A 56,477-nucleotide genomic window follows, 5' to 3' on the forward strand; every position below is an offset into this window, starting at 1 on the left:
GGCTACAACGTCATTTTAGTGAATAACAACCCAGCAACCATTATGACAGACGAGTCATTTGCTGATGAAATTTATTTTGAACCGCTTTCAGTTGATTCAGTGACAAGAATCATTGAAAAAGAGAAACCAGATGGTCTTTTAGCCAATCTTGGCGGACAGACGGCTTTAAACCTTGCTGTCGAGCTGGAAAAAGCCGGTGTGCTGAAAAAGCATGGGGTAAAACTGCTCGGAACGTCAGTTGAAACAATTGAAAACGGTGAAGATCGTGAGAAATTCCGTGCTCTCATGAAGCATTTGAATGAACCTGTACCAGAAAGTGAAATTGTGGATAATGCGAAAGACGCCCTTCAATTTGCAAAAGAAGTGGGCTTTCCTGTCATTCTTCGACCAGCCTACACACTTGGTGGTAAAGGGGGAGGCATCGCTTTAACTGAAGAGGCTTTTAAACCGCTGATTGAAGGTGCTCTTCTAGCGAGTCCGATTCATCAGTGCTTAGTTGAAAAAAGCATTGCTGGCTTTAAAGAAGTCGAGTATGAGGTCATGAGAGATCGTCAAAATACGTGTATCACTGTATGTAACATGGAAAATATCGATCCAGTTGGTGTGCATACAGGTGACTCGATTGTCGTTGCACCGTCACAGACATTAACGGATCAGGATTATCAAATGCTCCGCTCAGCAAGCTTAAAAATTATTTCAGCGCTTGATGTCGTTGGCGGCTGTAATATCCAATTCGCTCTTGATCCACTCAGCAAAGAATATTTTGTCATTGAGGTCAACCCTCGGGTCAGCCGGTCTTCTGCTCTTGCATCGAAAGCAACAGGCTATCCGATTGCCAAAATGGCGGCAAAACTTGCGGTCGGTTATACACTAGATGAATTGAAAAATCCGCTTACAGGAACAACGTATGCTAGCTTTGAGCCGGCACTCGATTATGTCGTGGTGAAATTCCCGCGCTGGCCGTTCGATAAATTTAAACAGGCAGACCGGAATTTAGGCACAAAAATGAAGGCGACTGGTGAAGTCATGGCGATTGACCGTAATTTAGAATCTGCCATTCAAAAAGCAGTCGCATCACTTGAAATCAAAACAAAGGGCTTTCACTTGCCTGAACTGAAAGAACATTCGACTGAACAGTTATTTGAATTAATCAAAACACCGGACGATCGCCGTTTCTTCGCTGTCATGGAGCTGCTTTCCAGACAAGAAACCGTTGAAACGATTCATAAAACGACGAAGATTGATCTGTTTTTCTTACATGTCTTCAAGAATATGATCACACTCGAACAAGAATTGAAGAATCATCAGGGGACGCTATCCAAAAACACCTTAATAAAGGTGAAAGAAAAAGGTTTCCTTGATGAAACAATCGCTTCTCTGACGGATCGCAGTGAACAAGATATCAGACAGCTTCGCCAAGAGTATGGCATTGCCGCTTCATTTAAAATTGTCGATACATGTGCGGCTGAATTCGATGCAAAAACGAATTACTTCTATTCTACGTACTTTGGCAAAAGTGATGGAGAGCATCAAGAGAAAACAAAGCAGCGTGCACTCATCATTGGCTCCGGTCCGATTCGAATTGGGCAGGGAGTCGAGTTTGATTATAGTGCCGTTCACGGCGTTCTTACTCTACAAAAGCTTGGATTTGAAACCATCATGATGAACAACAATCCAGAAACGGTTAGTACCGATTATGAGATTGCAGATCGTTTATACTTTGAGCCGATCACGTTAGAACATATTTTAAACGTAGTTGAAGCGGAGCAAATTGATTTTGTCATCGTTCAATTTGGCGGGCAGACAGCAATCAATGTGGCGGAAGGTTTAGAAAAAGCCGGCGTTACCTTGTTAGGCACGTCCTTTGACACACTAGATGCATTAGAAGATCGCGATTTATTCTATCAGCTTCTTGATGAACTGAATCTTCCTCATGCAAAAGGAGATACAGCTCATTCAAAAGAAGAAGCACTGGGGCATGCTACAAGCATCGGGTACCCTGTTCTTATTCGTCCATCATATGTCATTGGTGGAATGGGCATGATCGTTGTTCATACAGAAGCTCAATTGGCAGAACTACTTGATCAGCCAGATCATTTACCTTATCCGATCTTAATTGATGAGTATGTCACTGGAAAAGAAGTGGAAGTGGATCTTATTTCAGACGGACAAACGACATTCATTCCAACAATCGTTGAGCATATTGAAAAAGCGGGCGTACACTCAGGTGACAGCTTTGCCATCTTGCCAAGTGTCTCTATTAGTGAAGACATCAAAGAGCAGGTGTATAACGCTTCTGAACAAATCGCAAAGAAATTAGCTTTTAAAGGCATTATGAATATTCAATTTGTGATAAAAGGGAACCAGGCGCTCGTATTAGAGGTGAATCCTCGGGCAAGCCGGACTGTTCCAGTTGTAAGTAAAGTCATGGGTGTTGACATGATCCCAATGGCGACTCAGCTGTTAGCTGGTGCAACGCTTGAAGAATTGAAACCGGCAACGAAGAATAAGGGGGGCACAGCTGTTAAATTCCCAGTCTTCTCCTCACATGCCATTCAAGATATCGATTTAAAGCTGACACCTGAAATGAAAGCGACGGGTGAAGGAATGTGTGTTGGAAAGAACGTCGAAAGCGCGTTGAAAAAAGTGTTTGCACCGATCTGGAAACAAAAAGGAAGCCTCTTTATACAAGGCAGTGAATTATTCGTAGATGAAGCAAAACGAGCAGGCTTTGACGTCTGGACTGGCAGCTTTGAATCGTGGCTGCAACAAGACGATAAATCGCTTCACATTCATTTAGGTAATGATGAAGAGGCAAAAGAACAGCGTGTAAAAGCACTCACACATGGTGTTCAAGTTCTAACCGAATATGAAACAGCGCAAGCGTTCCTGCAAGGAAAAGATGGAGATGTATCACCAGTATCTCTCCACGAATTATATAAAAAGGAAGTGACGGCATGAGCCAAGTCGACGTGCAACCGGCATTATACGGAAAAGACTTTTTATCGTTAAAAGACTTTTCGATCAATGACATTGCGTACTTAATTGAAAAAGCAGAAGAAATGAAACAACATCCATATCAAGATTTATTCAAAGGAAAAACATTAGCGATGATCTTTGAAAAATCTTCAACTAGAACCCGTGTCTCGTTTGAAGCGGGCATGACGCAGCTAGGCGGACATGCGCTCTTCCTCAGCTCAAATGATCTGCAAATTGGCAGAGGAGAAACGATTGGTGATACAGCGCAGGTGCTGTCTGGGTATGTAGATGGCATTATGATTCGAACCTTTGAACATGAGAAGGTAGAAGAACTTGCAAAATACGCCTCTATTCCAGTGATCAACGGACTAACGGACTACTCTCATCCATGTCAGGCACTGGCTGATTTACTGACGATTAAAGAAGCAAAAGGCACACTAAAAGGTGTGAAAGTGGCGTACATCGGTGATGGGAATAATGTGGCTCATTCCTTAATGGTTGGCTGCGCGCAGTTAGGCTGTGACATTGCCGTTGCATCACCAAAAGGCTATGAACCTCTTCAAGAAGTGACAGAGACTGCCCAGGCGTTTGCAAAACAATCAGGCGCAGAAGTCATCGTCACAACAGATCCAGTAGCTGCTGTTCAGGATGCAGATGTCATTTATTCAGACGTATTTACAAGCATGGGACAGGAAGCTGAAACAGAGAAACGTCTAGCTGAATTTAAAGAATATCAAGTCAATGAGGAACTCATGCAACATGCAGCAGCAGATTATATCTTCCTTCATTGTCTGCCGGCACACCGAGGAGAAGAAGTGACGGCTGATATCATTGATGGACCACACTCTAAAGTATTCCAGCAAGCAGAAAATCGCTTGCATGTGCAAAAAGCGTTAATCAAAGAGCTCATGTATCAACAACCTAAATAAATCACAAGTGTCCCTGTCTCGACTGAGCAGGGACTTTTTACATGTTGGATTGGAGAGACAATGGACGGGACATAATAACATCAATCGAGAAAGGAGGATGGAAATGGGTCAACAGCATCAGTTTAAATCTGGTAATAAGGCACCTAATAATGGTGTTTATATCGAAATCGGTGAGACCGGTAGTATGGTGAAAGATCCTTTAAAGATAAAGCTTAAAGCAGGAGACGTCTTTCCGGATAACTCGAACCATAACCGTGTTTGGACTTACCAAAGAAAGCCGTAAGCAATTGACTAAGAGTCCATATGAATAAGTCTTTAGAGGCATGTGTCATGCCTCTTTTTTCTTTATAATAAAAAACAATTAAGTTCCAATTTTCAAATAAATAGTATGAAAAAAAGAAAGATTAAGGTAAAATATGTAAGAATAGTATAAGGTTGAAAGGATTTGTGTGATGGAAAAGATGAATCTCAGTGAAAGTGTTTGGAATAAACGCTTCACCTCATTGTTCATATCAAGACTCATAAAAAATACAGGAGAAAGTTTTGCTTTTACATCCGTTCTTTGGTTATTGATTTTAAGAGGGGATGGAGCGCTCGGTACCGGACTTCTTCTAGCAGTGACAGTTCTTCCTTCATCATTGTTGGCCCCAATACTAGGACCTCTTATGAAAAGACATCATTTATCTAAATGGATGTTTGCTTCAGATGTCATTCGAGCAACCATTGTACTCATTATTCCACTACTGCATTTTTCGCACATATTGCCTCTATGGTTATTGATCTCATTAATGGTTATTCAATCGGCAACAGGTGCAGCCTATAACCCGGCTTCTGTGGCTATCCTTCCGCAGATTGTTCCAAAGCATCTCATTCAAAAAGCAAATGCGATCCTGCAATCATCTTTTGAAATTGTCGCACTTGCTGCGGTGATGGTCGCTGGTCTTTTGGTCAAATTAATTGGACCTGCAGATACGCTCCTGATCACCACTGCTTTATTTATCATATCGGGCTTGTTCATTATTGGCGTTAAACTCCAAAAGTCAGATGCAGAAAAAGCAGCAGACATTAAACAAGCAAAGAATACATATCTGTATAACTTAAAAAGAGGCTTTCTAGTCGTTAAAAATCATCATATTTTATTTGCACTGACCCTTTATTGTATTTTAATGAATGTCGCTGCAGCTCCGTGGCAGGCATTATCCGCTGTATATGTAGCAGAAGCGCTGCAAAGTGATTCAATGGTGTATTCCATTTTAAGAGGTGTCGCCGCAGTCGGTGCGTTTATGATGGGCTTTGCACTGGCGAAGGTGAAAATCAAAAGGTTTGGCTTGTTCTTTATTGTCGCAGGCATGATTGAAGGAGCTGCATTCTTTATCACTGGAATGAGTACATGGCTTCCAGTCGTTCTTCTAGCTTCCTTTATTTTTGGTGCAGCCGTCAGTGCGATCAATGTTCCAGAGATGGTCATTATTCAAACGTCTGTTGACCAAGAAGATCAGCCGCAAGTATATGCCGTGATCAATGCGTCATCAAATGTCTTTCTCCCGCTTGCAGCCGTCATATCGGGCGTCCTGGCAGAACGCTTTGGAGCAGGACCTGTCATTGCGGGGGGCGGTGTGCTTGAAATTTTATCGGGCATCGCGATCTTCCTGTTCACAGGGCTTGCGAAAAGCCATTTGTCAGCAGACAAACAGAAGTCCGAAACGGTTGAGGTGTAACTCAAAAACCCCCTGTAATTAACGGCAGGGGGTTTTAGCGTGCGCTCTCAACTTCTGGTCATCATTCTGAAAAAAAGAAAAAGAGCTAATCTCAAATCATTAGCTCTTTTCCAGCAATATTAAGAATGTTCTGTTGAACTTTCTGTTTCTTTCATTGGACTTACTTCAGCAAAGATGAATAAAATAACCGTAAACACTATGGCAAGAATGGAAGTTAACGTAAAATCATAAGCAGCTCCATTCATAGATGCAACGATGTAACCAGCCATATGTGTCAGCAGAAAAGTCCAAATGAGGGTGATAATGTAATGCATTATTCCACCGTCCTTTATGTAACAATCTATTGACTATCATACCATAGATACGAGTTCAGAGAAAAGACTGTTTTCCGCCTTTATGTGACCATTTTGAGACCTTCTACTATAAAAATAAAAAGAATTCTTCTGTCTTTAGGGGATTTCCTTATTCCTACAAGAGTTGTTGTTCATATCATAGAAAGCAGAATCACTGAAAGGAGGCTGGCCATATGGGTGTAAGCGAACGTTTTTTCCAGCTTGGTTCCCAGTGGAACGTCATTCACCTTCCTCAAAAACCAAATGGCTTTGGCATTCTAATCCTCGGTGACCGAAATCACTTTGTGCAGGAAAATACATCATTCTGGCTTCAGCATTACGGAAGAAACCAGCTTTTAACTGCTTTAAAGGATGAAGGATATACATTGTTTAATAGTCATCTTCATGGGAATCACTGGGGATGTGAAGATGCTGTTTTTAGTGCGAAACAGCTTGTTCATCACACATTAAAACAAGAAATATTAAACCGGGAAATTCATGTGCTGGCAGAGGGAATGGGTGCACTTGTCGCCATGAGTCTTGCCGAAGAAATGCCAGAAGTGCTAAGGTCTATAGCCATGATGAATCCATGTTTACACCTGCAAGCACAAAGAGAAAGAGAAAAGGAACACAAATTCTTCTACAAACAGTTCATGAAAGAACTCGCACAGAGCTATGGGTGCTCTGCAAAGGAAGCAGAAACGTATCCACTTCCTTCTTGCCCCGTTCATTCAGCTCATGTACCGATTCATATATGGCAGAGACTAAACGGCGCACCGTATGCCTATGAACTACATGCAAAGCCTTTTATTGATCAACATATGATGAATCCAGACCATTGTCAGATGGACCTTACCTTGCATATGTTTGATCATCCAAGAAGAATCTTTCAGTCCATTCACAAGTTTTATAAATCGCATGAAAGAGAATTGTAATGAATAGGATGATAACAGCCCTTCATGGAAAGGGCTCTTCTTTTTATTCGATATGCTAAAAAAGGGGACATGAACATGGAAACAGGACTGATCATAGGTGCAGATGAATTTTTTGGCCTGACACTTTGTGAATATATGATGAAAGAGGGCATACAAGTGGATATCACATATCCTAAGGAGAAGTCAGAGGAGCAAAAAATGTTATTAGAAGAGCGGATGATGTGGCTTGGCCGCAATGATCTTGTCCGCGTTATTGATGGTCAAGATAGGAAAGAGGCATATGACCTGATCTTTTTTCAATCAGATGATTCAATGAATAGAGAGACAGACCTCGAAGCGAAGCATGGCATATACCGCTTGTTTTACGAAGAACCCCAAAGCCATTCGCATGAACAAAGCGTTTCGGCTGTTATCCTTCCACGCATGTTTGGTCCGTGGTCACTCCATGAAGAGAGACGAACAAAGGATGATCACGCATTTTTTGTAGAAGATGTCGCAAAGGAGCTTTTAAAGTGGGCACGGACTGATCAAAGGCAGGAAATGATCCATCAATTGAAGGTAGAAAGACAAACAGGTGACAAACAAGCAGAAGAAATCATAGCAGAATGGAAAAGACAAAACTCAACATTTTTCGACAAAAAGCAAGAATGATCTTCCATCTTATCTTTTTTCAGTATAAAATAAACCTATATTTAACATACAGGTTCATGCCTGCGTGTTGCAAAGGGAGTTGAACATGGCATGAAGTACCAGCGGCTTGTCATGATCTTTTCGTTCCTTCTTCTTATGCTATCTGCCTGCTCGCAGGCGCCGTTAAAAGGACATATTGAGAAGGTGGGTTTACTCGTCCCCGATACGATTAATGATCAAGTTTGGGGAACGAAAGGTTATAAAGGCTTATTAAATATCCAATCAACATTTGGTGTAGATGTTTATTATAAGGAAGGGATGGTCGACAAGGAGAAAATCGTTGATGCCATTGAAGAATTTCATAAAAAAGGAGTCAATTTGATTATTGGCCATGGCAATGAATACAGCGAAATTTTCAACTTGATCAGTGAAGATTATCCGAAAACACAATTTATCACGGTCAATGGAGGCAAGCCTCAAGCTGATAATGTCACAAACGTCACGTTTAAAGGAGAAGCAATGGGCTTTTTCGGAGGCATGACAGCAGCACATATGTCCAAAACAAAAAAGATTGGTATTCTGGCTACATATGATTGGCAAAGTGAAGTAGACGGTTTTATCAAAGGTGCAAAATATCAGGACGAACATGTGCAAGTCCTAGCGGAATTTGTCGAAAACTGGGATGATGCTGACAAAGCGGTGAACCTCTATCAAAAATTGAAAAAACAAGGTGTAGATGTTGTGTATCCAGCAGGTGATGGTTATAATATCCCTGTCATTGAACAAATCAAAAACGACAATTTATCTGCGATCGGATATGTCACTGATCAATCCAACCTTGGAAGCCATACGGTGTTAACTAGCACAGTACAGCATGTCGATAAAGCGTACAGTATCATTGCGAAGAAGTTTAATGAAGGCAAGCTAAACGAACAAGGTGAGTACTCCTTTGACTTTAAAGAAGGAGTGATCGAAATGGGGAAATTTAGCTCAACCATAGACCGTGCTTTTGTGAAAGACATTGAGAAGGAAATTGCGAATTACAAAAAAACAGGCAAATTGCCAAATGAAAAGTGAGGACGTTAAACATGCAACACGAAAAATCGATGGAGTTTTTACAAATTGCGATGAAGTATTTTCCACAAGCAAAAGAAGAATTAGATAAAGCAGGGATTCAGCTTGATCCACAAGCACTTCAGCCGCTTCTCTCTTTGTTTACATCTGTCATGCAAGAGGCATATGAGCTTGGAAAAGCAGATGCAGCATCAGAAAAAGCCACAGAATAGTGGCTTTCAGCGTGTAGACAAACCCTCGCATTCTTTGTCAGTCCTGCGCGCTGGTGCTCACGAATGACAAATTCGCTCCGCTCCAGTGCTCGTCCATCCTAGACTGCAAAGGTTTTCTATCACGCTGAGAAGAAGACAAAGGGCTAAAATATTTTAGCCCTTTGTCAACAATCAAAAAAAGCCACAGAATAGTGGCTTTTTTTTATGATAATTTTTTCTTGAAGGCACTAATCATAGGACCAACATCTTTAAACACAGGCTTCAGCTCATCGATGGAGTTCATAATGTTTCCAATTTGATTCATGACATGCATGTAGTCAATGGAGTCATCACTTGAAGAAGTCTCTGCACGCTCCTCCTTTTTTTCTATCTTGCTTTTCTCCTTTTCTAGCGGCTGACCAAACATCATTGCTGAGAAAATATCCTTTTGCGCCATATCACATGTTCCTTTCTACTATTGGTATATCATTAATCTATGAAAAAAGTGAGAGGAAAGGTTAGACGTTTGTATTGCCAAGGAGAAAAAAATAAGGTAAAATTAGTACCAGATACTAATATAAGATCACAATATCACATGCTCGTATGAGTAAAAGGAGTCTTATTCAATGAATGCTGGAATTATTGGCCTTGGCCGCTATATACCTGAAAAAGTATTAACAAATCGTGATTTAGAAAAAATGGTTGAAACTTCTGACGAGTGGATTCGTACTAGAACAGGTATAGAAGAAAGAAGAATTGCATCTGATGATGTCAATACATCTCATATGGCGCTTGCTGCTGCAAAAAAAGCATTAGCTGACGCAGATGTGGCTGCAGAAGATATTGATATGATTCTTGTAGCGACAGTTACGCCAGATCAAGCATTTCCGACAGTCGCTTGTATGATTCAAGAGCAGCTCGGTGCACATAAAGCATGTGCAATGGATATTAGCGCTGCCTGCGCTGGCTTTATGTATGGGCTTGTTACTGGAAAACAATTTATCGAATCAGGCACTTACAAACACGTGCTTGTCGTTGGTGTAGAAAAGCTTTCTCGCATTACCGACTGGGATGACCGCAACACAGCTGTTTTGTTTGGAGATGGAGCAGGTGCTGCTGTACTAGGAACAGTCAGCGAAGGAAAGGGAATTCTATCATTTGAGCTTGGAGCCGATGGAAGCGGCGGGAAGCACTTGTACTTAGATGAAAAAGATCATACAATCATGAATGGAAGAGAAGTATTTAAATTTGCTGTGAGACAAATGGGCGAGTCAAGCGTAAACGTGATTGAAAAAGCTGGACTATCAAAAGAAGACGTAGACTTCTTGATTCCGCATCAAGCAAACATTCGCATTATGGAAGCAGCACGCGAACGCTTAGAGCTGCCAGTTGAAAAAATGTCGAAAACAGTCCATAAATATGGAAACACATCAGCAGCATCCATTCCAATTTCACTATGTGAAGAAATCGAAGCCGGAAAAATTCATGACGGCGATGTGATTGTAATGGTTGGTTTTGGTGGCGGATTAACGTGGGGCGCAATCGCTATGCGATGGGGCCGATAAAAGAGTGGGGTGCACAAATTAATGGATAAGAAACGAGTAGTTGTTACAGGATTAGGTGCTTTGACACCTCTTGGCAACGATGTAGAGACAACATGGAAAAATGCTGTAGCAGGTGTATCAGGTGTTGGCCCGATCACACGTGTTGATTCAAGTGAATATACAGCAAAAGTAGCAGCAGAACTAAAAGATTTTAACATCGAAGATTACATGGAGAAAAAAGAAGCGAGAAAGATGGCACGCTTCACACAATATGCAGTCGTTGCTGCTCAAAAGGCTTTAGATGATTCACGCCTTGAAATTACAGATGAAAACGCACCTCGTGTTGGGGTATGGGTTGGATCTGGTATTGGCGGACTTGAAACATTCGAAGAGCAATTCGAAGTGTATTCGAATAAAGGAGCAAGACGCGTAAGCCCGTTCTTCGTTCCAATGATGATTCCAGATATGGCAACAGGCCAAATTTCAATTGCTCTTGGCGCAAAAGGGGTTAACTCTTGTACAGTAACAGCATGTGCAACAGGAACAAACTCCATTGGTGATGCCTTTAAAGTCATTCAGCGTGGAGATGCAGATGCGATGATTACAGGTGGAACAGAAGCACCGTTAACGAAAATGTCGTTTGCTGGCTTCTGTGCAAACAAAGCCCTTTCGACAAATCCTGATCCAGATACAGCAAGTCGTCCATTTGATAAAAACCGTGACGGATTTGTCATGGGTGAGGGAGCGGGAATTGTTGTTCTTGAAGAATTAGAGCATGCGTTAAAACGTGGTGCGACCATTTATGCAGAAATCGTTGGCTACGGCTCAACTGGAGATGCATACCATATCACAGCACCTGCTCCAAACGGAGAAGGCGGCGTACGTGCAATGAAAGAAGCCATTCGTGATGCAGGTTTAACAGTGGAAGAAATTGATTATATCAATGCCCACGGAACAAGCACACCGTATAATGATAAGTTTGAAACAATGGCGATTAAAGAAGTGTTTGGAGAGCATGCGAATCAGCTTGCGATCAGCTCGACAAAATCAATGACAGGTCATTTACTTGGCGCAGCAGGCGGAGTAGAAGCGATTTTCTCTGTTCTCGCGATTAAAGACAGTGTCATTCCGCCAACGATTAACCTTGAAACACCAGATGAAGAATGTGATCTTGATTATGTAGCAAATGAAGCACGTTCAAAAGAAGTACAAGTTGCGTTGAGCAACTCACTTGGTTTTGGCGGGCACAATGCGACAATTATCTTCAAAAAATACGAAGCGTAATATGTCTTAAGAAGGCGGTGATCTATAAACAGATCGCCGCCTTTTTGCATATGATGAAAATGGAGGTGTTCAGCGGTATGGGTCTGATCAATACACAATATCTCATTGAGCAATCATCATCATTTCAGGAGCTGGCGGCACGTTTTGTCCCTTATTTTAAAGGAGCGGAGAAAAAAGAAGGATCATCTATTCTCGCCCATTTACAACATCACGGAATGGTGCGATCATGGAACGCCTGCCAGGAAATGATCGACAAGCTCAAAGAAAAAGGGTATTTCCAGCTTGTGATGAAAGAATACAAAGCGCTGCAAAAAAAGTGGGGAGGTCCTGATGTCCCTGTCTTTATTTTGCCTGTTAATGAGAGCAGCAAAGAGATCAGAGAACAATTTTACTTTCAATCCGGCATGGCATTTGATGACAAAATCTTTCTTTTTTTATCCCCGCATACACCGAAGGAGCGAATCGGTACGTTGCTGACGCATGAATATCACCATGTATGCAGGTTGCATTTTCTCACGAAAGAAGAAAAAGATTTTACATTCCTTGATACAATCATGATGGAGGGGCTCGCTGAATATGCTGTGTATCATAGATATGGAGAAAGCTATACAGCAAAGTGGACGACTTTATATGACGAATCGCAGCTGCAGCGCATGTACAAGAAATGGGTATCCAGTCACCTTTATCAGAAAGTGCAGGACGACGAAAGGCTGATACAGAATCTCCTTTATGGAAAAGGGAACTACCCCAAAATGCTTGGCTATGCCACTGGATTTTATATCGTGAAAAAGTATTTCGATGAGCACCGAATCAGCGAGGAGTCTATGATTGCGGAGCCAGCGGAAACGTTTTTAAAGGCGATAGAATCGTAAAGACAAACATTCACAAAAAAAGTGACATATTACAATTTTACTAAATACTTCTTGATTTCGTCATGCTGATGTAATAATATACAAATATAAATTTTGATAATTCTTTTTATTCTAAAAAGACGGAATTTTTCGATTCGGTTCATTTGATCTATGGAGAAAGGGGCGAATGCATGAGCACACTGCTTGAAGTGCAAAACTTAAAAACCTATTTTTTTCGAAAAAAGGAACCAATACCTGCTGTTGATGGCGTTGATTTTAGTATCAAAAAAGGGGAAACAGTCGCATTAGTCGGTGAGTCTGGGTCTGGTAAAAGTATTACGTCTTTATCCATCATGGGTCTGATTAATGGGACTGGTGGGAAGATTATGGATGGTTCCATTAAGCTTGATGGAAAAGACCTTGTTACATATAGTGAAAAGGAATTGTGCAATATTCGCGGTAATGATGTATCCATGATCTTTCAGGAACCCATGACCTCACTTAATCCCGTCTTAACCATCGGGGAACAAATAACAGAAATCCTCATTTACCACAAAAAACTTTCAAAAAAAGAAGCGACCAAAAAAGCGATTGATTTGCTAAAGCTTGTAGGCTTTTCAAGGCCGGAACAAATCATCAAAGATTACCCGCACCGTTTATCCGGCGGTATGCGTCAACGAGTCATGATCGCCATTGCGCTAAGCTGTGATCCGAAGCTCCTCATTGCGGATGAGCCGACTACTGCTCTCGATGTGACCATACAAGCCCAGGTGCTGACCTTAATGAAAGATTTATGTTCGACCTTTGGTACATCTATACTTCTCATTACGCATGATTTAGGTGTTGTGTCGGAAGTAGCAGACCGCGTCATTGTCATGTACTGCGGACAGGTTGTTGAAAATGGAACCGTTGAAGAGTTGTTTGATGAGCCGCTTCACCCATACACAGAAGGACTGCTTGAATCCATTCCAGTCATTGACGGAGACATTCAGCCATTAACGGCGATAAAAGGAAATGTCCCTGCGCCAGATCAGCTTCCGGCAGGATGCCGTTTTGCGCCTAGATGCCCGAAAGTAATGGAACGCTGCATAGGTGAATTGCCCAAACTGACAACCTTTGAAAATGGTAGAAGCGTCAGGTGTTTCTTATATGAGGAGGCAAGCCAAACATGACACTTGCTGAAAATCAACCATACATGACAGATCGATCTGAGAAAGAAATCATCTTGGAATTAAAAAATATACGAAAACACTTTCCGATTAAAGCTGGGGTGCTGCAAAAGAAAGTAGGAGCAGTCAAAGCGGTTGACGGCATCGACTTAAACATTTATAAAGGCGAAACGTTAGGCATCGTTGGAGAATCTGGATGCGGTAAATCCACATTAGGACGGACGATGATTCGTTTATATGAACCAACAGAAGGACAAATTCTATTTAAAGGGCAAGATATCTCTCATGTATCTGAATCAAAACTAAGACAATCAACAAGGAAAAACATCCAAATGGTTTTTCAAGATCCCTTTGCATCACTCAACCCTAGAAAAACACTTCGAAGTATCATCAAAGAACCCTACAAAACACATCACTTATATTCCTTAAAAGAAAGAAATGAAAAAGTAGAACAGCTTTTATCCAAAGTCGGCCTTCACCCAAGTTTTGCGAATCGATACCCGCACGAATTTTCCGGTGGACAAAGGCAACGGATCGGTATCGCTCGTGCACTTGCCATGAATCCTGAAATGATCATAGCAGATGAGCCTGTTTCAGCGCTTGACGTCTCCATTCAGGCGCAGGTCATCAATTTGATGGAAGAGCTTCAAGAAGAGTTTGACCTCACTTATCTCTTTATCTCTCACGATCTCAGTGTGGTCCGCCACATTAGTGATCGAGTGGGCGTCATGTATCTTGGCAAAATGATGGAACTTGCGGATAAGCATAGCCTGTACGATGATCCGCTTCATCCGTATACACAGGCGCTTTTATCTTCCGTTCCAGTCACCCGTAAAAAAGGTCAGATGAAAAGGGAACGGATTATGCTGCAAGGGGATTTACCAAGCCCTGCTAATCCGCCAAAAGGTTGTGTGTTTCATACAAGATGCCCACACGCGAAAGAAGTCTGTAAAGAAAAAGTACCAGAATTTCAAGAATTAAAAACGAACCACTTTGTGGCCTGCCACCTCTACGACGCTTGATCACGCTTGTATGATCTCATCTTTGAGAGGGGGGATGAAACGGGCTTCTGTCATCATTTTTTAAAAAAGATAGGGGGAATTGTCTATGAAAGATAGAAAGAGAAAGTCCATTTTGGTCAGTTTACTGCTGATCTTTACATTGATCCTTGCTGCTTGTTCTGGTGGAAATAAAACGTCTGGAGACAGTGAAAAGAAATCCACAGGTAAACCTGTACAAGGTGGAGATCTTGTCATTGGTTCGATTGCAGAGCCTACATTATTTAACTCACTTTACTCAACAGACGTGGCAAGTTCTGATATTGAAGAGAGAATCTATAGCTTTTTACTGCAAACAGATGGAAAGCTTAACCCACAGCTGGCGTTGGCAGAAGATATTAAAGAATCCGATGACGGCAAACAGTTTGATGTGACCATTAGAAAAGGCGTGAAGTTTCATGATGGAGAAGAACTGACTGCTGATGATGTTGTGTTTACATACAGCATTCCGATCAATAAAGATTACAATGGTGAGCGTGGATCAGGCTTTGAAGTATTAGAGTCTGTCAAAAAAACAGGGGACTATTCGGTCGAATTTAAGCTGAATAAAAAAGATCCATATTTTTATAATGTCACGCTAGGAAGCTATGGCATTTTACCAAAGCATATTTTAGGTGATGTCCCTATAAAGGATCTTGGCGAAAATGAATTTAACCGAAAAAATCCAATCGGCTCCGGTCCATTTAAATTTGCCGAGTGGAAAGAAGGAGACTATGTCAAACTCGAAGCATTTGATGACTATTGGGATGGACGGCCATACCTTGATACAGTCACCATTAAAACGATTCCTGATCAAAATGCAGCCATGGCTCAGCTATCCGCAGGTGATATTGATTTCTTTGCAGTGCCTGGAGCAGAACTGCAAACAGCTGAAAAAGTTAGTAACATCAAAATCGAATCTGATCTAGGGCTAAATTATTCATATATTGGCTGGAATCAGAAAAACGAACTGTTCAAAAGTAAAAAAGTCCGTCAAGCTCTTACCCATGCCATTGATCGTCAAACGATTGTCGATCAAGTGTTAAATGGAGACGGGAAAGTAGCCAACATCCCAGAAAGCCCGCTGTCATGGAACTACCCTAAAAATGAAAATGTCCCAGTATTTGAATTTGATCAAGAAAAAGCGAAAAAGATGCTGAAAGAAGAAGGCTGGGAGGATACAGATGGAGATGGTTATCTGGATAAGGACGGTAAGAAGTTCTCCTTCGTCTTGAAGACGAACCAAGGAAACAAAGTCCGTGAAGATATTGCTGTCGTTGTCCAGCAGCAGCTCAAAGAAATTGGCATTGAAGCAAAACCGCAAATTGTAGAATTTAGTGCATTAATCGAGCAAACAACCCCGCCAAAATGGGATTATGATGCGTTATTACTCGGCTGGAGCTTAGCGACATTCCCTGACCAATACAGCATTTTCCATTCAAGTCAGTCTGAAAAAGGTTTAAATAACATTTGGTATAAAAATGAAGAAGTCGATAAACTGCTAGTTGATGCCAAAAACTTGAGTGATCGTAAAGAGTATTCAAAGGCGTATGAAAAAATTTATGAGCTGATTGCAGAAGACCAGCCGTATACGTTCCTTTATTATGCCAACTCACATCGTGCGATGCCATCTAATCTACAAGGCTACTCTTACCACCCGAAAGATGATTATTACAAAATCGAAAAATGGTGGATTGAACAGTAGTCTGCTAGTGAAGAAGGGGAGGGGTCTCCCCTTTTTTCATCATAGTATGGCCATCCGATGAAAAAGGAGTTGTGCACATGGTTACATATATCATTAGAAGGACACTTCTTTCTATCCCGATTTTGTTTGGTATTACGATTTTGTCCTTTGCGATTATGAAAGCAGCACCAGGCGATCCGATGTCACTCATGATGGACCCGACCATTAGTGCCGCAGACCGGGAAGCCTTTATTGATAAGTACGGCTTGAACGATCCTGAATATGTGCAATATATGAAATGGCTCGGTAATATGCTTCAAGGTGACTTTGGCACATCCATTGTAAAAAAAGGAACGCCCGTGTCGGATTTGATTTTTGCCCGGCTGCCAAATACCCTCATCCTCATGATCTTTTCTACATTAGTTGCCCTGATCATTGCCATCCCATTTGGTGTTCTTTCAGCAAAACGTCCGTATACAAAACTTGACTATGGTATTACGGTTACATCATTTATCGGACTGGCTATTCCGAATTTTTGGTTTGGTTTGATCCTTATTATGGTGTTATCAGTGAATTTAGGATGGTTTCCGACCGGGGGTGTCTCTACCTTAAATGCAGATTTTAATCTATTTGACCGGCTTCATCATATTATTTTACCGGCCTTTGTTTTAGCAACGGCTGATATGGCCGGCCTTACACGTTATACAAGGTCAAGTATGCTCGATGTGATGCGGCAGGATTACATTCGCACGGCGCGAGCGAAAGGTTTTAGAGAGAACAAAGTCATCTTCAAACATGGATTGAGAAACGGTCTGATGCCTGTTATTACGATCTTTGGACTCATGATTCCATCCTTTATTGGCGGCGCAGTCGTGGTGGAACAAATCTTCACATGGCCAGGGCTTGGGAAACTGTTTATCGATTCTGCTTTTTCAAGAGATTATCCCGTCATTATGGCGATGACTGTTATCTCTGCTGTGCTCGTGGTCGTTGGAAACTTAATAGCGGATATTCTTTATGCGATCGTTGATCCGCGTATTGAATATTAGAAGGGAGCTGAAGCACAATTGGCACAACCTAATATGGGAACACCTCCAGTTGATCTCAAATTAAAAGAAGGCCTTCCGCCAAAACCAGAGACGATGCTTCGTTTATTTTGCGAGAAATTTTTCAAAAATAAATTGGCGGTTGCCGGCTCCGCTATTTTATTGGTCATTATCTTTTCCGCTATTTTCGCCCCGGTGATCGCACCTTACGCACCGGAACAGCAAGACTTATTGAAACGGCTACAGCCTCCAAGTGCAGAGCATTTTATGGGAACCGACAAGTTTGGTCGAGATATTTTTTCAAGGGTGCTATACGGAGCGAGGGTGTCTCTATTAGTTGGCTTTGTCTCAGTAGTCGGAGCCATCACCATTGGTACCGTCATTGGGGCGGTAGCGGGATACTTTAAAGGCTTTGTTGATTCTGTGCTCATGAGAATGGTGGATGTCGTATTGTCTATTCCAGATATTTTTCTCTTGATCACGCTAGTGACAATTTTTAAACCGGGTATTGATAAATTGATTTTAATCTTTGCGCTGACTGGCTGGACAACAACCGCCAGGCTGATCCGCAGTGAATTCTTGTCACTTCGCACAAGAGAATTCGTACTCGCAGCAAGAACGATCGGTACGAAAAACCATGTCATCATCTTTTCGCATATTTTACCGAACTGTATCGGCCCTATCATTGTGTCTGCTACATTGAAAGTCGGTTCTGTTATTTTAGCTGAGTCGACACTTAGCTATCTAGGGTTCGGCATCCAGCCTCCAACGGCGAGCTGGGGAAACATGCTTCAAGATGCACAAAATTTCTCCATCATGGTGCAAGCATGGTGGTATCCACTGTTCCCAGGTTTACTGATTCTACTGACCGTTTTATGCTTTAACTTCTTAGGTGATGGACTGAGAGATGCCCTTGATCCTAAAAAGCTAAAATAAGGTTCTGCTTATAGAAGATCGTGAAAGGACTCTGCGAGACGTTCTCCTTTTCCCAGGAAATAAAGCCGTCCTTCCGTCAGGGCGAAGTTTTAATAAAGTTGGAATAATTTCTCTATCCCTTGCCCATACTGTGGACAACAGTTTTTAAAAAGTGAGGGATTGGTTATGTTATTTCTTCATGACGTATGGGTGAATTGGTTTGAAGGGGAAGAGAATGGCTATAATGTGTGCCATTTTCATGAGTGGCGCAAGGAGGACAGCGTGGAGCTGTTAGATCAAGTACCTTTACTCAAGGTGCAGAGTCCTTTGTTTGATTACATAGAGAATGATCTATCAGAGCTGCCAAAGACGCTGCTAGAGACTGTATTTGAGAAATCATATATTCGAAAAAATCATGAACGCCGTAAATTAGAGTATTGCTTTGTGGTCACGGACGGAATTAGAATCATCGCTGTGGATACGATTGGTTATTCCATTCCTGTGAGAAAGAGCCGATTGATTCCAAGACAGGAGCAATTGGTGTATGAAATGGTGAAAGATGTGAAGGCAGAGGAGTATGAATTCACGCCGGACAGCCTTGAATCGACGAAAGAATATCACATCCTATCATTACCACCGCAGCATATCAGCGGATTAACGAGAAAAGAAAGACAGCTGAAGCAGCTGATGTTTATGGCGCTTGATCAACTAAAGGGGCTTCAAAACCGAGCAGAAATTGCCTATTGGTATACAGAATGGAATCCGCGTATGTACAACCAGATCAAACGAATGTCTTTCGAGGAAATTTGGAACATGCTTTATAACGAAACCATTGATGGATGGTCAGAAAACCATTTAGCCTTTTGTGAAAAAATGATTAAAGGACAGCCATTTTTTGAAAAACTTTGGGAAATGGAAAACGAATCGAAAGTCAATTAGAAAAAGCTTGCAGCTGAATATGCTGCAAGCTTGTTTTATTTGCGTTTCCGGCCAAGACCCATCGCATTCTCCATTTTTTTCAGCATTTTGTTTGCCGCACGGTTAGCCTTTTCAGCACCTTCATCTAAAATGCGGTCAAGCTCATCTGACTCAATGAGTTCATAATAGCGATCTTGAATCGGTTTTAATGCATCCACAACAACGTTCGCAAGATCTTCCTTAAATTCACCATAACCTTTGCCTTCGTATTTTTGTTCAAGCTCTGCAATCGATACGTTCCCTAATACAGAATAAATCGTCAGTAAGTTGGCAATTCCAGGTTTGTTTTCTTTGTCATATTTGACGATGCCTTCTGAATCAGTCACAGCACTTTTGATTTTCTTTTCAAGCTGTTTTGGCTCATCTAATAAGGTAATGAAAGATTTTTGGTTCGGATCAGATTTGCTCATCTTTTTCGTTGGGTCTGCTAAAGACATAATCCGAGCGCCTTCTTTTGGAATTTTGACTTCAGGTACAGTAAAGATGTCGTTATACTTTCGGTTAAAGCGTTCAGCAAGCGTTCTCGTTAATTCAAGATGCTGCTTTTGATCTTCTCCTACAGGAACTAAGTCCGTACCGTATAACAGAATATCGCCAGCCATTAATGGCGGATACGTTAATAGTCCTGAAACGACTGCTTCCTTACCAGCAGATTTGTCCTTAAATTGAGTCATTCTTTCTAATTCTCCAATATAAGCGACACATTGCAGCATCCATCCTGCCTGGGCGTGGGCAGGTACCTCTGATTGGATAAACAATGTTGCCTTCTCTGGATCAAGTCCCACTGCCAAATAAAGAGCGGCTAAGCTTCTAATATTTTGTCGAAGGGCTAAACGATCCTGACTGACCGTAATGGCATGCTGATCGACCACACAAAAGTAGCCGTTGTAATCATGCTGAAGATCGACAAATTGCTTCATCGCTCCAATGTAGTTCCCCAATGTCACAGAACCGCTAGGCTGAATGCCTGAGAAAATCGTCTTTTTTGTCATACTAAAACCTCTTTTCTTCAATATAAAAAGGCCCACCCATCACTTTTCAACAGAAAAGGGACGAATGAACCGTGGTACCACCCTTGTTATTTCAATACGAAATCACTCAAGACGTTGATATCGGAGACTGCTCCGTCTAAGCCTACTGACTCTGTCAAGTGTTCGGTTAGCTGCTCCAAAGCCCATTCCATACATGCCATTATCTGCTTGCACCGACCGCAGACTCTCTGTAAATGGTGAATATATGTACTCTTCTTTTTCATCGCAACAGTATGTCTATCTATTATAAAGGATGACCATGAAAAAGTCACGAAGCCTATTTGTGACCTTCTCATCATGTCGTTTGACACTTAAAATTTTAGATAAAATAGTAACTATCTGTCAGAATTTTTTAAAAAAGGATGATTAATTATATGTATAAAACATTATTCCTGCTGAATTTGTTAAATTATTTTAATCAATTTACGCTTTAATTTGTTGAAGTGATTGAGACTTTAGTTTATAAAAATCAATCTTTATCCCCATTTACGTTTTTTAAAAATATGTGAAATTGATATTGCAATAAATTATTCTATTCATTATAATGAATTTGTTCACACGTTTGTGCTAGGCTCTTTACATAGTGAAAATTCAGAAAAAACAAAAGAAATAGAAAGTAAGCTATTCAGGGACTTTTTTACGCTATTTCTTAAATCTGAATCTCATCTTCTATCGAGACCTTTGAACTAAAAACATATTATAAGGGGGAATACAGTTGAAAAAGCGTTGGTCTGTTGTTACTTTAATGCTTATTTTCACACTTGTATTAAGCGCTTGTGGTTTCAGCGGAAACAAATCAGGCGACAGCACGAGCAGTTCTGGAGAGGCTAAAACAACATTAAATGTGAATATCTCCACTGAGCCTTTTTCTCTACATCCGGGATTGGCAAATGATTCAACTTCAGGAAGTGTCATCCGTCAGACTTTTGAGGGATTAACAAGAATTAACGCTGAAGGTAAGCCAGAAAACGCAATGGCTTCTGATATCAAAACAAGTGATGATGGTAAAACTTATACATTCACACTTCGTGATGCAAAATGGTCTAATGGTGACCCTGTCACAGCACAAGACTTCGAATATGCTTGGAAATGGGCATTAGATCCTAAAAATGAATCTCAATATGCTTACCAGCTTTATTATATTAAAGGTGCTGAAGCTGCTAACAAAGGGGAAGCAAAAGTTTCTGATGTTGGCATTAAAGCAAAAGACGACAAAACGCTTGTAGTTGAGCTAGAGAACCCAACACCGTTCTTTACTGAACTAACTGCATTCTATACGTATATGCCAGTCAACAAAAAAGTGGCTGAAAAGAATAAAAACTGGTACACAAATGCTGGTGAAAACTACGTATCTAACGGACCATTTGTTCTTTCTAAATGGAAGCATGGCGGTTCTATCACACTTGAAAAGAACAATGAATACTGGGATAAAGACACTGTGAAATTGAAAAAGATTAACATGTCTATGATCAAAGATACAAACACTGAACTTAGCATGTTCAAAAAAGGCGAACTTGACTGGGCTGGTTCTCCAACTGGAAGCCTTCCAACTGAGTCTTTAAAAACGTTGAAAAAAGAAGGCGGTCTTGAAATTCAAACGATCGCTGGTATCTATAACTACAAATTCAATACAAAAGTAAAACCTTTAAACAATGCGAACATCCGTAAAGCCCTTGCATACTCAATCAACCGTCAAGCGATCGTTGACAAAATTACGCAAGGTGAACAAGTTCCAGCGATGGCAATCGTTCCTCCAACAATGGAAGGATTCACGGATAACAAAACTGGTTACTTCAAAGATCATGATGTAGCGACTGCTAAAGAACTTCTTGAAAAAGGTGCGAAAGAATTAGGTTATAAGTCAGTTTCTGATCTTCCAACATTGAAATTGTCTTACAACACAGATGAAGGCCACCAAAAGATTGCACAAGCAATTCAAGAAATGTGGAAAAAAGATTTAGGTGTTAACGTTGAACTTGATAACTCTGAGTGGAACGTATACATCGATAAAATCCACAGTGGAGACTACCAAATCGGACGTATGGGCTGGTTAGGTGACTTCAACGATCCAGTGAACTTCCTTGAGCTTTACAAAGATAAAGACGGTGGAAACAATGACACTGGATGGGAAAGCAAAGAGTACAAACAATTATTGAATGATTCTGCAAAAGAAACAGACAAAACAAAGCGTGAAGAAATGCTGAAAAAAGCAGAAAAAATCATCATCGACGATATGCCTGTAGCGCCTATTTACTTCTACACTCAACTTTGGGTACAAGATCCAAAACTTAAAGGTGTGGTTGTATCTGGACTTGGTGATGTTCAATACAAATGGGCACATTTCGAAAAGTAAGAGTTATAGTGTAAGAGATCTACGGCAAGGATCTTAAGGTATATGGAGGATGTCTCTCCATATACCTTTCTTGCTGATTAGAGAAATTGTTGTAAAATCATGGAGGTGCAATTCCGTTGCTTAAATATATCGGTAAGCGATTAATATATATTTTAATCACACTGTTTGTTATTGTAACTGCAACTTTCTTTCTCATGCAGGCAGCACCTGGTGGTCCATTCTCTGGAGAGAAGAAACTTCCTGCTGAAATTGAAGCAAACCTAAACGAGCACTACGGGTTGGACAAACCCTTATTTGTTCAATACGTGAGCTACCTAGGTTCAGTTGCAAAATTAGATTTTGGTCCCTCATTTAAATATAAAGGACAAACTGTTAATGATTTAATCAGTTCTGGATTCCCCGTTTCCTTTACCCTCGGAATTGAGGCAATTCTCCTCGCATTAGCATTTGGTGTATTGTTTGGGGTCCTTGCAGCGCTCTATCATAACAAGTGGCAAGACTATACGATTGCCATTTTAACGATCTTTGGAATCTCAGTTCCAAGTTTCATCTTAGCGGCGCTATTACAATATGTATTTGCATCTGAGGCAAGCTTTTTAGCGATCTTCCCAGTTGCAGGATGGGAGTCTTGGGCAAGCACCGTACTACCTTCTATTGCACTTTCCTTCATGCCAATGGCATTTATCGCTAGACTTGCACGGTCAAGTATGCTTGAAGTATTAAATAGTGACTACATTAGAACGGCTAGAGCAAAAGGATTAACAAAATCAGCTGTGACGATCAAACACGCCATTCGAAACGCATTGTTACCTGTTATCACATACATGGGACCAATGGCAGCTTCAGTGTTGACAGGTAGTTTTGTCGTGGAGAAGATTTTTGGTATTCCTGGTCTTGGCTCTCACTTTGTTACAAGCATTACAAACCGTGACTACACCGTCATCATGGGTGTCACAGTCTTCTACAGTATTATTCTATTAGTCAGTATTCTAGTTGTTGACGTCCTCTACGGTATTATTGATCCTAGAATTAAACTGACGAAGGCGAAGAAAGGGGTCTAACACATGGAAGAGATGAGAAAAGATTTATTTGTGCCTGCGACAGCTGACGCAGCAGAATCTGAAAAAATTTCTAAACCTAGTCTATCTTTATGGAAGGATGCCATGCTTCGCTTCCGTGCAAATAAACTTGCAATGGTTGGACTTGCAATCATTTTCATTATTGTGATTCTGGCCATTTTCGTTCCAGTATTTTCGAAATATGATTATTCAACGACAGATTTGCTTAATGCAGATCAGCCGCCATCAAAAGAGCATTGGTTTGGTACAGATGATTTAGGCCGAGACATGTTTGTTCGTACATGGGTAGGGGCAAGAATTTCGATCTTCATCGGTCTTGCTGCAGCGCTTCTTGACGTAATCATCGGGATCATCTGGGGAAGTATTGCTGCGTTTAAAGGCGGCCGTACAGATGAAGTGATGATGCGTATCGCAGACGTTTTATGGGCAATTCCAACACTATTAATGGTTATTTTAATGATGGTTGTTCTGCCAAAAGGATTATTAACGATTATCCTTGCTATGACAGTCGTAGGCTGGATTAACATGGCACGTATCGTTAGGGGACAAGTTTTACAATTAAAGAGCCAAGAATACGTTCTTGCAGCACAAACATTAGGTGCAAAAACATCTAGACTTTTATTTAAACACTTGATTCCAAACTCAATGGGACCCATTCTTGTCACAATGACATTAACGATTCCTTCTGCTATTTTCACAGAAGCATTCTTAAGCTATCTAGGTCTTGGTGTACCGGCTCCATTAGCTAGCTGGGGAACAATGGCTTCTGACGGAATTCCGGCCATGACGTATTATCCATGGAGATTATGGTTCCCAGCCGCATTTATCTGTATTACAATGTTTGGTTTTAACGTGGTTGGAGACGGACTAAGAGACGCTTTAGATCCGAAGTTGCGTAAATAAGGAGTGATTAGGATGGAACGTGAACGTATTCTAGAGGTGAAAGACCTTGCAATCTCATTTAAAACATATGGTGGAGAGGTTCAAGCCATTCGTGGTGTGAACTTCCACTTAAATAAAGGCGAGACACTTGCTATTGTAGGTGAATCTGGTTCTGGAAAAAGTGTAACATCACAGGCCATCATGAGATTAATCCCGATGCCGCCAGGTTATTTCAAGCGCGGAGAGATTTTATTTGATGGGCAGGATATTGTCAAGAAAACGGAAAAGCAAATGCAAACCATTCGAGGAAAAGACATTTCGATGATCTTCCAAGATCCGATGACTTCTTTGAACCCAACCATGAAGGTCGGGAAACAAATTACAGAAGTACTTTTCAAGCATGAACAAATCTCAAAAGAAGCGGCTGAAAAAAGAGCCATTGAACTTTTAGAGCTTGTTGGGATTCCAATGCCTGAAAAAAGAATCAAACAATATCCGCATGAATTTAGTGGCGGGATGAGACAAAGGGTTGTCATCGCGATGGCACTTGCAGCCGATCCAAAGCTATTGATTGCTGATGAGCCAACGACTGCACTTGATGTAACCATTCAGGCGCAAATCTTAGAATTAATGAAAGAAATTCAGCAAAAAGTCGAAACATCTATTATCTTTATTACCCATGATCTAGGTGTTGTGGCCAATGTTGCTGATCGTGTAGCCGTTATGTATGCTGGACAGATTGTGGAGACAGGGACTGTTGATGAAATTTTCTACAATCCGAAACATCCATATACATGGGGACTTTTAGCATCTATGCCAAGCCTAGACACTGATGGAGGAGCTGAAGGGAAACTAACGGCGATTCCAGGAACACCACCAGATTTAACAAACCCGCCGAAAGGAGATGCATTTGCACTCCGGAGCGATTATGCAATGAAAATTGACTTTGAACAAGAACCACCAATGTTCAAAGTATCAGATACGCATTATGTGAAATCATGGCTACTTCATCCGAATGCCCCTAAAGTTGAACCGCCTGCTTCCGTAAAGGCGAGAATGCGTGAACTAGAAGGTAGCTACGAAAAACCTGTATTAGTAAAAGAGGGTGAATAGCATGGCAGAAAAACTGTTAGAAATTAAAAATTTAAAGCAGCATTTCCATACAGCAAGAGGAACTGTAAAAGCAGTTGATGGTGTCTCATTTGATATTTATAAAGGTGAAACACTTGGACTTGTAGGTGAATCTGGATGTGGAAAGTCGACAACTGGCCGTTCGATCATAAGACTTTATGATGCGACAGATGGCGAAGTTCTCTATAAGGGAGAAAGCGTACACGGAAAGAAATCAAGACAAAAAATGCTTGAATTTAACCGCCAAATGCAGATGATTTTCCAAGACCCATATGCTTCACTTAACCCTAGAATGACAGTGCTTGATATCATTGCAGAAGGTATTGACATTCATGGCCTTGCGAAAACAAAGCAAGCACGTAAAGACCGTGTGTATCAATTGCTTGAAACGGTTGGTTTGAATAAAGAGCATGCGAATAGATACCCGCATGAATTCTCAGGCGGTCAAAGGCAGCGTATTGGGATTGCTCGTGCGTTAGCTGTTGAGCCGGATTTCATCATTGCCGATGAGCCAATCTCTGCACTAGATGTGTCGATCCAAGCGCAGGTCGTCAACTTAATGAAAGAATTGCAAGAAGAAAAGGGCTTAACGTATTTATTCATTGCCCATGACCTTTCCATGGTGAAATACATTAGCGATCGTATCGGTGTGATGTATTTTGGGAAATTGGTTGAGCTGGCACCAGCGAATGAATTATATGAAAACCCGCTTCATCCATATACAAAATCATTACTATCTGCGATTCCGCTTCCAGATCCTGATTATGAACGTAACCGCAAACGGATTAAATACGATCCATCTGTTCATAAAGGAACAAATACGGAATTTCGTGAAGTGAAGCCAGGTCACTTTGTCAGCTGTACTGAGGAAGAATTCAAAGAGATCAAAGCAAAACAATAAGAACAGATAAGAAGCACTGCGATATCAGTGCTTCTTTTTTTATTTTACAAAAAAACAAGTTGATGGTAATTTTTATGTAAAATGAGTAAACCAGGAGGAAATCAAATGTTGTTATGGAAGACGTTTCGCTATTCATGTCTTCACTTTTTTATCGTCACGATGCTTTTTTCAATATCTTTTTTAACGGAACCAAATGGAGGAAAGTGGATGATCGCATTTTTAGTGCTCATTTGCATCATTTCGTTTTCGGTTGAATTTGCTGTGTATCGGCGCACGAATAAACAGAAGGAAGAAGTCCGGCGTATGAAGTACCTTTATTTCATCATGTTTCAGATCGCCATGACACTTCTTTTGTTTGCTTGCTTTCAAATGCTCATGAATCGTTCGATATAAAACTTTTTTGTTTTCTCTTGAAAAAAAGTGAAACCACCAAAGGCATTGTTGCGTCTTACTAGTACAGGCGTTTAAATAGCAGGAAATCGGGAATAGATAAGGAAGTGGTTCTTAACTACATCATAAGGAGCGGATCCATGAATTGGTATGAAAAGCTCAGTGAATACTTCCCGATAGAAGAAATGAAGTCAAAAGAGCATATGGAAGCTTTATTAAAGGAAAGAAGTGATATTTATCATAAAGAAGAAGGGCCTCATCATGTAATGATGTACGCTGAATTTGATTCTTTCATCTTTATTGATTATTTATTTGTTTCCAAGGATGCAAGAGGTGAAGGCCTCGGCTCAAAGCTCATTCATAAGCTGAAGGAAAAAAGAAAACCGATCTTGCTTGAGGTCGAGCCTGTAGATGAAGATGATGCAGATACTGCAAAACGCCTAAAGTTTTATCAGAGAGAGCACTTCAAGCATGCTGAATCAATTGGTTATAAACGCAGGTCACTTGCAACGAATGAAGTGAACCGCATGGAAATTCTTTATTGGTCGCCTCGTACAGATAATGAGGAAGAAATGATGGAGGCCATGAGAAAGACGTACGAAAGAATCCATACGTATAAAGACGAAGAATGGTATGGACAATCGTATGAGGATGTTGATGATGTGCTGAAGCTCGTTGAAAATAGAAAACAAAAAAATATTTTCGATCATCTCGACTAAATGAGAATGTTCAGACTTCAAACATCAGCACAAAAAGAATGAAATTGTCTAGTTTTTGTCACAAAAATTGCAAGAAAATCTGTTCACACTTACTTTTTTATAGTATAATCACTATAAAGATTACTTATTTAGAACAATTTTAATTTAAGAATACAGATCAATATTCATTCTACAAATTGAGGAGTGAAGATTTATGGTAACATTATACACATCACCAAGCTGTACATCATGTAGAAAAGCAAGAGCGTGGTTAGAAGAGCACAATATTCCATACCAAGAGAGAAATATCTTTTCTGAGCCTCTTTCAATCGATGAAATCAAAGAGATTCTTCGTATGACGGAAGATGGTACAGATGAAATTATCTCAACACGTTCTAAAGTATTCCAAAAACTAAATGTAAATGTTGAGACAATGCCGCTTCAACAATTGTATAAACTAATCAATGAGCACCCTGGTCTTCTAAGACGTCCAATTATTTTGGATGAAAAAAGACTGCAAGTTGGGTACAACGAAGATGAAATTAGACGTTTCCTTCCTAGAACGGTTCGTACATTCCAACTTCGAGAAGCTCAGCGACTTGCTAACTAATAGAGAACACGAAAAGCTGCCGATCATTTGGCAGCTTTTTTTATTTATTTTCAGCCGTTTGTTCGTAAAAGAGACTAGCTAAAATAACGGTTGCGACGGTTAAAAAGGGAAGCAACAATTCAAGTGTTGTATGCTGCGCCATAAATTCATTCAGTTTTACATCACGGACAATCATTTCTCCGCCAGTAAAAGCTAAAAGTGCACTCCCTCCGTATAAAAGAATCGGAAACTTGGTTAGTGCTGCATGAATCAGTTTACTCCCCCAAATAATAATCGGGACTGAAATCATTAAGCCAAAGGCAGTGAGCACCATGTTCCCTTTAGCTGCCCCTGCAACAGCGATCACATTATCAAGTGACATAAAAAGATCTGCAATCACGATGGTCTGAACAGCACGCCAAAGGGAGCCGCTGCTTTTAATCCGAATGGATTCTTTCTTTTGTTCAATTAACAAATTGTATCCTATATAAAGGAGAAAGAGACCGCCGATAAATTGCAAATAGGGGATGGTCAATAAATAAACGGCAGCACCAGTCATGGTGATTCTCATCAGCACTGCCAAAAGTGTGCCGATCCATATGGCTTTGTTTCGTTTTTCATTTGATAAGCTTCGACTGGCCATCGCAATGATTAATGCATTATCTCCTCCTAGTATGAGGTCTATGCCAATAATCATCAGTAAGGATACGATCCACTCTGTTTCCATCCAGTTCACCTCATTTCACTAAAATAGCTCGTACAACCAATATATGAGGACAATTCAAATATATGTTTCTGCAAGTTTTCTCTGCAAAAAATGCGTTTTTATTTCTTTTATTCATGTTTTATCATAAAATAGACAGTACACAGCAATACCTCATTTCTTTAAATGGTTAACATGTAGACGGAACGGGTAAAGTGTAGTAAAGTACTATTAATTGGGAGCTTGTATGTCCCTTCAACATCTTATATAGAAGGGAAGGTTGGCAAAATGGAAATCGAAAGAATAAATGAACATACAGTCAAATTTTATATTTCCTACGGTGATATTGAAGATCGCGGTTTTGACCGTGAAGAGATTTGGTATAATCGTGAGCGCAGTGAAGAGCTGTTCTGGGAAGTGATGGACGAAGTGCACGAAGAAGAAGAATTTGCAGTAGAGGGACCACTTTGGATTCAAGTACAGGCACTTGATAAAGGTCTTGAAATTGTCGTGACAAAAGCCCAACTTTCTAAAGATGGACAAAAGCTCGAATTGCCGATTCCAGAAGATAAAAAAGATCAAACAGATGAAGAAAGTTTAGATGCTCTGCTTGATGATTTTCATAAAGAAGAGCAAGATCAAGAAGATCATAATGAGAAGGACAAAAAACTTCAACTTCAGTTCGTATTGAAAATGGATGATTTTGAAGATTTGATTGCACTTTCTCAATTAAATATGCAGGATTTTACGACAAGTTTATATTCGTTTGAAAACCGTTATTATCTATATGTTGACTTCCACGAGGATTTGTCAGATGAGCAGGTGGAGAATAAGCTTAGTATTCTGCTTGAATATGCTCATGAATCAGTGGTCAGCATCTACAGACTGCAAGAATACGGTCAGCTGATTGTCAAAGAGAATGCGCTTGAAACGATTCAACAGCACTTCTCGTAACAACCAAAAGTCGATTTCTATAGAGGAATCGACTTTTTTATCTGAATGAAAAAGTAAACAAAGTGATCGGCAAGGAGAAAATGAAATGAGAAATGTAGTCAAAGTTCTATTTTTTCTTATCATTACAATAGGTGCTTATTTGATTATCCAAATTTTTGCCGGTGATCTAGCGGTAAGTGTATTAAGTTCTGTCAGTGTTCTATTCACTTTATCGATTATCTTCATCGGGTTTGTCATTTTCTTAGAAAACAGAAACCCCTCTCAAACGATTACGTGGCTTGTGCTGCTTGGGAGCTTTCCGCTTTTCGGGTTTTTGTTTTATATTTTCTTTGGACGCAATATTAAAAAGCGCAGACTTTTTGAAAAGAAAGCGGTACTAGACGAACAGCTTGTCCAGGAAGATGAACGTATCCACAGAGAAGCGATTGAAAAAATGACTCATATGGGTGACCATCAGCAGCTCTTATTTAAACTGGCCCACAGACTTGGACATACCCCTATTACGTATCGCACATCCTCTAAAGTTCTGACCAATGGAGAAGAAACGTTCTCTCATATTTTTGAAGAAATCAAAAAAGCAACACATCACATTCACCTAGAATATTATATTCTCCGTCATGATGATCTGGGACAAGAATTAAAGGACATTTTAATCGAGAAAGCAAAAAGTGGTGTGATTGTCCGCTTTTTATATGACGATGTAGGCAGCCTAAAACTTTCCCGTCAATATATTGCTGACTTAGAAAAGGCTGGCGTGCAGATCGTTCCGTTTTTACCAGTGAGACTGCCCTTATTAAATAATAAAATCAATTTCCGAAATCACCGGAAAATCGTGGTGATTGATGGAGAAGTAGGATTTGTCGGCGGACTTAACATTGGGGACGAATATATGGGCAGAAGCAGACAATATGGATTTTGGCGTGATACGCACCTGATGATTAAAGGTGAGGCCGTTCGTGATTTGCAGCAGATTTTTATGCAGGATTGGTATTACATGACCAATGAAAGATGTTCGGGTGTGGATTATTTTAAAGATTTCAGTCATATGGAGAGTCGAGCAGAAGGCGTACAAATGATTGCTGGTGGTCCTGATAAACAGTGGGAAGTCATTAAAAATCTCTTTTTCTCCATGATTATCTCCGCCAAAAAATCAATTTGGATTGCTTCACCTTATTTTGTACCTGATGATGATATTTTGTCCGCACTGAAAATTGCAGCTTTGAGCGGAGTCGATGTGCGAATCATTGCGCCGAAAAATCCAGATAAACGCATCGTATTTCATGCGTCCCGTTCATACTTCCCCGAACTTTTAGAAGCAGGTGCGAAGGTATATGAATATGATCAAGGCTTTATGCATAGTAAGTTTATCATTGTGGATAGTGAGCTAGCATCAATTGGTACAGCAAATATGGATATGAGAAGTTTTCATCTGAACTTTGAAGTGAATGCTTTCCTCTACAAAACAAAAAGCACAGAGAAGCTGGTCAACGACTTCTTAGGTGACTTAGAGCAGTCACATGAAATTGTTCCAGAAGAATTTGCGAAGAGGCCTTTGAGGGTGAGGCTGTTTGAATCAACAGCAAGATTGTTATCACCTCTTTTATAAAAATTGTATTTTCCCCCTTTTCTAAAAGGGGGATTTTTTATTTTACTAAGGGAAAGTAGGTTAAAATCGTGTTTTGATACGATAAAAATTCATTTTCGATATTCGCTTCCTGATGAGAGAAAAAGCTATAATACGGTCATCAAAGAGCAAGGGGCGAAATATATGAATGCAGCAATCATGGAGAATGGCAAGCTGATTCGCATCACACAACATCTGACTAAAAGGCGGCTAGAGCATGTAAGAGCTACGTGCAAATTTTACTGTCCTGAATGTAGGCAGGAGGTTCTATTAAAGCTAGGTGAGCATCGTGTCCATCATTTTGCACATAAACAGCTCTCGGCATGTCCATTAGCGTCCACCGGTGAAACAGCTTATCATCAGGCAGGGAAAATGGCTCTTAAGGATTGGCTCACGCAGCTTGGATATGAGCCGTTACTAGAGAAATATGTTTCAAACATTCAGCAGCGCCCTGATGTGACCGTTGCCATAGAAAATAAAAGCTATGCCATCGAATTTCAATGTGCAAATATTTCGTGGAAAGAGCTACATAAACGAACGGAAGGTCTCCGTGCTGCGGGGCTCTATCCTATATGGATCATAGGGGCGAATCGTTTAAAACGAATGGCTGGCCAGCTCTTTTCATTCTCCTCCATTCATTGGGGAATTTTAAGGCAGTCAAAGAATAGGAGACTCATTTTTTATTGTCCGATTCAAAATAGATTCATCCACCTAGATCAACTTCTCGTGTTTCAGCCAACGAAAATATGTGCCTCAATGACCGTTAGACCGCCTTCAGCTTATCGCCAACTATCAGCACTCTTATCTGTTTCCTCGAGCAATCATCAATTGTATAAAGAGTGGCTCAAGTGTATTCGGCAATTTAGGGAGCGACCACCCCGCATTTTAGCAAATGAAAGCAAGCGTTTAAGAACCATATTTTATGAGCATCATCAAACAGCATGGCCATTTCTACCGACAGAATTATTTATCCCCCTGACAGAAGCATATATCTTTTCAAGCCCTGTTTATGTGTGGCAAGGATGTCTTTATGATTGGATGGTTAGAAAGGGAAAAGAACAAGTGACCATTCATCTTCTTTTAAAAGAAATTGAGCGATGTGTCCAGAATAAAGAAGTGAAGCTCCGATATGCCAATGTCACAATAGAAGAAATCAAAGAGGTGATTATTTCATATGTACGGGCGCTTGTGAAACTAGGGTTTTTATACATGACGAAAGAGGGTAATTATCAAGTAACGTCGAATCAAAAGCCTATACGAACAGCAGATGAAGCGATAAAACGAGATGCTTTCTTATTTCATTAGCATGTTTCATGCCCACTTTGATCATGATAAGAAAAAGGTGGTGCTGCTATTGAATAGAAAGAAACGCTTTTTTCTCATTTTTTTAGTTTGTTTGGTATTTATTTCTGCATATGATTTGACAAACATAGTTCAAAACAAAGAAGATAAATACAATACCAATTTCTTTCACTTTCCGAAAGGTTGGTTCAACACAACTCATGCAAGGGGGATTCATATGACTTCACAAAATAACAACAATCATTTACCAGACAGAAGCGAAGTAAAAGAAGAAAACAAATGGCGCCTTGAAGATATTTTTGAAAGTGTCGATTCTTGGAATAAGGAATTCGAAGCTGTAAAAAAAGAAATTCCGAAGCTCGCCCAATTTAAAGGCAAGCTGGCCCATTCTGCTGATGTCTTGTATGAAGCCCTAACATTTCAGGATCAACTTTCTGAAAAGCTTGGCAAGCTTTATACATATGCGCACATGAAATACGATGAAGATACAACAAATTCATCATTTCAGGCTTTAAATGATAAAGCATCCAATTTATTTACACAGCTGTCTAGTACATCTGCCTATATTGTTCCGGAAATTTTATCTATTCAAGAAGATAAGCTGCAGCAATTTATATTGGAAAAAGAAGAATTAAAACTTTATTCTCACGCTCTCGAAGAAATTAATAAAGAGCGTCCGCATATTTTAAGTGAAGAGCAAGAAGCTTTATTAGCTGAAGCCTCTGAGCCTTTATCAACATCATCCACTACGTTTAGTATGTTTAATAATGCAGATATTTCGTTCCCTTCTGTTAAGGATGAAAATGGAGAAGAAAAGAAAATTACTCATGGCAACTTCATTACCTTTTTAAACAGTGATGATCGTGAAGTGAGAAAGAATGCTTTTAAAGCCGTTTATAAAACGTATGATCAGTATAAGAATACTTTGGCGTCTACACTCAGCGGCTCGATTAAAAAGGATAATTTTTATGCGAAAGTACGTCATTACAAATCGGCAAGAGAAGCAGCGTTATCACGAAATAGTATTCCTGAAGAAGTGTATGACAATCTAATTGATACAGTTCATCAATATTTACCGTTATTACATCGCTACATTGAATTGCGTAAAAAGGTATTAAAGCTTGATGAAGTGCACAATTATGACTTGTATACACCATTAGTAAAAGATGCTGGCATGAAGCTGACCTATGATGAAGCAAAGGATTATATGCTGAAAGGGTTAGCGCCATTAGGAGAAGAATATGTTTCGGTATTAAAAGAGGGACTCGAAAATCGCTGGGTAGACGTTTATGAGAATAAAGGGAAACGAAGCGGCGCGTATTCTTCTGGAAGCTATGGCACGAACCCTTATATCTTAATGAACTGGCAAAATAATATTGATAATTTATTTACGCTAGCTCATGAATTTGGTCACTCTGTTCATAGCTACTATACAAGAAAGCATCAGCCATATCCGTACGGAAACTACAGCATTTTTGTAGCAGAAGTGGCTTCTACAACAAATGAAGCATTACTAGGTGAATACTTACTCAATCATTTAGAGGACAAAAAGCAGCGCTTGTATGTGCTCAATCACTTGTTAGAAGGATTTAGAGGGACGGTATTCAGACAAACGATGTTTGCAGAGTTCGAGCACCTGATTCATGTGAAAGCGCAAGAAGGGGAGGCACTAACGCCAGAGTTCATGACGAACCTGTATTACGACCTGAATAAGAAGTATTTTGGCGACGGTATGGTTGTGGATAAGGAAATCGGATTAGAATGGACGCGAATTCCGCATTTCTATTACAACTATTATGTGTATCAATATGCGACAGGCTATAGTGCGGCTCAGGCATTAAGTAAACAAATTTTAGAAGAAGGGAAACCTGCAGTGGAGCGCTATACAGACTTCCTTAAAGCAGGAAGCTCTGACTATCCAATTAACGTGCTGAAAAAAGCTGGTGTAGATATGGCATCAAAAGAACCAATTGAGGCAGCATGTCAATTGTTTGAAGAAAAATTAAAGGAAATGGAAGAGCTCATCTCAAAGACTGGTGAGTAACGAGAAGACTTCTGTCAGATGTGTGAGTGCAAACTCACCTTTTGGCAGGAGTTTTTTCTTGAAATAAAAAAGACCAGATTGTTGACAAAGGGCTAAAATGAACTTGATTTTAGCCCTTTGACTTCTTTTTAGCGCGATAGAAAACCTTTGCACGCAGGACTGACACCGAATGCGAGGGTTTGCCTACACGCTAGACCTCGTCTATATGAACGAGGTTTGTACATTCAATGATTACGATTTAAAACCTTTGAAGGTTTTTCGGTAATTCATTCGATAGAGTGTAAAGAGAATGGAAGCGAATAGGAGTGGAGATGTCAGGTAAAGAGGCAGCATCTTCATTAAGCCTAATATATTTAAACAGAAACATAAGCCAATGGCAACAAGTCCAATGGTTGTGCTGCGCATGCAGATCCCCCCATTTTTTTGTTACTTTCACTATATGAAAGTGACAGTCCTCTTATGTTTTGTGACAAAAATATGAACATATAGTATATCGGTTGTCATAAGTCGACAAAATTTGATATACTACAGATGTGAAATTAATCACATACAAACATTACCCCTTTGTTTGACCGTGAAAAATTTCTCCCATCCCCTTTGTTGTCGTTAAGACATAGTGAAACCGCGCTTATCCCGGCGCGGTTTCTTCGTACTTATAAATAGAACAAGTGTTCTTTTGGGGGTAAAGAAAAAAACATGGGTCAGCACCCATGTTCATTCTCACAGCGGTAGACATCAAGATCTGAATGATTGTCTCCTTCTGTATAACGCCAAAACATTTCTTGATGTACTTGTACACGTTCTACCTTTTTAGCGAATGCGAGCTTTTTCATCTCGCGTTCAACTTCTTCAAGGGTCAGGTCATATACAACGGCAATTTCTTTTGCTGATGCAAATTGAAAGTAAGCGATAAACCATTCAATTGGCGGTCGTTCTGAAGGTGTTGGTTTTTCGCCAATCATTTCAAAGAGAATTTCCTCGTAAATATCGTAAGAATATGCACCTGAAATCTTTAATCCTTCTTCACCATTAATCGTATTAAAAAAGGCGAAAGTGGGAAGCTCAGACACATCCATTTCAGCTGCGATTTTCATATCACATTGAAGCGCTTTGACAGCACTTTGAGAATGGATATCTCGCTGGAACTCTTCAATGTCCAGTCCAGCCGTTTTTGCATTTTCTAGCAAGACTTGTTCACTGGTGACGTCCTGCTGATGGCAAAAAAGCGATTCTTGAATGAGTCGTAAAAATTTCATTCCACATTTTCTGCCTTGAAGTTCAGCTGCTTTTAATGCAAGAGAGGCGAGATAAGGTGATGTCACAATTTGTTCAGACAGCATTTGTTCTTTTTTGGTCTGAGTTTTCGTGGCAAATTTCCCCCACGCTTCGGTTAGCAAATGTTTTTTTCTTTTGCGGTTCAAAGCATTAATACTAGAACTTGTAACCGTTCGTAAAGTGAAGAAACGGCCATATTTCATTTTCAACTTTTTAATTGATGGCTCTAATAACCAGCAGTCTGGGCTGAGAGGATCAATGAATACATAGATTTCAATCGGCTTTTGAGGATGTCCGTGACAATGTGAGAAATATTGCTCATGCGGATTGCAGCTCAAGATCGTCCGTCCTTTTCAGGTATTTGGTTGACCATGTGACGAGCCGTCAAAGACAGTCGCTCAAATAAAAAGTCACGAATATCGCCGGTTAGTCCTACTTGATCCATTGCATCCTCCATGCATTCAAGCCATGCGTCCGCCCGCTCCTCAGTAATCGGAAAAGGGAGATGTCTCGCCCGTAGCATTGGGTGACCATGCTCCTCAGTATAAAGCGGCGGTCCGCCTAAATATTGAGTTAAGAACTGTTTTTGTTTTCTTGCTGTTTCTTTTAAGTCATCCGGGAAAATAGGATGAAGCAAAGGATGACACTTTACATTTTCATAAAAAGTATCAACAAGTTGCGATAGAAGTTCCTCTCCAACCGCTTCGTAAGGTGCGTTAAACGATTGTACCATGTTGACTACTCCTTTAACTCGTAGCTAATAGGATGGCTCACCCTATTGCGAATTTCATGTATTTCAAAAGTGATATTCAGTTTGTTCTATTTTGTTGTTTCTATTCTTGTATACTTATTTTAACAACCTCTACTCAATTCCACAAACAAACCGCTTTGGTCCTTTGGGAATAGTGAGGGAGACAGGTTCCGTGTTCAATTGACCATATCATAACACATTCAGTCAAAAAAGGGTGAAAAGCGACATACAAAAAACCGAAGAGGTTATTCTCTTCGGTTTAGGCGAAATATTGAGCTGTGATTTTCTTTACATAATTTTGTGTTTCTTTAAATGGAGGAATGCCTCCGTACTTATCTACATTCCCTGAGCCTGCGTTATAAGCGGCTAAGGCAAGTGAGACATTTCCATTATATTTTTGCAGCATTTGTTTTAAATACTTCGTTCCGCCTTCAATGTTTTGGGCTGCATCAAAGGCATTGTTCACGCCAAGTGATTTAGCAGTAGACGGCATAAGCTGCATCAGTCCAAGTGCACCTGCATGGCTGACAGCATTCGTGCGATAACCGGATTCTTGCTTGATCACTGCGTGGATCAGCTTTTCTGGAACTCCGTGCTTTTGAGCCATTTGTGAGACGATCTGATTAATCCCTTTTGATGAAGAGCCTGAAACAGCTTTTTGAAGCGGCGGTGTATAGCTGTTATTTAAGACGTTTCCAATACCATTTGCGGTATTCAATTGGCTGTCATTTGCATAAAGAGACTGAGATTGAAGCTGTTCACTGCCTGCTATCGCAGATAAATATGGGTTCATGCGTGCATATTGCGTGTTCGGAGACGTTGATGGGTCCGATCCCATGAAAGCAGAAATGGAAAGCGGGAGACGAGATAATTCTGATCCGCCTAAAAAATCTTGCAACAGCGACTGGAATGAAGTCTCAGCGCTTGATTCTTGTCCAGCTGTGAGTTGTGTTTGTCCATTATCAGATTGTAACGTTTTGAGTGCTTGAAGCTGCATAAAGGATTGAAGTTGATTGACGTTCATCATGTTCCTCCTTCAAGGAATTCATCTATTCTTTTGTTTTCATTTTTTCTTCATAAAAGCGTACGACTTTGTTTTTCGTGTGTCTTGGTGGGATCTGAAATTGCTGAAGCAATGCTGTAAAAGCGGCTTGTCCAATGTCTAAATCGCTCACTTCAAATTCAAGTTCATAGTCCTCTACTGTTAAATATCGGCTGTGATCCAAAACAATTAAGCCTTCTTTGATCATTTTTTCTGCTCTTGACGTTTCCAGTGAACCAAAATACACGATTTGATCCTTTTGGATGTGAAGGTGTACTAATCTGTCTGCCACTTCACCTTCTGGCAGTTGGAAATGTTCAAGACTAGCGGGAGGATCGATCGTTTGGTGGGTTTCCAGAAGGCCGATCTCATGAGGTTCCTTTAATGTGAGGACCCACTGCCCACCTTTTTCTCTCATTCGTAATGCAGCAAATTTGGATTTTATATCAAATTGAGGTGTATCAAAATAATAGTTGGTTTGAGTGAGGAAGTCCTCGTCCTTTAATTGAAAATATTCTTTTAGCTGTTCAAATTCTTTTTTCATTAATAATTGTTTTAGTTCTATCTCAATTTCCTGTGCCATTTTGACATCAACCTTTCATTTAGAGGAAATATGATTATTGTACATGAAAAGCTTCTTTTTTTCTTATTTATTCCTTAAAAAGAAACGTATATAGATGCTAAATGAGGCAAAATGAACAACGAAATGGAGAAATCAAATTTTCTCAAAAAGTTCGGTTTATCAATATTGAACTTGATATGATAAAATAAAGCTGTACTTTGTTGTAAAGGAGATCATGATGCAAAACAGAATTGAAATCACAGAAGCAACTTTAAAAGAAGACAGGCTGATCTTGACGGTCCAGTCAGATGAGCAAATTCAAAAAGCAAAAGCATCAGGACAAATGCTTGTTGATTCTGATCACTTTGCGTTCGTTTACATACTTGAGACTGAGGAGTCTTTTACGTATCTTATTTTAGGAGAACATACATGGGCTCCATTAAAAGAAGCAATGAATCGTGAAATCCCTGTCTATTTGGCGGCGGAAGAGCAAACGCTAGAACTCATTCAACTTCATCAGGAATTAAACTATTTAATCGACAATATTAAAGACAATGCCAATTACGGAGATATGGAAGAGAAAGTGAAGAGCACATTCCTCTGAAATAATTAGGTATTTGGAATTGGGGGAAGTTTCATGGACAAAAAACAATGGGATCAATTCCTCGCACCATATAAGCAAGCAGTCGAAGAATTAAAAGTGAAACTAAAAGGCATTCGAAAACTGTATGAATTTGAGGATGACCATTCACCAGTAGAATTTGTCACTGGCCGAGTGAAACCCGTTGCCAGCATATTGGAAAAGGCAAAGCGTAAAAACATCCCGATGCATGAGATTGAAACGATGCAGGATATTGCAGGGCTTCGCATTATGTGCCAATTTGTAGAAGATATACAAGTCGTCAAGAAAATGCTTCAGTCACGAAAAGATTTCGTGGTTGTAGATAAACGCGACTACATTGCAGAACATAAAGAAAGCGGATACCGCTCGTACCACCTTGTTGTGTTATATCCGCTGCAAACGATCAATGGAGAGAAGCAGCTCCTCGTCGAAATCCAAATCCGTACATTAGCCATGAATTTTTGGGCGACCATCGAGCATTCTCTGAATTATAAATATAGCGGGAATATCCCGGAGAAGGTCAAGCAGCGCCTTCAAAGAGCTTCTGAGGCAGCATCTCTTCTTGATGATGAGATGTCTGAAATCAGAGGGGAAATTCAAGAAGCGCAAGTGGCATTTTCCCGGAAAAAGAAAAACGATAGCTGAGCCTAAGCTTGATCAAATATGATGCTGCTTTCTCGTCGCAGCAAGGTGGAAAAGGAGAAGAATTCATGAAATTTGCAGTTTCTTCGAAAGGGAATTCTGTATCTGACACACTTAAAAATAAAATACAGACCTACTTATTGGATTTTGGAATGGAATTAAATGAAGAGGAACCCGATCTCGTCATTACAGTTGGCGGAGACGGAACCCTTTTATACGCTTTTCACCGGTATAGCAACCGTCTGAACGAAACCGCTTTTGTCGGCGTACATACAGGCCATCTTGGTTTTTATGCGGACTGGGTCCCGAGTGAAATTGAAAAGCTTGTGTTAGCCATTGCCAAAACGCCTTATCATATTGTGGAATATCCGATTCTTGAAGTCATCGTCAGGTACAACGATGGGGGCAGGGAAGAAAAATATTTAGCAATGAATGAATGTACGATTAAAAGTATGGAAGGTACACTTGTGGCAGATGTTGAGATTAGGGGTCAGCTTTTTGAAACATTCAGAGGAGACGGTCTTTGTTTGTCTACACCATCTGGCAGTACAGCCTATAATAAGGCACTTGGCGGGGCTATTATTCACCCATCCATTAGGGCGATCCAGCTGGCAGAAATGGCTTCAATCAACAACAGAGTGTTTAGAACGGTCGGTTCGCCGCTCATTTTGCCGGACCACCATACGTGTGTGATCAAACCGATTAATGATGTGGATTTTCAGGTGACGATAGATCATTTGTCGCTGCTGCATAAAGATGTGAAATCCATTCAATGCCGAGTGGCAGACGAGAATGTCCGGTTTGCCCGATTTAGACCATTTCCGTTTTGGAAAAGGGTGCAAGATTCCTTTATCGGCAAAGGAGAATAAGAAAGAGGTTGTTCTCGCTGGAATACTTTAAGATAAACAAAACCATATCAGCCAAAGAAGAAGGCAGGCTGCTGAAGGACTACTTAATCGATCTTGGCATTTCAAAAAGAATGCTGACAGATATTAAATTTGATGGCGGTGACCTTCTGATTAATGGAGAGCATGTGACCGTGAGATATGAGCTGCGCGAGGGAGACAGGCTCACCATTTTATTCCCCGAGGAAAAAGTGAGTGAAGGGCTAAAACCTTCGGCCATTCCACTTGATATTTTATTTGAGGACGAGCACGTGCTTGTGCTGAATAAAAAGCCGTATATCCCATCGATTCCTTCTCGAGAGCACCCTGAGCATAGTATTGCAAATGGACTGCTTCACCATTATGCTGAGCAGTCCGTTCGGCTGACTGTCCACTTGGTGAACCGTCTTGATCGTGATACTTCTGGTGTCATGTTAGTCGCTAAACATCGCTTTGCACACAGCCTTTTATCAAAGGCGCAGAAAAAAGGGGAAGTCAAGCGAACGTATAGAGCCATGACACATGGCATGATCACGCAAAAGGAAGGAACAATTAGAGCAAAAATTGCTCGAAAAGGGGACAGCATTATTGAACGAATGGTAGATGAGTCTGGTCAGGAAGCCGTAACACATTATACAGTGCGGGCGGTACATACTCATTTAGACATGTCTGATGTGTCCCTCACCCTTGAAACGGGAAGAACTCATCAAATTCGTGTTCACATGCAATTCCTTGGTCATCCGCTTGTTGGAGATACGCTATATGGTGGAACAAGCGAGAGAATAGGCAGGCAGGCACTTCATAGTGAAACCCTTGTTTTTCCGCATCCGATGACAGGGGAGTCCATGACCTTTTCGGCTCCTTTGCCGGATGATATGACATTATTGCTTCAGTAAACAAGTAAACCCGGTCACCTGTCATGGTGGACCGGGTTTTTTATTGCGTGAAATGCTGAAACCTTGAATCATCATATGGCATAGATGAAGGAACAGATACTGTCTCAAGTTCTGGGTATCTAAGAGCAGAGAGCTGGTGGCCAAAGACGCAGCCTGTATCAATATTAACCGTTCTACCGATAAATCTTGGTTCTTTTACGGGTGTATGCCCGTACACAATCCATGGTTTTCCGTGATATTCCTTTGCCCAGTCCTTCCTGACAGGTCGACCGTCTGGCCATGTTTCTCCGGTGACTGCTCCAAATAATAGATAAGACCTCATCTGTTTGTTCGGTTTTTTGCCAATATCCTTTTCCTTCATCGCTGCGTGTGCAATGATCAGTTCATTCGGAATCAGTACATCATAAAGCGGTGCCTTTTCAAATAAATGTTTAAATTCACGTGATAAAATGGTTTGTTCATCATGCGGCAGGTTTTTGATTTCGTTTACCGTTGTTTCAATGCCATGCAGTAATTTTACGGGATTTCCTTTCAAATAGCGATACAGCTTAAAACAATGGTTGCCAGGCACATAGCGGATGGCGCCCTTAGAATAGGCGTGTATGACAAATTGCATGACGGCAACTGATCGAGGGCCGCGGTCTGTTAAATCACCAACAAGGGCTAGTGTTCTCTTATCAGGGTGGACAGGTAGTCCATGTTTGAGTTCGTATCCTAGTTTGTGTATGAGGGTAAGCAGCTCTTCGTAGCAGCCGTGGATATCGCCGATGATATCGAATTTCATAAAGGTTCCTCCTGATTTTTTCATCCATTTATCGGATATAAAGAAGTTTGAATTTTAGAAAATATAACGAATGGCTTTCATTTCATTTGGGCAATTGTTAGAATCAATGCTTTAACGTAAAACTTAAAAATTAAACATGAATGTTAGGAGGCTTTAGCTAATGGAGCATACATCTGTTTCATCACTCGTTGTCGTTATTATTGTAGCCTTTTTCACCCCCATTTTATTGCACCGATTTAAGCTGACCATCCCGGTCGTTGTCGCTGAAATCATCATGGGGCTCATCATTGGAAAAAGCGGTCTTCAACTAGTTGTTGAACATGACGCATGGCTAGATACGTTATCCATGCTAGGTTTTATTTTTCTTATGTTTTTAAGTGGACTTGAAATAGATTTTTCTTCTTTTGAATCAAAGAAGAAAGCGCGAGAACTACCAAATGGATTAAAAGAACCGAATACATTTAAAACAGCAACCATTATTTTTGTTGGCGTATTTTGTATGTCCTTTATCCTGTCTTATGCGTTTGTCCTTGCAGGATTTATTCAAAATGCCTTTTTAATGACGCTTATTATTTCCACCATCTCATTGGGTGTGGTAGTTCCTACCTTAAAAGAAGAAAAGTTGATGCAGACGAATATTGGTCAAATCATTTTGCTTGTAGCCGTCATTGCTGATTTGGTGACAATGATTTTACTTGCTGTGTTTTCCTCCATTTATGGCGATGGAACAGGGAACATGTGGTTGCTCTTATTATTATTTGCGGCAGGTATTCTTCTTTATTTATTTGGCCGGGTATTTAAGACAAAGTCCATTTTTCAGTCCATGTCAAAAGGAACGGTGCAAATTGGGACAAGAGCCATCTTTACTCTCATTATAGTCTTAGTTGCCTTATCTGAATCACTCGGTGCTGAAAATATTCTTGGGGCTTTTTTAGCAGGTGTGCTTGTGTCTCTTCTCTCGCCTAATAAAGAGCTCGTACAGCAGCTGGACTCGTTTGGCTATGGCTTTTTAATTCCGATCTTTTTTGTGATGGTCGGTGTGGACCTGAATATATGGTCACTCTTTAAAGATCCAACCATCATGATCATGATTCCGCTACTGTTTATCGCATTATTGCTTAGTAAACTCGTTCCGATTCTTTATTTAAAAAAATGGTATGACATGAAAAAAGTCATTGGTTCTGGTTTTTTATTAACCTCGACGTTATCCCTTGTCATTGCTGCTGCAACGATTGGTGAGCGGCTTGGTGTCATTGATCATAAAATGTCAGGAGCCCTTATTTTAGTCGCTGTGCTCACGAGTGTTTTAACGCCTGTTTGGTTTAAGGCGTTATTTAAACAAGAACGTGAAACCAATCATAAAAAGCGTGTGACGTTTATTGGAGCGAATCAGCTGACGTTACCTGTGACGCTTGATTTACATCAGGATGAATATGACATCCGTATTTTGCACGTCTTTCAGGAAAATAAAGAAGCCTTGCTTGCTGACTCCATCTTTGAAGTTGAAGCGATTGAACAATATGACGATGATACGCTCAGGCAGGCTGGCATCGGGCAAGAGGATGTGCTCGTTGTGGCTACAGGCAGTGAAACGAAAAATAAGGAAATTGCTTTATTTGCAAAAGAAGAAGGGTCTAAACAAGTCATTGCAAGTGTTAACAAAGCGGAAGCCGAGCTGACTTTAAAGGAAGCAGGGATCGATACCTTTTCTAATTTCTTATCATCTAAAACGGTGCTGAGGGCATTGATTGAAGCACCTGATGCGATTCGCTTGTTAACAAATGAGGATTCTTCTTTGTATCAAATTCAAATGAACAATCATCGGTATCATAATGTCATGCTGAGGGAATTTCCTTTTACCGGCGATTTGGTGTTTGTCCGTATTTTTAGAGGAATTGACAGCTTAGTACCGCATGGGGATACGACGCTTAGAAGCGGTGACCGCGTGCTTGTGTCTGGCTCCCGGGAGTATGTGGCAGGACTTAGAGCCCAATTAGAGTTGCAATGAACCCTTGACCGATGAACAAATCCTGATTAAGATAGAGGTACAACAATATATGTTTGATCCACTAGGGGAGTCCTTTAAAAGGGCTGAGATAAAAGTGTAGACTTTTAGACCCTCATTACCTGAACAGGTTCATACCTGCGTAGGGAAGTGGTGCGGTGTTTGACTATGCTTTTTACAAATTCCAAACCACTTTCCACGCGGAAAGTGGTTTTTTTATATGGAAAAACAGGAGGAGAGGAACATGACATTTTCGAACGAATGTAAAGAAGCAGCAGCTAGATGGTGGAATGGGAGCTTTACACACCCTTTTGTGAAAGGGATTGGTGATGGCACACTTTCACTCGATCGTTTCACTTATTATGTGATGCAGGATTCGTACTATTTAACTCATTTTGCAAAAGTACAGTCGTATGGAGCCGCCATTAGTGAGGACTTACATACGACAGGCAGAATGGCATATCATGCGCAGGGTACGTATGAAGCAGAGCTATCACTGCATAGAAAGTTCACAGAACTGCTCCAGATCTCTGATGAAGCGCTGGCAAACTTTAAACCTTCTCCAACTGCGTATGCATATACCTCGCATATGTACCGATCTGTGAAAAGCGGTCGTTTTGAAGAAATTTTAGCCGCATTATTGCCGTGCTACTGGCTTTATTATGAGGTAGGAGAAAAACTGAAACAAACAACACCTGACCATCCGATTTATCAAGAATGGATTTTGACATATGGCGGGGATTGGTTTAAAGAGCTTGTTTTTGAACAGGTGAACCGTTTTGATGAACTTGCAGAAAAAGCGCCAGAACATGTGCGGGCTAATATGAAAGAAAATTTCGTGATTTCAAGCTATTACGAATACCATTTCTGGGAGATGGCGTATGAAAAAGAAATGTGGCAGACAGCATGCTTAGATGGGGTTGGTGCAAATGGAGCTCCACGCAGTGACAAATGATACGCTTCCTGTCAGGGAGCTCATCAAGCAAATAAAAGACATTGCGTCTGAAGTAGACTTTATTCATATTCGTGAACGATCGAAGGCAGCAGGTGAGTTGGTTCACCTCGTGAAACAACTTCTAGCAGAAGGTGTTCCGAAAGAAAAGCTGATTATCAATGACCGAGTTGACGTTGCGCTGCTGACCAATATTCACCGGGTTCATCTTCCTGGACACAGCTTTTCGCCAAAGGAATTAAGACAAAAATTTCCTCACCTCCATGCGGGGGTATCGGTTCATTCGATAGAAGAAGCCAGAGCAGCAGAGAAGAACGGGGCAGAGTATGTCATGTTTGGACATGTGTATGATACCGCATGCAAACCCGGACTTCAGGCGAGAGGCATAAAGGTTGTGGAGGAAATGACTTCTACGCTGTCCATTCCAGTCGTTGTCATTGGTGGAATCACACCAGAACGACTGCCAGAATTGATGCATGTTGATTTAAAGGGAATAGCCGTCATGTCGGGGATTTTTGCTCATCCTCAGCCGCGCAAAATGGCGCAAACATTTTCTAAAAAGCGAAAGGAGAATCCTTATGAACAAGCATTATGATGTTGCAATCATTGGTGGTGGAATCATAGGGATGTCGATCGCTTATCACCTTGCAAAAGCAGGAAAGCAGATTGTCTTATTTGAGGCAAATGAGATCGGGAAGCAAACGACGAGTGCGGCTGCTGGCATGCTGGGTGCACATGCTGAAGGAGAAGGTGATGAAGATATTTTCTTTCAAGTAGGCAGACAAAGTCAGGCTTTATATGAAAAATTAACGGTCGACCTTCAGCATGAATCGGGCATTGATATTCGGACATCAGTGGGCGGGATTATGAAGGTGGCTTTTACAGAACAAGAAAAGCGTGCGCTTTGCCGGATGCAGCATTTGCCCACATTTGAATGGCTTGAAGCAAGCAGCGTAAAAGAACGTATGCCTCAAATAGCAGATGACATTGTAGGAGCAGGCTTGATAGTAGATGATGTACATGTTGAGCCATATGCGGTATGCAGGGCTTTTTGGCAGGCGGCTGTTCGGCATGGAGCGGATGTGAAGGAGTTTACCCCCGTTATTGATGTAAAGAGGGGAAAAGAAACATTGACAGTCAGTACAGCTAAAGGCAGCTTCACATGTGATCATCTGACTGTAGCAAGTGGTGTATGGTCAGGCCGTTTTTTAGAAGAACTGGGGTTATCACATTCTCTCTATCCAGTAAAAGGAGAATGCGTGTCTGTTTGGAATAACGGTCCAGCGCTTGCACACACCATCTATCATGATCATTGTTATATCGTTCAAAGGGATAGCGGTAAGCTAGTGATTGGTGCAACGATGAAACCGAATGACTGGCAGGCCGTTCCGACACTTGGTGGTATTGAAGAAGTTATTCACAAAGCATCTCAGCTCATGCCTTCTATTCGAGAGATGCCGATTGATCAATGCTGGGCAGGTCTTCGGCCAGCGACAAGCGACCGGCACCCCTATATCGGAAAACATCCGGAAGACGAGCGTATTCTTTTTGCAACGGGACATTATCGAAATGGCATTTTACTTGCGCCAATTACGGGGGAAATCATTCGCCGCTTGATAGTAGGCGAGTCTGTTCACAAGGAATGGCTTCATGCGTTTCGGATTGGGCGAAAGGAGGCATTGTTCGTATGAAAATTCAATTGAATGGAAGAATGGTTGATTTCGATAAGGAAAATGGCACGGTTTTTGATCTGCTATCAGCCTATCAACTTGAAAACCGAGTGGTAATCGTTGAAAAAAATCATGAAATTATAGATAAAGAAGCCTTTCAACAGGTAAAAATTCAACCAAATGACACGATTGAAATCGTTCACTTTGTAGGAGGAGGATGACACCATGCTGCGCATTGGCGGAAAAACATTTACATCAAGACTATTACTAGGGACAGGAAAGTATCCATCATTTGAAGTTCAAAAAGAGGCGGTCAACGTATCAGAAGCTGAAATTTTGACCTTTGCTGTGCGAAGAATGAACATATTTGAACCATCACAGCCCAATTTTTTAGAGCAGCTCGATTTATCAGCCTATACATTGCTGCCAAATACTGCAGGGGCAAGTACAGCGGAAGAAGCGGTGAGGATTGCTCGTTTAGCGAAAGCTTCTGGACTGTGTGACATGATCAAAGTAGAAGTCATTGGCTGTTCAAGGTCTCTTCTGCCAGATCCAGTCGAAACGTTAAAAGCATCTGAAATGCTATTAGAAGAAGGCTTTATCGTGCTGCCATATACGTCAGATGATGTGGTGCTGGCAAGGAAATTAGAAGAACTTGGTGTCCATGCCATTATGCCAGGTGCTTCTCCAATTGGATCAGGTCAAGGACTTTTAAACCCTCTGAATCTATCGTTTATTATCGAACAGGCAAAGGTGCCAGTTATTATTGATGCGGGTGTAGGTTCTCCGAAGGATGCTGCTTATGCGATGGAATTGGGCGCTGATGCTGTATTACTGAATACAGCCGTGTCTGGCGCAAAGGACCCTGTGAAAATGGCTAAAGCGATGAAGCTGGCGATTGAATCTGGAAGACTCGGTTTCGAGGCAGGCCGTATTCCACTCAAAAACTATGGAACAGCCAGCAGCCCGCAGGAAGGAATGCCAGCATTTTGAGCACACGTTATTCACGCCAAGAGCTTTTTAGGCCGATTGGAACAGAAGGACAAAAACGGCTACATGCCTCAAAGGCCGTCATTATTGGGGCTGGGGCACTTGGAACAGCGAGTGCTGAAATGCTCGTCCGTGCCGGCGTAGGATCTGTCACCATTTTGGATAGAGATTATATTGAATGGAGCAACCTGCAGCGTCAGCAGCTATACACAGAACAAGATGTTCTTGATCGGTTGCCAAAGGCTGTGGCTGCTGAGAAAAGACTCAAGCAGGTGAACAGTGACGTTCATGTGAGAGGCATCGTCATTGACGTGACCGCTCAAAATATTGATGAGTACGTCAGCGGGGCATCCATCATCGTGGATGCAGCGGATAATTTTGAGGTGAGAATGATTGCGAACGATGCGGCCGTCAAACATCAAATTCCGTTCCTTTACGGGGCCTGTGTAGCAAGCTATGGTATTCAATTCACAGTGATTCCTGGTGAAACACCTTGTTTACACTGCCTGCTTGAGCATTTACCTGCACAAGGCATGACATGTGATACAGCAGGAATTATTAGTCCAGTAGTGCAGCAGGTTGCGGCCTATCAAGTGGCGGATGCACTGAAGCTTTTAACAGGACACCACATCACACCGGTATTAAGATCGTTTGATTTATGGACAAACGAGCGATCTGATATTCGATCCGTTACGTCTTTAAAAAAGAAACAATGTCCAAGCTGCGGTCTTAAGACATATCCATTTCTCTCATATGATCAAAGAGCAAAAGCAGATGTATTGTGTGGACGAAATACCGTACAAATTCGCAGTGCACTAGGGGCACCCCCGGCGCTGCATGAAGTAGCACGTCAGCTAAAGAAAGCAGGAATGGATGTGCTGGAAAATCCTTATTTGCTTTCGTGTCAGAAGGATGAGTACAAGCTTGTTTTATTCAAAGATGGCAGAGCGCTTGTACATGGGACAAATGATATTGCGAAAGCGAGAACGATTTATCATCAATGGATTGGCTAATGAGAGGGTGAGATGACATGACGATTAAAAAAGCATTAACCATCGCAGGTTCTGATTCTGGCGGTGGAGCTGGTATTCAAGCAGACTTGAAAACTTTTCAGGAGCTTGGTGTGTACGGAATGTCCGCCATTACGGCCATTACCGCTCAAAACACACTTGGTGTTCACGGTATTTATCCACTGTCTATCGAGGCGCTCGAAAGTCAAATTGATGCAGTAGCAGAAGACTTGTTGCCAGATGCCGCTAAAACTGGGATGCTGTGGAGTGCCGACATGATCAGTGTCGTTGCTGAAAAGACGAAGCAATATGACTTGAAACTAATTGTCGATCCAGTCATGATTGCCAAAGGCGGCGCTTCTTTATTAAATGAAGATGCGGTCTCTGCTATGAAAACACAGTTACTGCCTGTCAGTTATGCAGTCACACCGAATCTCCCTGAGGCAGAAGTGCTGACAGGCATGCGCATTCAGACAAAAGACGATCGCCATAGAGCAGCAGAACGACTTTATGAGCTTGGCACGTCCTATGTTGTGATCAAAGGAGGTCATAGTCCTTCAGACGGCCTCATTACAGACCTTTTGTACGATGGAAAAAGCTTTTTTGAACTCACGAACGAACATATTGATACACCACATACACACGGAACAGGCTGTACATTTGCAGCGGCATTAACGGCAGAAATAGCAAAAGGTCGTTCCATGAAGGAAGCCTTTGAAACGGCAGAAACCTTTGTCCATGAGGCGATCAAATTTCCTCTGAATATTGGCGCTGGGCACGGACCGACTAACCACTTTGCTTATCAGCAAAACAGAGTCAAAGCATAAAAAGAAGACTGTCTTCACTTGTGAGGACGGTCTTTTTTCTGAAATAAAAACTTTCTTTCAACGGAAATTGTCAATATCTCATGATTTGTGATAAGATTATGATCAGGTACTAATACTATGTCTTGAAAAAATAGGAGGCTTTAATACATATGAACTTTTCTTTAGAAGGCCGTAATATTGTGGTGATGGGTGTTGCCAATAAACGAAGCATCGCTTGGGGAATTGCTCGTTCACTTCACGAAGCAGGAGCTCGTTTGATTTTTACTTATGTTGGAGATCGTCTGGCAGAATCAGTGAAAGAGCTAGCAAGCACGCTAGAGCGTGATGATTCCATTATTCTTCCTTGTGATGTGACAAGTGATGAAGAAATCGAAAAATGTTTTGCAACGATTAAAGAAAAAGTACAAGTCATCCATGGTGTTGCACATGCGATTGCATTTGCGAACAAAGAAGAGCTTGTCGGTGAATATTTGAACACGAACCGTGAAGGTTTCCTTTTAGCGCACAACATTAGTGCCTATTCACTAACAGCTGTAGCAAAAGCAGCACGTCCGCTCATGACAGAAGGCGGAAGCATTGTCACACTTACTTACCTAGGCGGAGAGCGCGTTGTCTCTAACTACAATGTCATGGGTGTAGCAAAAGCAGCCCTTGAAGCAAGTGTGAAATACTTAGCAGCTGATCTTGGAGCGGAAGGCATCCGTGTGAACAGCATTTCTGCTGGTCCAATTCGTACGTTATCTGCAAAAGGAATCAGCGGCTTTAATACGATCCTGAAGGATATTGAAGAGCGTGCACCGCTTCGCCGTACAACGACTCCTGAAGAAGTTGGCGATACAGCACTATTCTTATTCAGTGATTTATCGCGCGGCATGACAGGTGAGAATCTTCATGTTGATTCTGGCTTCCATATCATTGCCCGCTAAACGAATAATTGATTTGCAGCATACCAATCACTGGTATGCTGTTTTTTATTTTTCTTCTGATTTGGGGTGTCCTCTCATATATATAAGGAATGAATCATTCGGGAGGGATCAGTATGTCAAATAAAGGTGATGAGAATCAAAAGCCGCTTATGTATATTGTTCAGCCGAGCTATGATGAATCAGCGCCGGCCATGCAAAATATTGTGAGAAAGCGAAAGAAGTCAGAAAAACCTTCAGAAACCAAAAAAAGCGCCAAAGAGGATGCAATCGAAGAGAGCGTGCAAGAACCTGTATCACAGGAAGTAAAGCAGAAAAAAGAAGAGCCACCTGCGCTACAGCAAGAGCGGGAGATCAATCAAGAAAAAGAGCGTTCACAAAATCGAGAGCCAGTACAAGAACAAGAAAAACAGCCAGAAGGCGTATTTCATGAAACAAAAGAAGAACCAAGAAGAAAACGAGTGAAGAAGCCGTTAAGCCAAATGAATATCGAGGAGAAAGTCGATTTTCTTACAAGTCTGCCGCATAATATGCCGAGAGCGCTTTGCCTCATTGAAGCCGATGGAAAAACATATAGAGGGATCATCATGGAGAGAAAAGACAATATGGTGGTCATCCGCACGGCAGGCGGCGGTAATCCAGTGGAATTAGCAATTGGTGATATTTCTTCTATTCATCCACTTGGTTTTTAATGAACATAAAAAAAGTCCCATAACGGGACTTTTTTTGTTAGCAGCTACGGTTGATGAGTCTTGGATTTAAGCACTCGATTGCGCAGAAGCAGTCAAGGTCTACTTCAATGCAATATTTTGATTTTTCTAAACGGAACACATCACATACGGAATCTTTATCTGTAAAATCTAAAATATGACGATCTTTGTCAAATGCAATAAGCAAGCTGAGTGTTGCGCAGTGATCAGAGATGTGTTCGACTCTGAAAAATGCAGTGCTGAAGCAAGGGCCAGCATCTACTTCTCCGACGTTTCCGAATGCGACGAATGGTTTTGATTTTGAGGTAAATAGAACAAACGGGACAGTGTCACCTAATGAATGTGATGGAGAAAGGAGATTGCTGTAACAGCTGGTCGGGCAATCCTCTTCGACGGCATTTTGTAAGTCGTTTATGTTTTCAACAGCCTCTGCTACACAGTTCCATGAATGTTTGCGGCTCATATTCAACCCTCCTATACAAGGAAATTTGTTTGAGTGTTTGAGCACTGTCATCATCATCTATAAGCTTTATTACGTGTCTCGCCGGTTGATGCATCTAATGACAATCAATGCGGAAGCGGCCGCCTTTTGCTGACTGCTCCGCATGATTGGTTGTCATTCGTGAGGAAGGGGATGCTTTGACTTATGACAAGATAGATGAGCGGGCGATTGGTTTAGCCGTGGTGATGATGCTTTTTATCTTTTGTTGGCATGACTCTGTCGACAAGTTCTGGATTTAAACATTGGATCGCGCAGAAACAGTTCAAATCAACTTCGATACAAAAGTCCGCTTTTTCTAAACCAAAGAAGTCAGGATCGCAAGGGTGACAAACGCTTAGCGTATGTCCGTGTACATCAACAGGTCTTAATACAGATAATGTGGCACAGCAGTCATGCAATTTTTCAACCCGAAAGAAAATGGATTCGAAGCATTGGCAATCGTCAACAAATCCTCCAATGTTTCCGAAAGTAGAGAACAATCCGCCCTTTTTATCAAAAAGTAAAAACGGAATCGTATCTTTTCCAGAAACTGTCGGGCTTAATAAATTACTGTAGCAGCTCGTAGGACATTTATCTTCTACAGCTTCCTGCTCTGCTAAAATCTTATCAACCGCATCGCATACACAGTTTTCATCATGTCGGCCATGGTGTTTTCCGCAGCTCATGGATTTCAGCTCCTTTAACAAGGTATTTGACTTTAGTCCTTAACAACATATGTATGCGCCCTCTAGTTGGTGTGGGTAAATGACTATTTATCTTTGTTGTATTTTTAGAAAAAGGAAAAGCAGAGCTTTTCGCTCTGCTTTTGTACATTAGAGGATACCAATTGCAACGATCGTCGCAACAAGTGTCTGTGTAAGCGTTTGGATGGCAATAGAGATGTCCGCATCGATTGTAGAGACTGTAACGTTTCTAGAGTTTTCGATGACAAGTTTCTGGCGATTTGTTTGTTTGTGGCTAGCTGCTTGTAAGAGATCTTGCGTGACGCGGTCAGCTAGGTCACCATCAGCGATTGAGATGTTTGTAATGGTGATGATCGCTGTTTGAACAGCTGCTTGGATAGATGCTGCAACCTGTGCATCAACAGAAGAAACGTTAATGTCACAAGAGTCTCTAACGATAATGACTTCCTCAGATGTTTGCTTTGTGACACTCACTTGATCAAAGTCTTGTAAAACATCTTCATCATCATAATAGTGGCCGTCACAAACTGCTTTTCTTTCGTAGTTATGATGGTAATCGCCGTGGTGTGTACAGTTACGATCTAGAGCGACCCAAGAGTATGGTTTAGAATCCATTTCTTTTCCTCCTTCCGTTTACTTTATTAAATGCTGGAATGATTGGTTTTGTCTCGGGCATTTATCCTAGCAGGCAACCCATTTTTATTTAATCGTTATTTTGCTGCGCTTGACGGCGCTGCTGGATACGATCTCGAAGTGAATTTCGTTTAGGGCGCACTTGTGGTTCAGGCTCGACCTCTTCTGCATGTTTTGCTGCCTCTGCCTGACGCTTTTTCTCTTGCTGCTGCTGTACGAAATCATCTGCTTTCTTTTGTAAATCCTGAACCAGCTTCAAAATCATCCTTCTTTGATCTTCTGAAAGGTTTGCTTTCTGATCATCTGTGACATTATTTTTGTTTAAAATATCACTCACAAGAAGGCTTGTTAATGGATCAACATCAGTGTTGATTTGAAACTCCTTTTTTTCGTTCTCTTCAGCCACGATTATTTCACCTCTTTCATACATGATGTTAGAAAAAGAAAGGGTCAAAGAATGCCGGCTTCAACTAAAAGTACATTCAGTGTTTGAGTGAGAATTTGTACGGAGTTCATAATGGATGCATCAGATAATGTAATCGTGACGTTATAACAATTGATGATTTGAATCACTGTTTTCTTTTGAACTGTCACTTGTTGTGCAGCTAAAAGCTGTTCTGTGATGTCTGCAGCCACTTCATCATCTGGTACAAGAATTTGAATTAAAAGAGTAATGATTGTCGTTACGGTCGCTTGAAGGGAGAGTGCGGCTGTTACATCTGTTTTATGAATCGTGACATTTTCGGAATCCTTGATCTCGATGAAATCATCATAATTGCTGATTAATTCGTTTAACAGTTGTGTGTATAATAAATCAGCACTTTCTTCAATAGACAATACTTTCACTCCTTTCTTATCTATACATTATTTAATGCAGCAGAGGCTCAAGGTGGAATCGGAAAGCATGAAAAAGTACAACCCAATTTTATTTCCACTCGATTCATCATGGCGGTCTTTCTTTTTGCATATATAAAGAAAGGACGGAAAAAGAAGAATGAAGGAGGTGGAGGTTCCATGAGCGGCGCTTTGTCATTTGCTATATTTGCCCTCGCATCCTTTAGGCTGACGAGATTGATCGTGTTTGATACGATTACAGCCCCCTTTCGCCGTCTATTTCATGAAGAGCAAGAAGAGGTAAACGAACAAGGTGAAGTCGAGACCTATATCGTCATTAAGGGGAAGGGACTGCGATCTTGGATAGGAGAGCTGTTAAGCTGTTATTGGTGTACGGGTATGTGGTGCACTGCTGCTTTACTACTGATATACATATTTTTTCCTGTCATCAGCATGTGGCTTAATTTACTATTAGCGATTGCCGCCGCAGCAGGCTTGATTGAAGCAGTCGTGTCGAAGCTTGTGAAATAAACAGGCATTCTGATCAGACACGCTTAAAGAAAATGCATATACTAACATGGAATAGGAAAGGAAGGGTTGCGATGAAACCAACTGAAACACCGTCACATATGCTTCAAGGGTATCCAGCGCAGTCAAATCAACAATCTGTATATACGAAGAAAATCAAGAAGACGGGCTGCGGCTGCGGGAAGAAAAAGAAACCTCAATAGAGAAAAACAAAAGCCGGATTTATCCGGTTTTTTTGTTGCCCTTTTTTTGGGTGATGCATATGTAAGAGAGAAGGGGTGACCAGAATGGATGCATTCGAACAATTAATCGGTTCCTTGTTCACTAAACCCCATGATGGGAAAGAGCAAGCGCACGAAAAAGCTGAAATGGATCTAGCGAACAAAGCGAAGGATCTTGAAGAGCACTTAAAAGCATTTGGCGAGAAAATGGATACTTTTGCGAAAGAAACAGAAGCATTCATGATCCGCCATGGAGAGGCAGATTACGTCTTTAAACAGCAGAAATAAAAATTCCGCACTTTTTTATGTGATCGTCCAAACCATTTCATGTATTTTTCATATTTTGTAAGGGAGAAGAGGAGGTGCTTAAATATGAGTTGTTACGGTTACGGTGGCGGTTATTGCGGAGGTTATGGCGGCGGCTACGGCGGCGGTTATGGTTCAACTTTTGTTCTTGTCGTCGTGCTTTTCATTCTTCTAATCATCGTTGGTGCTTCTTTCTTTAACTAAACAGTAAGAAGGTGAGGGAAGCAATAGGGAAGCCTTTTGCTTTCCTTTCTCTTTGCTAACAAGGCAGCAGGATAGGCACATATCTCGCCTATTTTCATATAGTAAGGTGATTACTCCACAAAGAGGAGGCAAAGGAATGGATAATAAGTTCTTTAAAAGTGTGGAAAATAAAACAGGTGTAAATATGAATGATGTCTTTAAGCTTGCAGGTTCTTTGCAAAACGCGAACTTTAAAGATGAGAATACCGTTCGAGGTGTCATTAAAAAAGTGGCGCAGCTTGCAAACAAACGTGTACCTAAAGAAATGGAAGACAAAATCGTTCAATCGATTACAAGTGGAAAAGAAAAGCTTGATTTTAATACAATCGCTAAAATGATGAACAACAAAAAATAAACAACAGGCTCTCCATTTAAAGGGGGGCCTGTTGTTTTTGTGTGAATAATTCACGATTTTTCTTTAAAAGAGGGTACAAAAAGCGGGAGCGGTGAGCCGTTTTTCCTCTTCTATATGATGGAACGGATAGATAAAGGGATTGTTCTGCTCTCGTCATGGCAACGTATAATAAGCGCCGCTCCTCTTCGATGGCTTCTTCATCACCGCTTCTCAGCTCATCAAGTGCAAAGTCATGAGGGAGCGCCCCATCAACCACGCTCGTGATGTACACTGTTTGGAATTCTAGTCCCTTCGCACGGTGGATCGTCATGAGCTGAACGCCTGGTTCATCTGATTTTTCCTTTTCAGCAGATTTCATATGTTCGGCATGAGCGAGGAAGGCTTCAATCGTTTCAAAACGTTTCGCCGCTGTTTTCACATCTCGTACATCATCTGTTCCTTTTTCAAGCACATTCGTATCATTCACGCGTTTTTTTAAATAATCACCAAGTCCCATCCTTTGTTCAATAAACGCTACAGCTTCAGATGGCTTTAACGATTTTAACGTTCGAAACAGGGGAACGATCGATTGTAGTTTTTTGCGCTGAAACGGCTGAATGTCTGTTAGCTTTCCAAGTGCCTCTACCATAGAACAATCTTCCGTAATGGTC

The 56,477-nt window shown here is 41.0% G+C and carries 64 protein-coding genes, 1 riboswitch and 1 other annotated feature (2 of these 66 cut by a window edge); of the genes, 48 read left to right on the forward strand and 16 right to left on the reverse strand.

What is annotated here, in order from left to right:
• The 4 genes from NSQ11_RS05570 to NSQ11_RS05585 form a co-directional block, all read left to right on the forward strand.
• Positions 1-2,961, forward strand: partial view of a carbamoyl phosphate synthase large subunit gene (locus NSQ11_RS05570; protein ID WP_050827144.1) — the 3' portion only. 120 nt of this gene lie to the left of the window's left edge; 2,961 of the gene's 3,081 nt are visible here — the last part of the coding sequence; its start codon lies beyond the left edge, outside the window; it ends in the stop codon at positions 2,959-2,961.
• Positions 2,958-3,908, forward strand: a complete 951-nt coding sequence (argF, locus tag NSQ11_RS05575; protein WP_017360177.1) for an ornithine carbamoyltransferase — start codon at positions 2,958-2,960, stop codon at positions 3,906-3,908. The genes NSQ11_RS05570 and argF overlap by 4 nt, the downstream gene beginning before the upstream one ends.
• A 103-nt stretch (positions 3,909-4,011) precedes the next feature.
• On the forward strand, positions 4,012-4,191 hold the full coding sequence (locus tag NSQ11_RS05580) for a YjzC family protein (RefSeq protein WP_008348517.1): 180 nt from the start codon (positions 4,012-4,014) through the stop codon (positions 4,189-4,191).
• 169 nt (positions 4,192-4,360) lie between these two features.
• On the forward strand, positions 4,361-5,626 hold the full coding sequence (locus NSQ11_RS05585) for an MFS transporter (RefSeq protein WP_007499050.1): 1,266 nt from the start codon (positions 4,361-4,363) through the stop codon (positions 5,624-5,626).
• Positions 5,627-5,745: 119 nt separating this feature from the next.
• Here the strand turns inward: NSQ11_RS05585 and NSQ11_RS05590 are convergent, their stop codons facing one another.
• The gene (locus NSQ11_RS05590) at positions 5,746-5,940 is read right to left on the reverse strand and encodes a YjzD family protein (RefSeq protein ID WP_008348514.1); all 195 of its coding nucleotides are present in this window, start codon (positions 5,938-5,940) and stop codon (positions 5,746-5,748) included.
• A gap of 212 nt (positions 5,941-6,152) precedes the next feature.
• On the opposite strand from NSQ11_RS05590, the gene NSQ11_RS05595 reads away from it, so the two are divergent.
• The 4 genes from NSQ11_RS05595 (at position 6,153) to NSQ11_RS05610 (ending at position 8,809) form a co-directional block, all read left to right on the forward strand.
• On the forward strand, positions 6,153-6,893 hold the full coding sequence (locus tag NSQ11_RS05595) for a hypothetical protein (RefSeq protein ID WP_007499048.1): 741 nt from the start codon (positions 6,153-6,155) through the stop codon (positions 6,891-6,893).
• 75 nt (positions 6,894-6,968) lie between these two features.
• Complete coding sequence (locus tag NSQ11_RS05600; RefSeq protein ID WP_017360175.1) at positions 6,969-7,544, forward strand: hypothetical protein; 576 nt, start codon at positions 6,969-6,971, stop codon at positions 7,542-7,544.
• Between the two features lie 90 nt (positions 7,545-7,634).
• Positions 7,635-8,600 (forward strand): BMP family ABC transporter substrate-binding protein, encoded by a 966-nt coding sequence (locus tag NSQ11_RS05605; protein WP_342501292.1) that lies wholly within the window; start codon positions 7,635-7,637, stop codon positions 8,598-8,600.
• An 11-nt stretch (positions 8,601-8,611) separates the two neighbouring features.
• Complete coding sequence (locus NSQ11_RS05610; protein WP_008348507.1) at positions 8,612-8,809, forward strand: ComZ family protein; 198 nt, start codon at positions 8,612-8,614, stop codon at positions 8,807-8,809.
• Between the two features lie 202 nt (positions 8,810-9,011).
• On the opposite strand, the gene NSQ11_RS05615 is transcribed toward NSQ11_RS05610, so the two are convergent.
• Complete coding sequence (locus NSQ11_RS05615) at positions 9,012-9,245, reverse strand: hypothetical protein (protein ID WP_017360173.1); 234 nt, start codon at positions 9,243-9,245, stop codon at positions 9,012-9,014.
• Positions 9,246-9,414: 169 nt separating this feature from the next.
• Between NSQ11_RS05615 and NSQ11_RS05620 the strand changes: the two genes are divergently transcribed.
• The 9 genes from NSQ11_RS05620 to NSQ11_RS05660 all read left to right on the forward strand — a co-directional run bounded on the left by NSQ11_RS05620 (position 9,415) and on the right by NSQ11_RS05660 (position 19,257).
• A complete protein-coding gene (locus NSQ11_RS05620; protein WP_008348504.1) occupies positions 9,415-10,353 on the forward strand; it encodes a beta-ketoacyl-ACP synthase III in 939 nt (312 codons plus the stop codon).
• 21 nt (positions 10,354-10,374) lie between these two features.
• The gene (gene fabF, locus NSQ11_RS05625; RefSeq protein ID WP_007499040.1) at positions 10,375-11,616 is read left to right on the forward strand and encodes a beta-ketoacyl-ACP synthase II; all 1,242 of its coding nucleotides are present in this window, start codon (positions 10,375-10,377) and stop codon (positions 11,614-11,616) included.
• A 77-nt stretch (positions 11,617-11,693) separates the two neighbouring features.
• Positions 11,694-12,488: a DUF2268 domain-containing protein gene (locus tag NSQ11_RS05630; protein WP_046527014.1), complete on the forward strand. Its 795-nt coding sequence runs from the start codon at positions 11,694-11,696 to the stop codon at positions 12,486-12,488.
• A gap of 170 nt (positions 12,489-12,658) precedes the next feature.
• Positions 12,659-13,639 (forward strand): ABC transporter ATP-binding protein, encoded by a 981-nt coding sequence (locus NSQ11_RS05635; RefSeq protein ID WP_047945538.1) that lies wholly within the window; start codon positions 12,659-12,661, stop codon positions 13,637-13,639.
• 23 nt (positions 13,640-13,662) lie between these two features.
• Positions 13,663-14,658, forward strand: coding sequence for a dipeptide ABC transporter ATP-binding protein (locus NSQ11_RS05640; RefSeq protein WP_342501357.1), 996 nt, complete (start codon positions 13,663-13,665; stop codon positions 14,656-14,658).
• Between the two features lie 85 nt (positions 14,659-14,743).
• Positions 14,744-16,378, forward strand: a complete 1,635-nt coding sequence (locus NSQ11_RS05645; RefSeq protein ID WP_342501293.1) for a peptide-binding protein — start codon at positions 14,744-14,746, stop codon at positions 16,376-16,378.
• A 77-nt stretch (positions 16,379-16,455) separates the two neighbouring features.
• Positions 16,456-17,406, forward strand: coding sequence for an ABC transporter permease (locus NSQ11_RS05650; protein ID WP_008348492.1), 951 nt, complete (start codon positions 16,456-16,458; stop codon positions 17,404-17,406).
• A 33-nt stretch (positions 17,407-17,439) separates the two neighbouring features.
• On the forward strand, positions 17,440-18,339 hold the full coding sequence (opp4C, locus tag NSQ11_RS05655; protein WP_008348491.1) for an oligopeptide ABC transporter permease: 900 nt from the start codon (positions 17,440-17,442) through the stop codon (positions 18,337-18,339).
• 165 nt (positions 18,340-18,504) lie between these two features.
• Positions 18,505-19,257: a YjbA family protein gene (locus tag NSQ11_RS05660; protein ID WP_025207150.1), complete on the forward strand. Its 753-nt coding sequence runs from the start codon at positions 18,505-18,507 to the stop codon at positions 19,255-19,257.
• Positions 19,258-19,292: 35 nt separating this feature from the next.
• Here NSQ11_RS05660 and trpS read toward each other — a convergent pair whose 3' ends face one another.
• Positions 19,293-20,288 carry a tryptophan--tRNA ligase gene (gene trpS, locus NSQ11_RS05665; protein WP_025207151.1) on the reverse strand — a complete coding sequence of 332 codons (996 nt, stop codon included), beginning with the start codon at positions 20,286-20,288 and terminating at the stop codon, positions 19,293-19,295.
• Between the two features lie 53 nt (positions 20,289-20,341).
• Positions 20,342-20,560: a binding site (T-box leader), on the reverse strand.
• Positions 20,561-21,042: 482 nt separating this feature from the next.
• On the opposite strand from trpS, the gene NSQ11_RS05670 reads away from it, so the two are divergent.
• The 8 genes from NSQ11_RS05670 (at position 21,043) to spxA (ending at position 28,371) form a co-directional block, all read left to right on the forward strand.
• Positions 21,043-22,680 carry a peptide ABC transporter substrate-binding protein gene (locus tag NSQ11_RS05670; RefSeq protein WP_007499024.1) on the forward strand — a complete coding sequence of 546 codons (1,638 nt, stop codon included), beginning with the start codon at positions 21,043-21,045 and terminating at the stop codon, positions 22,678-22,680.
• A 116-nt stretch (positions 22,681-22,796) separates the two neighbouring features.
• Positions 22,797-23,741, forward strand: a complete 945-nt coding sequence (locus NSQ11_RS05675; protein WP_007499022.1) for an ABC transporter permease — start codon at positions 22,797-22,799, stop codon at positions 23,739-23,741.
• A gap of 3 nt (positions 23,742-23,744) precedes the next feature.
• Positions 23,745-24,662 (forward strand): ABC transporter permease, encoded by a 918-nt coding sequence (locus NSQ11_RS05680; RefSeq protein ID WP_007499020.1) that lies wholly within the window; start codon positions 23,745-23,747, stop codon positions 24,660-24,662.
• 3 nt (positions 24,663-24,665) lie between these two features.
• Positions 24,666-25,754, forward strand: a complete 1,089-nt coding sequence (locus NSQ11_RS05685) for an ABC transporter ATP-binding protein (protein WP_089374143.1) — start codon at positions 24,666-24,668, stop codon at positions 25,752-25,754.
• Between the two features lies 1 nt (position 25,755).
• Entirely contained in the window at positions 25,756-26,673 is a 918-nt protein-coding gene (locus NSQ11_RS05690) for an ATP-binding cassette domain-containing protein (protein WP_024720064.1), read from the forward strand.
• 105 nt (positions 26,674-26,778) lie between these two features.
• Complete coding sequence (locus tag NSQ11_RS05695) at positions 26,779-27,066, forward strand: hypothetical protein (protein ID WP_025207152.1); 288 nt, start codon at positions 26,779-26,781, stop codon at positions 27,064-27,066.
• A gap of 137 nt (positions 27,067-27,203) precedes the next feature.
• Positions 27,204-27,782, forward strand: a complete 579-nt coding sequence (locus NSQ11_RS05700; RefSeq protein WP_024720065.1) for a GNAT family N-acetyltransferase — start codon at positions 27,204-27,206, stop codon at positions 27,780-27,782.
• A gap of 193 nt (positions 27,783-27,975) precedes the next feature.
• On the forward strand, positions 27,976-28,371 hold the full coding sequence (gene spxA / locus NSQ11_RS05705) for a transcriptional regulator SpxA (RefSeq protein ID WP_003211421.1): 396 nt from the start codon (positions 27,976-27,978) through the stop codon (positions 28,369-28,371).
• 40 nt (positions 28,372-28,411) lie between these two features.
• Here spxA and NSQ11_RS05710 read toward each other — a convergent pair whose 3' ends face one another.
• Positions 28,412-29,077: a TerC family protein gene (locus tag NSQ11_RS05710; RefSeq protein ID WP_007499010.1), complete on the reverse strand. Its 666-nt coding sequence runs from the start codon at positions 29,075-29,077 to the stop codon at positions 28,412-28,414.
• Between the two features lie 264 nt (positions 29,078-29,341).
• On the opposite strand from NSQ11_RS05710, the gene mecA reads away from it, so the two are divergent.
• The 4 genes from mecA (at position 29,342) to pepF (ending at position 34,977) form a co-directional block, all read left to right on the forward strand.
• Positions 29,342-30,007 carry an adaptor protein MecA gene (gene mecA / locus NSQ11_RS05715; protein ID WP_008348474.1) on the forward strand — a complete coding sequence of 222 codons (666 nt, stop codon included), beginning with the start codon at positions 29,342-29,344 and terminating at the stop codon, positions 30,005-30,007.
• An 85-nt stretch (positions 30,008-30,092) separates the two neighbouring features.
• A complete protein-coding gene (cls, locus tag NSQ11_RS05720) occupies positions 30,093-31,613 on the forward strand; it encodes a cardiolipin synthase (RefSeq protein WP_008348473.1) in 1,521 nt (506 codons plus the stop codon).
• Between the two features lie 162 nt (positions 31,614-31,775).
• The gene (locus tag NSQ11_RS05725) at positions 31,776-32,936 is read left to right on the forward strand and encodes a competence protein CoiA family protein (RefSeq protein WP_025207153.1); all 1,161 of its coding nucleotides are present in this window, start codon (positions 31,776-31,778) and stop codon (positions 32,934-32,936) included.
• A 214-nt stretch (positions 32,937-33,150) separates the two neighbouring features.
• The gene (gene pepF, locus NSQ11_RS05730) at positions 33,151-34,977 is read left to right on the forward strand and encodes an oligoendopeptidase F (protein WP_282706805.1); all 1,827 of its coding nucleotides are present in this window, start codon (positions 33,151-33,153) and stop codon (positions 34,975-34,977) included.
• A gap of 231 nt (positions 34,978-35,208) precedes the next feature.
• Here pepF and NSQ11_RS05735 read toward each other — a convergent pair whose 3' ends face one another.
• The 5 genes from NSQ11_RS05735 to NSQ11_RS05755 all read right to left on the reverse strand — a co-directional run bounded on the left by NSQ11_RS05735 (position 35,209) and on the right by NSQ11_RS05755 (position 38,628).
• Positions 35,209-35,382 (reverse strand): hypothetical protein, encoded by a 174-nt coding sequence (locus tag NSQ11_RS05735; RefSeq protein ID WP_035392421.1) that lies wholly within the window; start codon positions 35,380-35,382, stop codon positions 35,209-35,211.
• Positions 35,383-35,678: 296 nt separating this feature from the next.
• A complete protein-coding gene (locus NSQ11_RS05740) occupies positions 35,679-36,590 on the reverse strand; it encodes a ClpXP adapter SpxH family protein (RefSeq protein WP_007499002.1) in 912 nt (303 codons plus the stop codon).
• On the reverse strand, positions 36,587-36,985 hold the full coding sequence (locus tag NSQ11_RS05745) for a thiol management oxidoreductase (RefSeq protein WP_007499001.1): 399 nt from the start codon (positions 36,983-36,985) through the stop codon (positions 36,587-36,589). Before NSQ11_RS05745 ends, NSQ11_RS05740 begins: the two co-directional genes overlap by 4 nt.
• A gap of 277 nt (positions 36,986-37,262) precedes the next feature.
• Positions 37,263-38,027 (reverse strand): lytic transglycosylase domain-containing protein, encoded by a 765-nt coding sequence (locus NSQ11_RS05750; RefSeq protein WP_342501294.1) that lies wholly within the window; start codon positions 38,025-38,027, stop codon positions 37,263-37,265.
• 25 nt (positions 38,028-38,052) lie between these two features.
• Positions 38,053-38,628 (reverse strand): CYTH domain-containing protein, encoded by a 576-nt coding sequence (locus NSQ11_RS05755; protein ID WP_048001687.1) that lies wholly within the window; start codon positions 38,626-38,628, stop codon positions 38,053-38,055.
• A 217-nt stretch (positions 38,629-38,845) separates the two neighbouring features.
• Between NSQ11_RS05755 and NSQ11_RS05760 the strand changes: the two genes are divergently transcribed.
• The 4 genes from NSQ11_RS05760 (at position 38,846) to NSQ11_RS05775 (ending at position 41,651) form a co-directional block, all read left to right on the forward strand.
• Positions 38,846-39,211 carry a hypothetical protein gene (locus tag NSQ11_RS05760; protein ID WP_008348459.1) on the forward strand — a complete coding sequence of 122 codons (366 nt, stop codon included), beginning with the start codon at positions 38,846-38,848 and terminating at the stop codon, positions 39,209-39,211.
• 33 nt (positions 39,212-39,244) lie between these two features.
• A complete protein-coding gene (locus NSQ11_RS05765) occupies positions 39,245-39,874 on the forward strand; it encodes a GTP pyrophosphokinase family protein (RefSeq protein WP_008348457.1) in 630 nt (209 codons plus the stop codon).
• A gap of 65 nt (positions 39,875-39,939) precedes the next feature.
• Entirely contained in the window at positions 39,940-40,740 is an 801-nt protein-coding gene (locus NSQ11_RS05770; RefSeq protein WP_008355343.1) for an NAD kinase, read from the forward strand.
• Between the two features lie 17 nt (positions 40,741-40,757).
• Positions 40,758-41,651, forward strand: a complete 894-nt coding sequence (locus NSQ11_RS05775; protein WP_035700315.1) for an RluA family pseudouridine synthase — start codon at positions 40,758-40,760, stop codon at positions 41,649-41,651.
• A 40-nt stretch (positions 41,652-41,691) separates the two neighbouring features.
• Here the strand turns inward: NSQ11_RS05775 and prpE are convergent, their stop codons facing one another.
• Positions 41,692-42,435 carry a bis(5'-nucleosyl)-tetraphosphatase PrpE gene (prpE, locus tag NSQ11_RS05780; protein WP_017367020.1) on the reverse strand — a complete coding sequence of 248 codons (744 nt, stop codon included), beginning with the start codon at positions 42,433-42,435 and terminating at the stop codon, positions 41,692-41,694.
• A gap of 160 nt (positions 42,436-42,595) precedes the next feature.
• On the opposite strand from prpE, the gene NSQ11_RS05785 reads away from it, so the two are divergent.
• From NSQ11_RS05785 to NSQ11_RS05830, 10 genes are all read left to right on the forward strand, one after another.
• Entirely contained in the window at positions 42,596-44,443 is a 1,848-nt protein-coding gene (locus NSQ11_RS05785) for a monovalent cation:proton antiporter family protein (protein WP_007498989.1), read from the forward strand.
• Between the two features lie 53 nt (positions 44,444-44,496).
• Positions 44,497-44,606: riboswitch (TPP riboswitch) on the forward strand.
• Between the two features lie 78 nt (positions 44,607-44,684).
• A complete protein-coding gene (tenA, locus tag NSQ11_RS05790) occupies positions 44,685-45,395 on the forward strand; it encodes a thiaminase II (RefSeq protein ID WP_060832243.1) in 711 nt (236 codons plus the stop codon).
• Positions 45,370-45,987, forward strand: coding sequence for a thiazole tautomerase TenI (gene tenI, locus NSQ11_RS05795; protein WP_060780969.1), 618 nt, complete (start codon positions 45,370-45,372; stop codon positions 45,985-45,987). The genes tenA and tenI overlap by 26 nt, the downstream gene beginning before the upstream one ends.
• Positions 45,971-47,083 carry a glycine oxidase ThiO gene (gene thiO, locus NSQ11_RS05800; RefSeq protein ID WP_060832244.1) on the forward strand — a complete coding sequence of 371 codons (1,113 nt, stop codon included), beginning with the start codon at positions 45,971-45,973 and terminating at the stop codon, positions 47,081-47,083. The genes tenI and thiO overlap by 17 nt, the downstream gene beginning before the upstream one ends.
• Positions 47,080-47,283 carry a sulfur carrier protein ThiS gene (thiS, locus tag NSQ11_RS05805; RefSeq protein WP_017359663.1) on the forward strand — a complete coding sequence of 68 codons (204 nt, stop codon included), beginning with the start codon at positions 47,080-47,082 and terminating at the stop codon, positions 47,281-47,283. The genes thiO and thiS overlap by 4 nt, the downstream gene beginning before the upstream one ends.
• Positions 47,284-47,287: 4 nt before the next feature.
• A complete protein-coding gene (locus NSQ11_RS05810) occupies positions 47,288-48,055 on the forward strand; it encodes a thiazole synthase (protein WP_007498979.1) in 768 nt (255 codons plus the stop codon).
• On the forward strand, positions 48,052-49,065 hold the full coding sequence (locus tag NSQ11_RS05815) for a thiazole biosynthesis adenylyltransferase ThiF (protein ID WP_017359662.1): 1,014 nt from the start codon (positions 48,052-48,054) through the stop codon (positions 49,063-49,065). The genes NSQ11_RS05810 and NSQ11_RS05815 overlap by 4 nt, the downstream gene beginning before the upstream one ends.
• Positions 49,066-49,082: 17 nt before the next feature.
• Positions 49,083-49,889: a bifunctional hydroxymethylpyrimidine kinase/phosphomethylpyrimidine kinase gene (gene thiD / locus NSQ11_RS05820; protein WP_060832246.1), complete on the forward strand. Its 807-nt coding sequence runs from the start codon at positions 49,083-49,085 to the stop codon at positions 49,887-49,889.
• Between the two features lie 149 nt (positions 49,890-50,038).
• Positions 50,039-50,815 (forward strand): enoyl-ACP reductase FabI, encoded by a 777-nt coding sequence (fabI, locus tag NSQ11_RS05825; RefSeq protein ID WP_003211867.1) that lies wholly within the window; start codon positions 50,039-50,041, stop codon positions 50,813-50,815.
• A 113-nt stretch (positions 50,816-50,928) separates the two neighbouring features.
• The gene (locus NSQ11_RS05830) at positions 50,929-51,504 is read left to right on the forward strand and encodes a CotO family spore coat protein (protein ID WP_025207164.1); all 576 of its coding nucleotides are present in this window, start codon (positions 50,929-50,931) and stop codon (positions 51,502-51,504) included.
• 37 nt (positions 51,505-51,541) lie between these two features.
• Here NSQ11_RS05830 and NSQ11_RS05835 read toward each other — a convergent pair whose 3' ends face one another.
• The 5 genes from NSQ11_RS05835 to NSQ11_RS05855 all read right to left on the reverse strand — a co-directional run bounded on the left by NSQ11_RS05835 (position 51,542) and on the right by NSQ11_RS05855 (position 54,177).
• A complete protein-coding gene (locus tag NSQ11_RS05835) occupies positions 51,542-51,985 on the reverse strand; it encodes a CotY/CotZ family spore coat protein (RefSeq protein ID WP_008348434.1) in 444 nt (147 codons plus the stop codon).
• A gap of 212 nt (positions 51,986-52,197) precedes the next feature.
• Complete coding sequence (locus NSQ11_RS05840; RefSeq protein WP_008348432.1) at positions 52,198-52,689, reverse strand: CotY/CotZ family spore coat protein; 492 nt, start codon at positions 52,687-52,689, stop codon at positions 52,198-52,200.
• 147 nt (positions 52,690-52,836) lie between these two features.
• Complete coding sequence (locus tag NSQ11_RS05845) at positions 52,837-53,322, reverse strand: spore coat protein (protein ID WP_008348431.1); 486 nt, start codon at positions 53,320-53,322, stop codon at positions 52,837-52,839.
• 88 nt (positions 53,323-53,410) lie between these two features.
• The gene (locus tag NSQ11_RS05850; protein ID WP_008355377.1) at positions 53,411-53,746 is read right to left on the reverse strand and encodes a hypothetical protein; all 336 of its coding nucleotides are present in this window, start codon (positions 53,744-53,746) and stop codon (positions 53,411-53,413) included.
• 44 nt (positions 53,747-53,790) lie between these two features.
• A complete protein-coding gene (locus NSQ11_RS05855) occupies positions 53,791-54,177 on the reverse strand; it encodes a spore coat protein (protein ID WP_060832247.1) in 387 nt (128 codons plus the stop codon).
• A gap of 177 nt (positions 54,178-54,354) precedes the next feature.
• On the opposite strand from NSQ11_RS05855, the gene NSQ11_RS05860 reads away from it, so the two are divergent.
• The 5 genes from NSQ11_RS05860 (at position 54,355) to NSQ11_RS05880 (ending at position 55,827) form a co-directional block, all read left to right on the forward strand.
• The gene (locus tag NSQ11_RS05860; protein ID WP_035700339.1) at positions 54,355-54,705 is read left to right on the forward strand and encodes a DUF1360 domain-containing protein; all 351 of its coding nucleotides are present in this window, start codon (positions 54,355-54,357) and stop codon (positions 54,703-54,705) included.
• Between the two features lie 71 nt (positions 54,706-54,776).
• The gene (locus NSQ11_RS05865; protein WP_008348422.1) at positions 54,777-54,905 is read left to right on the forward strand and encodes a hypothetical protein; all 129 of its coding nucleotides are present in this window, start codon (positions 54,777-54,779) and stop codon (positions 54,903-54,905) included.
• 84 nt (positions 54,906-54,989) lie between these two features.
• Complete coding sequence (locus NSQ11_RS05870) at positions 54,990-55,211, forward strand: hypothetical protein (RefSeq protein ID WP_008348420.1); 222 nt, start codon at positions 54,990-54,992, stop codon at positions 55,209-55,211.
• An 84-nt stretch (positions 55,212-55,295) separates the two neighbouring features.
• Positions 55,296-55,433, forward strand: coding sequence for a YjcZ family sporulation protein (locus NSQ11_RS05875; protein WP_008348419.1), 138 nt, complete (start codon positions 55,296-55,298; stop codon positions 55,431-55,433).
• Positions 55,434-55,569: 136 nt separating this feature from the next.
• Positions 55,570-55,827, forward strand: coding sequence for a stage VI sporulation protein F (locus NSQ11_RS05880; RefSeq protein WP_008348417.1), 258 nt, complete (start codon positions 55,570-55,572; stop codon positions 55,825-55,827).
• A gap of 16 nt (positions 55,828-55,843) precedes the next feature.
• Here NSQ11_RS05880 and NSQ11_RS05885 read toward each other — a convergent pair whose 3' ends face one another.
• Positions 55,844-56,477, reverse strand: the end of a protein-coding gene (locus NSQ11_RS05885; protein WP_342501295.1) for an ATP-dependent helicase. It continues 1,676 nt past the right edge of the window; 634 of the gene's 2,310 nt are visible here — the last part of the coding sequence; its start codon lies beyond the right edge, outside the window — the gene reads right to left on this strand; the stop codon is at positions 55,844-55,846.

This window comes from Bacillus sp. FSL W7-1582 (assembly GCF_038593325.1).
GTDB lineage: Bacteria > Bacillota > Bacilli > Bacillales > Bacillaceae > Bacillus > Bacillus altitudinis.

Bases quoted from the DNA above. Each gene is read 5' to 3' on its own strand.
- thiO (WP_060832244.1), top strand. From the start codon at position 45,971: ATGAACAAGCATTATGATGTTGCAATCATTGGTGGTGGAATCATAGGG.
- NSQ11_RS05600 (WP_017360175.1), top strand. From the start codon at position 6,969: ATGGAAACAGGACTGATCATAGGTGCAGATGAATTTTTTGGCCTGACA.
- NSQ11_RS05735 (WP_035392421.1), bottom strand. From the start codon at position 35,382: ATGCGCAGCACAACCATTGGACTTGTTGCCATTGGCTTATGTTTCTGT.
- NSQ11_RS05745 (WP_007499001.1), bottom strand. From the start codon at position 36,985: ATGGTACAATCGTTTAACGCACCTTACGAAGCGGTTGGAGAGGAACTT.
- NSQ11_RS05725 (WP_025207153.1), top strand. From the start codon at position 31,776: ATGAATGCAGCAATCATGGAGAATGGCAAGCTGATTCGCATCACACAA.
- NSQ11_RS05610 (WP_008348507.1), top strand. From the start codon at position 8,612: ATGCAACACGAAAAATCGATGGAGTTTTTACAAATTGCGATGAAGTAT.
- NSQ11_RS05750 (WP_342501294.1), bottom strand. From the start codon at position 38,027: ATGAACGTCAATCAACTTCAATCCTTTATGCAGCTTCAAGCACTCAAA.
- NSQ11_RS05580 (WP_008348517.1), top strand. From the start codon at position 4,012: ATGGGTCAACAGCATCAGTTTAAATCTGGTAATAAGGCACCTAATAAT.
- NSQ11_RS05585 (WP_007499050.1), top strand. From the start codon at position 4,361: ATGGAAAAGATGAATCTCAGTGAAAGTGTTTGGAATAAACGCTTCACC.
- NSQ11_RS05645 (WP_342501293.1), top strand. From the start codon at position 14,744: ATGAAAGATAGAAAGAGAAAGTCCATTTTGGTCAGTTTACTGCTGATC.
- NSQ11_RS05860 (WP_035700339.1), top strand. From the start codon at position 54,355: ATGAGCGGCGCTTTGTCATTTGCTATATTTGCCCTCGCATCCTTTAGG.
- NSQ11_RS05605 (WP_342501292.1), top strand. From the start codon at position 7,635: ATGAAGTACCAGCGGCTTGTCATGATCTTTTCGTTCCTTCTTCTTATG.
- NSQ11_RS05870 (WP_008348420.1), top strand. From the start codon at position 54,990: ATGGATGCATTCGAACAATTAATCGGTTCCTTGTTCACTAAACCCCAT.
- trpS (WP_025207151.1), bottom strand. From the start codon at position 20,288: ATGACAAAAAAGACGATTTTCTCAGGCATTCAGCCTAGCGGTTCTGTG.
- spxA (WP_003211421.1), top strand. From the start codon at position 27,976: ATGGTAACATTATACACATCACCAAGCTGTACATCATGTAGAAAAGCA.
- prpE (WP_017367020.1), bottom strand. From the start codon at position 42,435: ATGAAATTCGATATCATCGGCGATATCCACGGCTGCTACGAAGAGCTG.
- opp4C (WP_008348491.1), top strand. From the start codon at position 17,440: ATGGGAACACCTCCAGTTGATCTCAAATTAAAAGAAGGCCTTCCGCCA.
- NSQ11_RS05840 (WP_008348432.1), bottom strand. From the start codon at position 52,689: ATGAGCTGCGGAAAACACCATGGCCGACATGATGAAAACTGTGTATGC.
- NSQ11_RS05630 (WP_046527014.1), top strand. From the start codon at position 11,694: ATGGGTCTGATCAATACACAATATCTCATTGAGCAATCATCATCATTT.
- NSQ11_RS05590 (WP_008348514.1), bottom strand. From the start codon at position 5,940: ATGCATTACATTATCACCCTCATTTGGACTTTTCTGCTGACACATATG.
- NSQ11_RS05615 (WP_017360173.1), bottom strand. From the start codon at position 9,245: ATGGCGCAAAAGGATATTTTCTCAGCAATGATGTTTGGTCAGCCGCTA.
- NSQ11_RS05755 (WP_048001687.1), bottom strand. From the start codon at position 38,628: ATGGCACAGGAAATTGAGATAGAACTAAAACAATTATTAATGAAAAAA.
- fabF (WP_007499040.1), top strand. From the start codon at position 10,375: ATGGATAAGAAACGAGTAGTTGTTACAGGATTAGGTGCTTTGACACCT.
- NSQ11_RS05640 (WP_342501357.1), top strand. From the start codon at position 13,663: ATGACAGATCGATCTGAGAAAGAAATCATCTTGGAATTAAAAAATATA.
- pepF (WP_282706805.1), top strand. From the start codon at position 33,151: ATGACTTCACAAAATAACAACAATCATTTACCAGACAGAAGCGAAGTA.
- NSQ11_RS05690 (WP_024720064.1), top strand. From the start codon at position 25,756: ATGGCAGAAAAACTGTTAGAAATTAAAAATTTAAAGCAGCATTTCCAT.
- NSQ11_RS05875 (WP_008348419.1), top strand. From the start codon at position 55,296: ATGAGTTGTTACGGTTACGGTGGCGGTTATTGCGGAGGTTATGGCGGC.
- NSQ11_RS05770 (WP_008355343.1), top strand. From the start codon at position 39,940: ATGAAATTTGCAGTTTCTTCGAAAGGGAATTCTGTATCTGACACACTT.
- NSQ11_RS05695 (WP_025207152.1), top strand. From the start codon at position 26,779: ATGTTGTTATGGAAGACGTTTCGCTATTCATGTCTTCACTTTTTTATC.
- NSQ11_RS05865 (WP_008348422.1), top strand. From the start codon at position 54,777: ATGAAACCAACTGAAACACCGTCACATATGCTTCAAGGGTATCCAGCG.
- NSQ11_RS05660 (WP_025207150.1), top strand. From the start codon at position 18,505: ATGTTATTTCTTCATGACGTATGGGTGAATTGGTTTGAAGGGGAAGAG.
- thiS (WP_017359663.1), top strand. From the start codon at position 47,080: ATGAAAATTCAATTGAATGGAAGAATGGTTGATTTCGATAAGGAAAAT.
- NSQ11_RS05810 (WP_007498979.1), top strand. From the start codon at position 47,288: ATGCTGCGCATTGGCGGAAAAACATTTACATCAAGACTATTACTAGGG.
- NSQ11_RS05765 (WP_008348457.1), top strand. From the start codon at position 39,245: ATGGACAAAAAACAATGGGATCAATTCCTCGCACCATATAAGCAAGCA.
- NSQ11_RS05635 (WP_047945538.1), top strand. From the start codon at position 12,659: ATGAGCACACTGCTTGAAGTGCAAAACTTAAAAACCTATTTTTTTCGA.
- NSQ11_RS05760 (WP_008348459.1), top strand. From the start codon at position 38,846: ATGCAAAACAGAATTGAAATCACAGAAGCAACTTTAAAAGAAGACAGG.
- NSQ11_RS05650 (WP_008348492.1), top strand. From the start codon at position 16,456: ATGGTTACATATATCATTAGAAGGACACTTCTTTCTATCCCGATTTTG.
- NSQ11_RS05830 (WP_025207164.1), top strand. From the start codon at position 50,929: ATGTCAAATAAAGGTGATGAGAATCAAAAGCCGCTTATGTATATTGTT.
- NSQ11_RS05595 (WP_007499048.1), top strand. From the start codon at position 6,153: ATGGGTGTAAGCGAACGTTTTTTCCAGCTTGGTTCCCAGTGGAACGTC.
- NSQ11_RS05710 (WP_007499010.1), bottom strand. From the start codon at position 29,077: ATGGAAACAGAGTGGATCGTATCCTTACTGATGATTATTGGCATAGAC.
- NSQ11_RS05845 (WP_008348431.1), bottom strand. From the start codon at position 53,322: ATGGATTCTAAACCATACTCTTGGGTCGCTCTAGATCGTAACTGTACA.
- tenA (WP_060832243.1), top strand. From the start codon at position 44,685: ATGACATTTTCGAACGAATGTAAAGAAGCAGCAGCTAGATGGTGGAAT.
- tenI (WP_060780969.1), top strand. From the start codon at position 45,370: ATGGAGCTCCACGCAGTGACAAATGATACGCTTCCTGTCAGGGAGCTC.
- NSQ11_RS05785 (WP_007498989.1), top strand. From the start codon at position 42,596: ATGGAGCATACATCTGTTTCATCACTCGTTGTCGTTATTATTGTAGCC.
- argF (WP_017360177.1), top strand. From the start codon at position 2,958: ATGAGCCAAGTCGACGTGCAACCGGCATTATACGGAAAAGACTTTTTA.
- NSQ11_RS05835 (WP_008348434.1), bottom strand. From the start codon at position 51,985: ATGAGCCGCAAACATTCATGGAACTGTGTAGCAGAGGCTGTTGAAAAC.
- NSQ11_RS05880 (WP_008348417.1), top strand. From the start codon at position 55,570: ATGGATAATAAGTTCTTTAAAAGTGTGGAAAATAAAACAGGTGTAAAT.
- NSQ11_RS05700 (WP_024720065.1), top strand. From the start codon at position 27,204: ATGAATTGGTATGAAAAGCTCAGTGAATACTTCCCGATAGAAGAAATG.
- fabI (WP_003211867.1), top strand. From the start codon at position 50,039: ATGAACTTTTCTTTAGAAGGCCGTAATATTGTGGTGATGGGTGTTGCC.
- thiD (WP_060832246.1), top strand. From the start codon at position 49,083: ATGACGATTAAAAAAGCATTAACCATCGCAGGTTCTGATTCTGGCGGT.
- NSQ11_RS05620 (WP_008348504.1), top strand. From the start codon at position 9,415: ATGAATGCTGGAATTATTGGCCTTGGCCGCTATATACCTGAAAAAGTA.
- mecA (WP_008348474.1), top strand. From the start codon at position 29,342: ATGGAAATCGAAAGAATAAATGAACATACAGTCAAATTTTATATTTCC.
- cls (WP_008348473.1), top strand. From the start codon at position 30,093: ATGAGAAATGTAGTCAAAGTTCTATTTTTTCTTATCATTACAATAGGT.
- NSQ11_RS05680 (WP_007499020.1), top strand. From the start codon at position 23,745: ATGGAAGAGATGAGAAAAGATTTATTTGTGCCTGCGACAGCTGACGCA.